This window comes from Sulfurospirillum barnesii SES-3 (assembly GCF_000265295.1).
Classification (GTDB): domain Bacteria; phylum Campylobacterota; class Campylobacteria; order Campylobacterales; family Sulfurospirillaceae; genus Sulfurospirillum; species Sulfurospirillum barnesii.
This window is the reverse complement of record NC_018002.1, coordinates 2071887-2127694: the sequence shown is the minus strand read 5'-3', so window position 1 is coordinate 2127694 and position 55808 is coordinate 2071887. Positions and strand designations below refer to the sequence as shown.

The window sequence follows — 55808 nt, the reverse complement described above, 5'->3', positions numbered from 1 at the left end:
AAAATTAACCTTTGGATGAAACTAGCCGTGGCGTTTGTACCACTGGGTGCCGTGGGTTTTTTGTTTGCCAAACAGATCAAAGCGCTTTTTAGCGTTGAGATTGTGGCTTTGATGTTTATCATCGGAGGGATTGTTTTTTTAGCGGTGGAGAAGTTTTATAAGCCCAAAGAGCACTTTGTGGATGATGTGGAAAAAGTGAGTTACAAACAAGCACTCTGGATTGGTATTGCTCAAATTTTTGCCCTCATTCCTGGAACGAGTAGAGCGGGGGCGAGTATTATTGGAGCGATGCTAGTAGGGCTTACTCGCAAAGCCAGTGCTGAGTTTTCGTTTTTACTTGCCTTCCCTGTTATGTGTGCCACCACAGGGTATGACCTTTTAAAACACAAAAGTGAGCTCTTTAGCGATGCCAATTTTAGCGTTCTAGCAGTGGGTTTTGTGGTCTCTTTTGTGATTGCGTATGCTACCATTAAACTCTTTTTGAAATTTTTAGAGAAATTTACTTTTGTGGCTTTTGGTATTTATCGCATTCTTTTTGGCATAGCACTTTTACTCTACGCCTAAAAGAGCTTGGCAATTTCTGCCTCTTCAATAGAGGGTTTTTCAATTACTTGAATGCCTTTGTCACCCAAAACGCTACGTAAGCCTTGCCCTAGTGTTTGGGTGATAAAAAAATTGACCCCATAGGTGTGCAAAAGCGGTGCTAAAAGCAAAGGCGGCTTTGCCTCTTTTGCGTGCGCTGGGTTTTCAAGCCTAAGTGTCTCTTTAATTTGCTCACCCTCTACCTTAAAAATAAACAAAAATTTCCCCTTAGGATTGAGGTTCTCGTACTGCTCAGAATCCGCACAAAAACCAACCACATAACGCTCTCTTTTCGCTTCTAAATGAAGCTCATACCCACCTAAAATTGCCCGTGCGACTTTTTGGCGTGCGGCTTTAATAATGCGGGCAAAGGTGGGACGAGAAACTTCCATTTTTTGGGCTGCTTCTTCTTGATACAACTCCAATAAATCCATCAAATACAAGGCTTCAATCTCTTCAGGAATCAAGCAAATCGTTTCATTGTGCTTTCCCCCTTTGGGATTAAAGCGGGTAATGAGTGGCTGATAGGAGGTGGCACGGTGGCATTTGTGGCGTGGCATGAAGCAATCCTTTTACATGTAATGCAAGAATCTTAGCATAAAAGATTTTAAATATACTTGACATATGCTCATTTAAAGTGCTACAATTCTGAACATATGACCAATTAAGGAGTTTACAATGATAGCATTACCTATCAAAACAGAAGATCAAAATGGTGCACTTTCCCCACTCTTTGGCAAAGCAAAATGGTTTGCGTTTGTGGATGAAAACGGTGCCGTACGTGTGGAAGCCAACAGTGCTGAGGGTGGTATTAAAGTGGCACGATGGTTTGAGAGTTTGGGTGTTAAAACACTGATTACGTCTCATTTAGGGGAAAAACCTTTTCATGCGCTCTTAAAAGCAGGTGTCAAAATTTATTTTGCAGGCAGTGAGCGCATTGTGGTGGAAGAAGCCCTTGCTTCGTTTAAAGCAGGCACGTTGATTGAGGTTGATGTGAGCAATTACATGGAACTTTTAGGTGAAGAGGCTGCAGGGCATAAACATGAGGGTGGGTGTCATTCGCATGAGGGTAAAAATAAATTTAAAACAAAACTAAAATGCTGTGAAACCAAAGGACACAATGCGCTAGGTGGACACGGGCATCAACACGCTCATTGCCATTCACACGAAGCGTAATTAAGACAAAGAGGAGACTTTGAGGTCTAAACACAAAATGCGCTCCTCTTCTTTGTATAAAAAGGTTTGTGCAAAGGTACGGCACATACGTCCAGAGGCACGAGAGATGTATTTTTGGCTGAGGTAGTTTCCTCTTTGGGACTCTTTGGTGATGTAAAAATACTCTTTTAGTGCATGGCTATCACCCGCTTTGGCGGGGTAAAAAAAGTCATTGGTATCGACACTGATGTAGGTTTTTCCTGTTTGAATGCCTGTGTTCGCATCAATACAATAAATCGCTTCAATAGGGTCAAACTCTTTTAAAAAATCATTTAAATCTAAAGCGCTGTTTTGATGCAGTGCTTGAATAATCATAGAAGCATACGCTGTGGCACTTTCAATTAAAAAGGATTTGTGTTGCATGGACGTTTTGACATTGTGGGTATGTTTTTCACCAATGTAGCCAATTTTTTCATGGATGGGTTTTTCGACAAGCGTGTGGGTGGGTCGTGCAAACCAAAAGCCTTGAAAGAGGTCAATATCCAGTTTTAAGGCACTTAAAATCTCTTCTTCTGCTTCAACTCCTTCTGCTAAAACCAATGCGCCAATGTTAAAACACATGTTTGCGATGGATTTTAAAATTTCTTTGTGAATAAAGTTTTGGTGCACATTGAAAATCAAAGAACGATCCACCTTGACGATATGTGGACGCACCGTAGAAATACGATCAAAGTTCGCATTTCCCGCACCAAAATCATCCAGCGCAATAATAAAACCCCGCTCTTTGTAAAAATCACAAAATTCTTTCAGACGTTGGGTGTTTTGAATTTGGTACTCTTTAATCTCTATCACAATCCTAGAGGGTGGAATGCCCACTTCATTTGCCAGTGAACAAAAAGCAAAATCTGTAAAGCTTATGGCACTATCGAGCAGATGGGATTCAAAGTTTAAAAAAAGTAAGAGTTCTTTGTTGGCGTCCAAAAGAGGCTTAAATGCGTTTAAGGCACGTATACGTGCGTGTTTATCCAGTGCAAAGGAGAGGTTCTCTTTTTTGGCTTGATCAAAAACAAAAATAGGAGAAAGAGGCTCATCGTTCTCATCACTCACCCGCATTAGTGCTTCAACGCCCATCATCTTTGCACTGCGAATGGAAACAATGGGCTGAAAATAAATAGCAATACGGTTGCTCTGAATAAGGTTCTCAATCACACTAAACTCCTTGATGCACGTTTGGTGTATTATACTTCAACCCCTCTCATAAGCGTTGATTAATAAAAAGGCAGAGATTCATAAAAACACTTTTTAAATATTTATCCGCTAAAATAACACGAAATATATATTAGTAATAAAAATAGATTTGATTTTATGATGAGGAGTGGTGATGCAAGGAATCAAAAAGGGGAGTTTACTGGTAGGTTGCGCCATGCTTTTAGCGCTTTTTACAGGGTGTGAAAGCAAAACTAAAAATGCTTATGTTCCAAAGACAGAACTCGTGTATGCAAGTACCAAAGATATTCGTAACATTAATCCGCATTTGTATGGCGGAGAGATGTCCGCTCAAAATATGGTCTTTGAATCATTGGTGATGAACACGAGTGAGGGTGTAAAGCCGTGGTTAGCGCAGCGTTGGGAGATCAGCAACGATGGCAAAAGTTATACCTTTTATTTGCGTAAAGATGTTAAATTTAGTGATGGCAGTGCGTTTAATGCCCATGTGGTGAAACAAAACATTGATGCCATTGTTGACAATCGTCCACGACACGCATGGTTAGAACTTGTCAATCAAATTGTAAGCGGTGAAGTCGTTGATGAGTTTACGTACAAACTTAACCTCAAAAATCCCTATTATCCAACCTTAACCGAGCTTGCAATGACCCGTCCGTTTCGTTTTATTGCTCCATCATGCTTTATGGAGGGTGGAAGTAAAAATGGGGTGAGTTGTTATGTGGGTACGGGCGTTTGGGTTTTGGTGGAGCATGAGAAAAATGCACGTGCCTTGTTTAAACGAAATCCGAGTTATTGGGGTGAGAAACCAAAGTTAGAGCAGATTAAATGGCGTGTTATGCCCGATCACCAAACGGTTTTACTGGCTTTGCAAAAAGGTGAGATTGACCTTATTTTTGGTGCGGATGGCGATATGATTGATTTAAATGCCTTTAGTGTGCTTCAAAAAGAGGGCAAATATGCCACACTTTTGAGTCAACCCACCGCCTCTCGTGCTATTTTACTCAATACCAAACAGCCCATTACCAAAGAGGAAAAGGTGCGAGAAGCCTTGCAATATGCTATCAATAAAGAGGCGATTGTTGCAGGTATTCTCAATCACTCAGAAAATATCGCACACACACTGCTCTCTCCTACGACACCGTATTGTGATGTGCCTTTGAGCGCTAAGCTTTATGATAGTGCTAAAGCCAAAGCCCTCTTAGAAGAGGCTGGTTGGATGATGGATGAGAAGGCTGGGTATCGTATGAAAGAGGGTAAGCTTTTATCCTTACGTTTTTACTTCAATGCAAAAAATGCGCAAGAAAAGAGTATCAGTGAGTACATTCAAAGCAATCTCAAAGAAATTGGCGTGGAGGTAAACATTATTGGAGAAGAGAAACAAGCCTTTTTGGATCGTCAAAAAAGCGGGGATTTTGACCTACAATACTCTTTATCATGGGGCACACCGTATGATCCACAATCGTATGTTTCTTCATGGAGAATGGCAGCACATGGGGATTATCAAGCGCAATTAGGGCTTGAGAAAAAAGCGTGGTTGGACGAGCAGATTCAAGCTATCCTCATCGAGCCATCGCACGAAGCACGGTCTAAAATGTACGCAGAAATTCTAACCTACGTTCACAATGAAAATGTCTATGTGCCCCTTAGTTATTCTCGTACCAAAGCCATTTTTACGCCGCATCTTAAAGGCGTTGGGTTTAATCCTTCCCAGTACGAAATTGCTTTTGAAAAGATGTTTTTCGAGTAAGCATGGGTTTGTTTATTGCCAAACGCCTTTTAATGATTTTGCCGCTACTTTTAGGTATTTCGGTGGTGAGTTTTATGCTTACCACTTTAAGCCCGAGTGATCCTGCCGAGGTGGTGTTACGGGTTAATGATATTATTCCAACGGCTGAGGCGATTGCACAGATGCGTCAAGAGTTGGGCTTAGATCAGCCTTTACATGTACGCTATTTTTCATGGCTTTTGGGTGTGATTCACGGTGATTTTGGGCTGAGTTATGTCACGAAAACCCCCGTTGTACATGAGATTCTTCATGCCCTCCCTATCACTTTGCTTTTAGCGGGTATTACCTTAGTGCTCATTGTGGTGTTGGGACTTTTTTTTGGCATTGTGTGTGCGGTGTATGAGCAACATTTCATTGATAAAATCATTCGTTTTTTTATTTTCTTCTCAACGGCAATGCCCAGCTTTTGGTTGGCATTGTTGTTGATGTGGTTTTTCTCGTTTTATATCAACCTTTTACCTACCAGTGGTTTTGAACAGTGGGATGCGATGATTTTACCTTCCATTACCCTCTCGTTTGCGTATGTGGCAACGTACATTCGTCTGATGCGCAATACCTTGATTCAAAGTGAACATGAACTCTACGTGCTGTATGCGAAAGCCAGAGGACTGAAAAGCTCTTTGATTATGAAGCACCGTGTGATGAACGCCTTGCATCCTTTTGTCGTAGCCCTTGGAATGTCTATTCCTAAGTTGGTTGCAGGCACGGTGATTGTTGAAAATATTTTTGCACTGCCTGGGGTGGGAAGGCTGTGCGTGAGTGCTATTTTTAGTCGAGATTATCCCATGATTCAAGCCTATGTTTTGCTGATGGCTTTGCTGTTTATGGGCTTTAATCTTCTAGCAGATAGTGTGATTCGCTGGATTAATCCACGGCTGGGAAGGTCATGATGAGCCCCTTTTACACGAAACTGTTGAAAGACCCATTGGCACTTTTGTCTTTAAGTGTCATTGTCGGGGTCATTGTACTTGGTATATTTGCCCCGTGGATTGCGCCGCATGATCCTATTGCCACCAACCTTGCGCATAAATTTGCCCCATGGGGAGGAGAGTATCCCTTAGGCAGCGATCATTTGGGACGGTGTATTGTGTCCCGATTGATTTATGGTATTCGTACCACGCTTTTTTTAGCCTTGCTTGCGATGATGATTACCGTGAGTTTAGGGGTTTTATTAGGGCTGATTGCGGGCTTTTTTCGCAAAGCAGAAGAGCCTATTATGCGTACGTGTGATGTGATGCTCTCTTTTCCGAGTGAGCTGATGATTTTAGCGATTGTAGGGATGCTCGGTGCTGGTATTGGCAATGTCATTTTAGCCAATGTCATTGCTAAAGTGGCGTGGTACACCCGTATGGTCTATACCTTTGTTTTGGAGTACAAGGAGAAAAATTATATCTATTTTGCCCGTGCTACAGGGGTTCCTTCGTGGCGCATTCTGCGCAAACATCTGTTGCCTTCTATCGTGGATGATGTGGCAATGCTGGCAAGTTTGGATGCGGGGTGGGTTATTTTGAGTATTTCTGCTCTTTCGTTTTTGGGGCTAGGCGTTCAAGCACCAACCCCTGAATGGGGCATGATGCTCAGTGAATCGAAGAATGTGATGAGTATTTACCCGCTTCAAATGCTTCCTTCTGGGATTGCTATTTTGGTGGTGGTGGCTTCGTTTAACTTTTTAGGCGATAGCATTCAAAACGCACTGGACCCAAAACATGAACGCCTTAAAAAGAGTGTTGCATGAGTTTTTTAGTTGTAGAGCATGTGAGCATCACGGATAGAAGAAGCCAAAATATTCTTGTCAAAGATGTGAGTTTTGTGCTCGAATTAGGCGAGGTTTTGGGCATTATTGGGGAGAGTGGAAGCGGAAAGTCTCTTACATGTAAAGCCCTTTTGGGGCTTAATCCTAACTATCTTGTGACAGCAGGAAGCATTCAACTAGACAAAGAAGAGCTGGTCGGCAAGAGCGAGGGTGCGTGGCAGGCAATTCGTGGGCGAAGCATTGCGATGGTGTTTCAAGATGGCATGAATGCTTTTAATCCTATGGTGCGTATAGGGGCGCAAATGGTGGAGAGTTTACACGAGCGTCTGAGTGCTTTGGAAGCGAAAAAAACAACTTTAATGTGGTTTGAAAAAATGGGTTTGTGTGAACCTGAGCGGGTTTTTAATGCGTACCCTCATGCGTTAAGTGGGGGAATGTTGCAGAGGGTGATGATAGCCTTAGCCTTGGCGCAAGAGACACGTTTGATCATTGCGGATGAGCCAACTTCAGCGCTGGATGTGATTCATCAACGTGCCATTATGGATCTGTTCGCATCGCTTAAAGATAACAAGCGTTCCTTGATGATCGTCTCCCATGACCTTGCCATTGTGGCTTCTTTGGCAGATAAAGTATTGGTGATGAAAGAGGGGGAGGGGGTTGAGTTTGCATCCGCCCCTACCTTGTTTCGTGCGCCAAAGCATGCCTACAGCCGTTATTTATTACAAACTCGAAAAGCCTTGATACAGAGGTACGAGGCGTGTGTACGTTAAAAAGATGAAGGAAAATACATGTTACATGTAAAGAGTATTACATACGAGCGCGTAACGCAGCAGTCTTTTGAAAAAGCACAAAAATTTATTTGGGAACAGTGTCAACTGCATTACGGGGATAAGATTATGCCAGAGCGTTATGAGGCTTTGCAAAAGCGTATTGCAAAAGAGATGAGTCGTCCTGAGTGCTGTGCCATTTTTATTGCGCTGAATGAAAAAGATGAGGTGGTGGGGGTGATTGCCCTTAGCGATTATGACGATCGCATTGAAGCCATTAAAGGGCGTTATGAAAGCAAAGAAGCAGCGGAGATGAGCCGTTGTTATGTGCACGAAGCGTATCGACGCTGTGGCATTGGTGTGCGTCTTTTTGAATTAGCCACCTCTTTTGCGAAAGAAAAAGGTTATAGCATGCTCTACTTGCATACACACTATTTTCTTCCAGGAGGCTTTATGTTTTGGAGTGCCATGGGGTTTTCCATCACACTCGATGAGGGTGGGGTATGGCAAACGGTACATATGGAGCGTTTGGTCGAACAAAGTGCACTGTGCTATGCGTAAATCTCTTTACATGTAAGACTAGCGCAAAAGGTCTAGGCTTGGTTTGTATTCGCTTGTTTTAATGTTAAAAAGACTCACAATTGTATGAAAAAGATAATCGTGCGAAAAAGGCTCTTTTCTTTTTACATGTAAGGCTTTCTCTTTTTCTTTATCACTAAAGTAGAAGAGCGCAGGGACGTGTTTTTGTTCATTGGGCGCTATCATATACGGTAGTCCATGCAAATAGATGCCATTTTCTCCTAAGGATTCACCGTGGTCTGAGACATAAATAAGGGTTGTCTCGTATTGCTCTTCATTGGCTTTGAGCAGGGTGAGTGTTTGATGAATGATATAATCGGTATAAACAAGGGTGTTATTGTATGTATTGATAATCTCCTCTTGGCTACATTTTTCCAAATCTTGCGTATCGCACGTTGGGGTAAAGGTTTTAAATTTTTCTGGGTAACGTTGAAAATAGGTTGGTCCGTGACTCCCTTCTTGATGCAAAACAACAAACGTATCTTCATAGTTTTGCGCAAGCGTGGTTTGAAAATCTTGCAACAAGGCTTCATCAAACGCTTTGCCTTGATAGTGCACCACATCATTGATGCGTTTTGCAATGTTCTTGTCTTTGCCTGAATTGTTATCTCTCCAAATGATGCGTACCCCTGTTTTCATCAAAACATCCACGAGATTTTCATACTGTTCTTTATCGCTATCCCACGCTTTACGCTCAAATTTTGAGAACATGCACGGCAGTGAAATGGCCGTAGCTGTTCCACAAGAGCTAAAATTTTGGAGGTAAACAATGTCTTCTCTTTTGGAAAGGAGTGGGTTGGTTTGTGCCTCATAGCCACCCAGCGCAAAATTTTTAGCACGTGCGGTCTCTCCCACAATAAAAACCACCAATTTTTTCTTTTCACCACTGAGGCGTTTTGCATCGGTTGCAATGGCTTGAAAGCTAGGTTTTGGTTTGAGTTTAGCATAGAGAAGTTTGGAAAAAGATGCTATAGGGAAAAAAGGATTGAGGTACATTTTCATCTCTTTGTGGTTTCTAAAAAAAGAGCTGTACGATTTGCTAACACTCATGTAAACCCCACCAATGAGCACAAAACAGACCAAGGCTACGAGTGCTTTTTGAACCATCTCTACGGTATACGCTCTAAAATGAATACGCACTTTAAACAAAATCCAGTAGGCACAAACGCTTGCTAGCACACTATAGAGAATCAGTTTTGGCGTGATAAGACTTAGGGCTTCATAGCTGTCTGTTTGCAAAACATTGATGAGCATATCTTTGTCAATGATGGTTCCAAAGGAGTCCATAAAATAACTACTCAGCGCACTGATAAAAACCAATAACGCCACACCAATACGAAAGCTTAGGCGGTGTGTAAAGAGCAATAAAACATTAGCAGCAAAGATATAAAGAAGTATCAACACAAAAGGCGCACTCAATGCTACGATGTAATTATGTTCTGCTAAGGCAAACGTGTAGAGTTTTGAGAAAAACGTGAAATTAAAAAGAGCGCTTAATGCAATGGCAAGAAGAAAAATAATTTTTTGAGTTTTAAAATGGACGAGCAAGGTTGCCATAATGTAGAATCCTTTTTATATGAATGATAAAAAGAATTCTAAAGAATGAAAATGAACGTAAAATGAATTAAAACTGTACGGTGAGTATAATGGTGTTTGTTTTCTTTTCTTGTGTAAGCGTAATGTGTGCATGGTGTGCATCAAGAATATTTTTGACAATCGCAAGCCCCAGCCCACTTCCTTGTGCATGTTTTTTTGCCCGTTTTCCCCGATAGAAAGGTTCAAAAATGTGTTCAAGCTCAGTATCATCAATGAGTGTACCTTTATTGACAATGCGAAGTTCTTTTCCATGTAAAGCAAGATGCACGGAGGAGTTTCCCAACGCATATTTAATGGCATTGTCAATTAAATTGTTCACAACCATTTTTAAGAGCAGAGCATTGCTTTGAATGCTAAGAGGCTCTAGGGCATCTACTACTAATGTAATGCCTCGTGTTTGCGCTTTCTCTTTTTTTTCAGTAATACTCTCCATCAAAATTTCATCCACATAGACTTCACTAAAATGGCGCATAAGATCGTTTTTAGAACTGCTGGATAAAAAGAGAATTTTCTCAATTACCTCATGCAAATGCGTTACCTCTTTGGCAACTTTATGCAAAATGTGTTGGTATTCTTGCGTGCTTCGCTCTTTTTTTAGGCCTATCTCAATTTCTCCTTGCATAATGGTTAAGGGCGTTTTGAGTTCATGCGAAGCATTTTGTCCAAACTCTTTTACTTGCGCATAGGCATATTGAAGGTGTTCTAAGAGGGTGTTAAACGTCTCAATCAAATCATCAATTTCATGAGCAATATGTGTTTTAGAAATTTTCATATAGTTATCTTGAATGCTGAGCTTTTTAGCTTTATCGGTGACCTTTTGAACATTTTTTAACGAGGTAGAAAGGAGTAAAGAGGCAAGAAAAAGGACAAGGGCAAGTAAAATGGATAAGCCAATCCACAAAGTCTCTTCCATCTTTTCAATTTCAGGAGTTCGTTTATCATAAGGCATGGCACATTGCAGTAAAAGCATTTGATTGTCATGCATTCCTAAAAACAGTGTTCCAATGTAAATTTTATGTTTACTGAGTGTTTCGTTGCGTGTTTCAGCAAAATAGATTTGGCTAGGGTCATTGAGAATATTTTCAATAAGTTTGGATGTAAGTTTAAGGCTCTCCCCTTTTAAATCACGTGATTGCGCAATGATGGTAGGGTTTTGGGAGGCAATTTTATAGCTCAGTAATTGCGCATACAACACAGGTATATCAAACTCTTCTTTGACTTCATCAAGTTCTTCTTTAAGTTCCTCAAAATCGATGATTTGCCCCTTAACATTTCTTTCCAAATAGTCATGCTGCAAATCTTTTGCATAGGCTTTTAGCGAAGCTTCCAACGAGCGTTCTTGTGATTTTTTCATGGTGTAAACAACGCTCCATCCAAAGCCATAAAAAAAAGCAAATAAGATAACAAAAAGTGCTAATAAAAGGCGAAATCTAAGGTTTTTAAAGAGCATTTTCATTGAGGGTGTATCCTAGGTTACGTATGGTTTTAATCAGTTTTTGCGGATGATTTTTATCCACTTTGGTACGAAGACGGTACATGTAAACACTGACAATATTGCTATTAATGCTTTGTTCTTGACTAAAAAGCTGCTCCGCAAGGATGTGTTCTTCTATAATTGCACCTTTGTGGCGCATCAAGTATTCTAGTAAAATATACTCTTTAGCCGTAAGGGAAATAGGCTCTTGCGCACGTGTGACATTTTTTGTTAAGGGGTTGAGTTCCAAATCAGCGACTTTAAGCAGAGGTTCTTTATCGTTTGTTTTGCGTAGTTGGACATGAATACGTGCTAAAAGTTCTTCAAAACTAAAAGGCTTGGTGAGATAATCATCCGCACCCAAATGCAACAATCCCACTTTGTCATTGATCGTACTTTTGGCACTCAGGACAATGATGGGTGTCGTAAGCTTTTGTTCTCTCAATTTTTGGCACACCGCGTCGCCTTGCATGCCGTGTATCATCAGGTCTAAAATAATAATATCATAAGGGTTCATCTGGGCTAAATAAAGCGCATCTTCACCATTATCGCACCCATCAACACTAAAGCGTTCCTCTTCAAGTCCTTGTTTTAAAAAGGAGGCGATTTTTTCATCGTCCTCTACGACTAGAATTTTCATTTTTCCTCTTTTGCAACTCTTTTTTTAAAATACCCATCCACACTAAAAATAGCCAGTGCGATCCAAATGAGAATAAAACTGGTCAGTTTTTCAGGAACTAAAACTTCATCATAAACAAAAATAGCTAATAAAAAAGAAACGGTTGGCGCAATGTACTGAAAAAAGCCTAAATGCACCAGTGAAATACGTGTGGCCGCAGCATTAAACCATAAAAGAGGAATCACCGTAACCACACCTGCTAGCATTAAAAGCCATGAGGTTGTATTGGGTGGAAAGATAAAGGCGGTGCTTTGTGTGTTGGCAAGATAAAAAATATAGAATAAAGCCATGGGAAATAAGATAAGCGTCTCAATGTAAAGCCCACTCATGGAAGGCAGATGAATGTATTTGCGAATGAGTCCATAAAAGCCAAAACTAAACGCTAAAATGAGTGAAACAAGAGGCAAGGAGCCCAAGGTAATGACCTGATACATAATGGCAATACAGGCTAGGGCAATGGCGATTTTTTGCCAAAAATTTGGACGCTCTTTAAAAAAGAGGATACCTAAGGCAAAATTTACCAAGGGGTTAATGTAATACCCCAAACTCGATTCTGCAATCATATTGTGTCCTACCGCCCAAATAAACACCAACCAATTCAAAGAGACTAATAAAGCTGAGAGTACTAAATATTTAAGTTTATGAATATCTACAAGAAGTACTTTTAATGTGCCCAATTGACGGCTTAAAAGTATCATAACAAAGAGTAAAACAACCGACCAAATGATACGGTGTGCGAGTATCTCCAAAGCAGATACGGTAGCAATAAGCTTGAAATAGATGGGAACTAATCCCCAAAAAAGAAAGGCTAAAACAGCATAAATATAGCCTTGCGTTTGGCTTGAAAAATGGTTCATATATACCAGCTTGTTATAAAATAAGCTTATTATAAAGCAATCTTGCTTATAGGATGAAATAGAGGCATGGAGCATCTTTATTTGTGACAAATACTTGCTATAATGCAAAAAATATGCGCAGAGGATAAGACAATGGGTCTTAGAGGTAAGTTATTCATTTTTATGGGAGTTATTTTTATCTTTTTTTCTTTGTCTATTTGGATGTATTCTTCAAGCTTACTCAATCACATTAATGAAAAATGGGCAGAGCGTTTTATAAAAAAACAGATGATTTTTGATAAAAATCGCACGCTTTTACCGCTTTTATATGAAGTTGATATTGCCAAAGAGATGGCAAAAGAGCCTGCTATTCTTGCCATGGCATTGGATGATACCAATCCTGTGATAAGAGAAGAGGGATTAAAGGTTTTAGAAGCGTACCGTTTAAAATACTACGGTCATACTTATTTTGCAGGTTTTGCTAAAAGTAACTATTACTATTTTAATGATTCACACTACCGTTATGATGGTACAGAGTCTCAATACATTCTCTCTGCTTTTAATCCCAATGATCGTTGGTTTTTTGATATGCTCTTGGAGAAGAGTGAGTACCGCATTCACGTGAATATGGATGAAGCAGCAGGAGGCAAAACCTTTGTTTGGGTCAATGTGCCGATACGTCATGAGGGTCATATTATAGGGGTGGTTGGTACGGGGCTTGATTTTAATCGTTTTATGTTGGAATCGGTGGGTATTGAGCAAGAGGGGGTGAAAACATTTTTTACCAATCATGAATTTATGATTCAAGCCCAGCGTAGCGCCACCATGCCAACACCTGAAAAACGTGAAGCTTCATACCAAAGCCGTGAAAATATTGAAACACTTTTTACCCATCCTTTAGATCGAAAAAAGATGAGAGAAACAGCGCAATATTTAAAGGAACACCCGTCTGAAATTGTGACATTTTGGGTGGAGTATGAAGGCGTTAAAAAACATTTGGGCATGAGCTATTTAGAAGATCTTGAGTGGTTTAATTTTACCTTGATTGATGAAAAAGAGCTTGAAGTATTTAGGAGTTTTTCGCTCTTCCCCATTTTATGCTTTTTATTTTTAATGGTATTATCAATTGTTGGGTTTGCGCTAAACATTCTGATTTTAAAACCCATTCAAGAGTTGCAAAGGGCAATGGGTCGTGTTGAACAAGGCGATTATGCGATTGATGTCTCTCCTGTGGGAAGTTCTGAAATTAGGGAATTATCAGAGCATTTTATCACCATGATTCATTATGTTCGCCGTAACAATGAAGCCCTTGAAGAGAAAGTGAAAGAGCGAACACAGGGGCTTAGAGAGAGTGAAGCAAAACTCAATACCATTTTAGATTCGGTGGAAGCATTTATTTATATTAAAGATACCCAGTACCGTTACATGTACGCCAATAAAAAAACCTGTGAACTTTTTGGTATCGGTCTTGAGGGATTAATAGGTAAAGAGGATGATGATTTTTTTGAGGAAGAGAGTGCAAAAAATATTCGTATGTATGATGAAGAAGTCATTGAATATGGGCGAAAAGTGACACGAGAAGAGAGCAATACCGATAGAATAACACAGCAAAAGCGAACGTATCTTTCAACAAAAATACCTTTACGTAATGCCAATGGGATGATTTATGCGTTATGCGGTATCTCAACGGATATTTCAGAGCGTAAAAAAATTGAAGAGGTGATTCATGATTTAGCCTATCATGATGCACTGACTCGTTTACCAAATCGTAGAATGTTTAATGAACAGTTTGCTCTTATCCTTGCTCAGGCAAAACGGCAGAAAAATCACGGGGCATTAATGGTGATTGATTTGGATAATTTTAAACCCCTCAACGATACGTTTGGACATCATGCAGGAGATGTTTTACTGATGGAAGTTGCTAGACGTTTGAAAGCGTGTGTGCGAGAAGTCGATTTTGTGGGACGTTTTGGTGGGGATGAGTTTATTGTTGTGCTGGGAAATTTGAGTGAAGATAAAGAGCGTGCCAAAGAAGAAGCAATGCAAATTGGCGCAAAAATACGTTTACATGTAAGTCAACCTTATAGTATTGCCCTAGAAGAAGATGGGCTTCAAAAAACAATTACCCACCACTGTACTGCCAGTATTGGTGTGAGGCTTTTTGGTCATAAAAAAGAGCACAAAGAGCAGCTTTTTGTGCAAGCAGACAGTGCGATGTATCAGGCAAAACAAAATGGGCGTAATCGCATTGAATTTTATGAAGAGGAGAATGTATGATTAAAGTGTATGGTATTACAACGTGTGGGAGTGTGAAAAAAGCGCTCTCTTTTTTTAAAGCTAAGGTGATTCCTTACAGCTTTGTGGATTTAAAAACGACACAAATCAGTGAAGAAACCTTAGAAGAGTGGCTTAGCAAACAACCACTTTTGCGTTTATTTAATACCAAAGGAACGAAATTTAAAACGCTCAATCTCTCCAAAGAGCTCAGCGATGAAGCGAAAAAAGAGTGGCTTTTAAAAGAGCAGTTACTCTTTAAGCGCCCCATTGTTGAGTGTGAGGATGGAGCGCTGTTGGTGGGTTTTGATGAGGAGCTTTATTTACGTACGTTTAGCAGTTGAGATAAAAAAGGCTGCTAAAAGTAAAAAAGCACCTGTAAGTCGGTTTTGAATTTGAATCGCTCGGAGAGATTTGATGACATGTTTAAGCTTTGAAGCCAATGAGCTGTAGCCTGTCATCACGATAATATCAACACTAATTAAGGTAGCGCAAATAATGACAAATTGCCCAAGAAGTGGTGCATTTGGGTTGAGAAACTGAGGAATAAACGCCACCAAAAAGACCGTTGCTTTAATGTTGGTTAGATTAATCAGTGTGGCTTGTATAAAGGCTTTTGAAGCACTGTAGCGCTTAATGTTTTGGGTATCATCAGGTAAATGAGGCTTTTCAATAAATTTCATCACTCCTAAAAAGACTAAATACACCACGCCAATCCATTTGATAATGTTAAAGAGTAAGAGCGATTTCATAATCAATGAGCCTAAGCCAACTACTACAATAAAGGTTTGGGCAAACAAGCCTGCTTGCAAACCAAAAATAGCTGCATACGAGCGTTTTAGTCCGTATTTTAATCCATAATTCATAGACACAACCGCACCAGCCCCAGGAGAGATACTGATAAGAATAGACGCCACAAGCATGGTGAGCCAAATATCTAAAGACATAAAAAATCCTTACATGTAAAGTAAAAAAAGATTGTAACCCTTCATGCCTTAGAGGGGATTAAATGGTTCTAAATGTGGTACAATCTTGCAGTGTGCATCGTTTCTAAAAAGGATAAAACAATGAAAATTGCAATGACAGGTGCGAGTGGCTTTGTTGCCAATGCCCTAAAGAAAAGATTCCCTGATGTGGTGGTTATTGAACGAAGTGATGACCTTAACACCATTGTTCAAAAACTCAAAGGAGTGTATGCGGTCTTTAATCTTGCGGGTGCGCCCATTGCTGCTAAGTGGGATGAGGCGTATAAAAAAGTGCTGTGGAGCAGTCGAATAGAGACCACTAAGAAACTTGTTGAAGCGATCAATCAAAGTGAGGTAGAGCACCTTATTTCTACCTCTGCTGTGGGCATTTATCCTAGTAATGTGCCCAGCGATGAAAGAAGTGAAAAATTGGGAGAGGATTTTTTAGCGCACCTTGCCATTGCGTGGGAAGGAGAAGCTCGTAAATGCACGAAGAAGACAACGATAGTACGTTTTGGAGTGGTTTTAGGTCGTGGGGGTGGCGCACTGGAGAAGATGCTCCCTGCGTTTAGAATCGGTTTGGGTGGTATTATTGGAAATGGGGCGATGGTGATGAGTTGGGTGGATATAGATGATTTAGTCTCTATCTATGCCTTTGTCTTAGAGCATCAACTGGAGGGTATTTTTAATGCCACATCGCCCCAACCACTGACCAATTTTCGCTTCACCACAATGTTAGGAAAAGTCTTGCGTAGACCCACATTTTTTCCTGTTCCTGCTTTTATTATTAAAATGCTTTTTGGGGAGGGCGCAACGGTTTTACTTGATAGTAAAGAGGCGTACCCCAAAGCCTTGTTGGAAAAGGGTTTTGTCTTTGAATACGGCGATTTGGAGCATTCCCTTAGAAAAATTCTCGCTTAGCGTTCCTCTAAAAAAAGTCGGATGCCAAGGGCTATCATAATACTACCTGAGAGGGCATCCAGACTTTGACGCACACTTTTTTTGGTGATAAATCCATTGGCTTTGACAATTGTATACACAATCATGGCTTGCCAAAGGCTTGCAATGATGAAATGAAGCAAGGCTAAAAAGAGTGATTGACTGAGTGCAGAATGTTCATGTGAGATAAAATGTGGTAAAAATGCCATGTAAAAAATCACTGCTTTTGGATTTAACACATTCGATAAAAACCCCTCCTGTAAAGAGATCCAAAACGAAAATGGGTGTTTTTCCACCGCTTTTTGGCGCATATTTTTAGCATTCCAAAATGATTTTAGGGCATTAAAACCTAACCAGATAAGATAAAGAGCCCCCAGTGTTTTAAGCACCATAAACGCTGTTGCTGAGTAGAGCAAAATGGCTGAAATACCTACGGCTGAGAGTGTTGCATGCACAAAGAGTCCCAAACAAATGCCCAAGCTTGAAACCAAACCATCGTATGCGCCACCTCTTAGGGTGTTGCGAATAACAATCAACGTATCTGCTCCTGGCGTCATACTCAGCAGTGTAATGGCAACCAGAAACGTCCAAAGCTCTAGTGGCATAGGTCTCCTTTGGTTTAGATAGCGTATTGTACTTCAAAAAAATCAAAAAGTTCTTGACATATTATATGAAAACGGTTATCATTTCACATATCAAAAAAGAGGTGAACAATGTCCGAAGCCTATTCGACCTTGCATGAAATTAGTCGGCGTTTTGATCGTGAAGATTTTGAGTTGTTAGCAAAACATCCTGATTTTCATTTTACTATTAATACGTATGAGCTTTTTACTCAGCATATTTTTACACGGGTGAAACGTCAAAATCCTGACATGTTTGTTACGCAAGAAGCATCGTGCATTGTGATTCAAAGTGAGGCGTGTTCTGAGGCCCTGCACTTGTATCCTAACTGGAAACGTATTGAAGAGCGTGCGGATTTTGAAGCATGCGATGAGATTAACCGTGCGATTGCATTGCTTGAATCCAAAGCGTGCAAACACATTTATCTACTCTTTCCAAGAAGCGCCAATTTTAGAAAACATGTCCCCATCCGTAGCCCAAAATTGGATGCATTGGGGCTTGAATATACATTAAAACTCGTTCCGTATGTGATTTACTAATCTATCTTAATAAGGAGAATATTCAATGAAAATAGGCGTTTTTTATGGCAGTACCAATGGAAATACTGCAGATGCTGCAGAAAAAATTAAAAAGCATTTTAATGCAGAGATTCACGATGTTGGTAAATTAAATAGTAGCGATGAGCTTGCACAGTATGATGTGATAGTTTTAGGGACATCTACATGGTACGATGGTGAATTGCAAGATGACTGGGAAAGTTTTATAGCGCATCTCAAAGCAGCAGATTTTAGTGGAAAAACCGTCGCACTTTTTGGTTTAGGTGATCAAGAAGGGTATGGCAGTGATTATGTCAGCGGTATGCGTCAGATTTACGATGTGGTAATAGAAAAAGGTGCGAAAGTCATTGGTGCATGGGAAGATAAAGGGTATTCATACGAACACTCAGCATCGGTGATTGATGGTAAATTTGTAGGGCTTGCTTTGGATGAGGACAATCAAAGTGAACTCAGCGATGGGCGTATTGCTTCATGGTGCGCACAATTAGATACTGAGTTAAAAGCAAGCGCATGAGCCGATGTGACATTGCTTGCGCTAAGCCAAACCCTACGGTGAGTCCACAGTCAAAAGATGTCAAAGAATCTGAACATAAGGGTGAAAAAAACAGTGCAAAAGAGCGTTTACTCTTTTGCAAATGCACCTGCTAAAGCTTGTAAGAAAAGGCAAAAGCCTTTTCTTACTTATTCGTGAATCATCACTTTATACGCATAATAAAAATCCGCATCATATCCCTCAACACTGCACTTCACCTCTTTACATGTAAGAAATTTCTTTTTGAGAATCAGCGCAACGAACATTTCAGGGTCATAAAAACGAAGTTCGTATTTTTTAATTTTTGGTTTGGCAATACTAAACGCATAAATCAGTTTTCTCTTTTCAAAAAGGGCACTAAATTCGTTCGTTTCATGAATGTCTGATTCGTTTTTGCCATCAAAAATATGCATAAAATAACTGTATGGCTCAAGGGCTTTAAAATGATCTTTTTCCATAAACGCCACTTCGTTGGCATCTAGTTTTTTATCTCTGTTTTTATCGTAATCTTCCATCAGCATAGCAGAACTCATCTCATCAAAGACCCAGTTTACACGAATTTTATCAGGTAAAACCTCGACGTAGGTGTCTAAAAAGACGTGTGGATGGGCATACATGAAAGTATGCATCGTACAGGCGTAAAAAAGTAAGCGAAAAAACACCATGCCTCCTAGAGAAAAAGTAAAACAATGCCAAGGCTTAGCATAATGATAAGGCTAAGGCTTTCACTGTAAAAAATCATTTTTGTATTGTGCGTTTTGAAGCGATTTTTCGCAAAGAGTGTCGAAAGAGAAGCCAAAGCAATCATAAAACTCATGCCTAAACTCATGCTTAATGCCGCTAAAAACCCCAAAAGGTACGCACCTGTACTCAGTGCGAAAATAAAAATTGTTATGGTACCAGGGCAGGGTACAATGCCTGCACTTAAGACCACGCCCCAATCCGTACTTTGAGATTTTTGGGAGCATCCAGCACAGTGACACGCAAAAGGATGTGCAGAAAAGCTTACGATTTTAGGTGTGTGTTTTAAGGCGCTTAGTTTTTTCCAGGCTAAATAGCCAGCGATACCTATAATCATAAGGGCGGAGAGTTTGGTGGCATAGTAGGTGACGTTGGTAAAAAAGGCATTGAAGAAAAGATCAAAAAGTGCGTAAATAATAAGCGTGAGAATAAACGCAGAGAAGGTATGCACAAGCCCAATCAGTGCGGACATCGTGATGGCTTTTGGGTAGCGATGCGATGAGGCAAAGAGATACGAACTGACCAGTGCTTTACCATGCCCTGGTCCTGCGGCGTGAAGCAGACCGTATAAAAAAGAACTGCCTAAAAAGAGAGCATATGCCCCTAGTGTTGCCTGCTCTTTAAGGCTTTTCATGGTTTCTTGAATACGCTCTTGCATCTGTGTTAAATGGGTTTGAAGCCATGATGGTGTGGAGTTTGTGGGTTGTTGCATCGCAGGAGGTGTTGAGCGTGGTTCGTGTGCCACATGGTTTGCGTCTAAGGTATGTTGAGGTACCAACGTATCGGTAATTTTAAGAAAGGCAACGTGGTTATAGAGGTTATATTCCATGGCAAAAGGTTTTTCGATGCCATGGGTAATATCGTGGATTAAAAAGTTAAAATAGCCCTCTTTATCTTCAATCACAAAGGTGATTTCATCGTTGGGACTAAGGGGCTGATGCAAAGAAGCTTTAAAGGTAAACAAAAGCGTTTCACCCTCTAAAAAAAGATTTTTTTCGCTTACATGTAAAGGAAGTTGCGTGGTCTGTTCTTGCATAGAAGCTGTTGCATTGAGGTATTCAATCTGTGTCAAGTAACGGTGTTTGTGAATATAATTTTCCAAAATAATTTTAATGCGTTCAAGTTCATTTTTATCGAGTTTTTGGTTTTTATTGCTATCGTAGCGTTCGAGGAGCACTTTGATAAAATCTTGTGTAAACGTCCATTGAAAGGTAATGGAATCAAGATGTGTGGGCGTTCCATCTAGGTGAATATTGACTGTTGCCGAGGGGGTGTAAAGTGCACACAAGGCACAGGCATTAAGGTGACACGCAAGTAGGGTTAAAAGAAGGGCTTTTTTGAACACGGTTTAAAAAGCCCGTGATGAGATGGGGTTTGAGACAAACCAAACGCCTAAAGCAATGACACAAAGCACGCCTAAAAGTCGTAAAACCCAAAACCAACGAGGTTGGGTTACTACGGGGCGAGATTTTTGAAAGGTATGCACCAAAAGCCCCGCAAGTGAAATGGTAAGCCCCATGCCAAGGCTCATAAAAAGTGCAGCAATCATACCAATACCCATATGCCCTAGGGTAATGGCAAAAAAGCACAATGTAATGACGCCAGGACAGGGCACAATACCCGCTAAGAGGATAACCCCAAAACGACTTTTATGGGGTTTAACACACTCTTTTGTTATGTTACGGGATTGCCACACTTCATAAAGCAACCAAACCCCTAGAATAATAATCAACACGCCTGAGATTTGAAAGAGTGGGGGATTGACACGGTGAAAGAGTTTCATGGCGCTGATTTGAATGAAATAATAAGCGACCAGTGTGACGATAAGTGCTGAGGATGCATGAATGAGTGCAATTAAAAAACCCAATTGAAAAACATGCGCCTTTTTAGCAGGATTGGCTAAAAGGTAGCCTGCTACCAATGCTTTTCCATGCCCAGGTCCTAAGGCATGCAAAACTCCATACGTAAAAGAGAGGGCAAAAATAAAGAGTGTCGCACTCAAACTTCCCTCATCAATGTTACGAAAATGTATTGAGAGTTGGGTATTAAAATAACGATTGGCTTCGGCAAAATAAATGGCAAGGCTTGAGAACATAACACGCTCCAGAAAAAAACATCCGTTATTTTACCGCAGTCGCTCTATCAAAAAGATAAATACAACTTAGTTGCACTTTTCTAAGTACTTGGCTTAGCTAATGGATTATAAAATAAAAGAAAAACCACTCTAATAAAATGATAATAAATATCATATTTAAAAGAATTTAAGGAAACTTTCTCTATTATATCAATAACAATTATCAAAAAGGAGAAGCAATGTCAGCAGTTCTTGTCATCGGTGGAGATAAAATTGATTCCATTACCTCTGTTTTACAGGATTTCTCTTTTGAGAAGGTTACGCACTGGGATGCACGAAACCCTTCCGTGGTGAAAAAAGAGATTCCTCAAGATGTGAAGTTGGTGATTATGCTCACAAACTTTTTAAACCATAATGCGATGAATAAATTTAAAAATGAAGCCAAACGCAAGGCAATTGAATTTATTTGTGCAAAACGCTCTGAGAGTTCCGTGTTTTGTGAGCTCTGTAAAAAATACAATCCAAACGGATGTCTTCTCGATAAAAAATAGTCTTACGTTTAGGCCTTACATGTAAAGCCAAAACACGATGTTAAAGGGTTCACTATGTCATTGCCTCAGATGCTTTGCAATGAAAATTTACTAAATGAATGTGATGTGGTTCGTATGCTCAATGATGGGCATTATTGGGTGGAGTACGAGCCTATTATTGATATGAAAACGGGTACTATTTTTGGGTATGAAGCCTTAGCCCGTTTTGTTTTAAATGAGAGGCGAATTCCCCCGATGCCTGTGTTTATGGTGGCGCATCAAAATCCAGAACTTTTCTTTCGCTTAGAGTCTGAATTAAAAGCCATGCAGCTTTTTCATAGACCTAAAAATGCCATGCTGTTTATCAACCTTGACCCACACAATTTTAGCGATGAAGCCAAGCTCTCATTTTGGAGAGAGCTTTTTTTAGGGGCTAAAAATCTTTGCCTTGAAATCACTGAAAATACGGATGATATGCAAACGGCTTTTTTATCCCATTGTTTAGATGAGATTCAAACCATTGGCTTTCCTATTGCGCAAGATGACATTGGAAACGATGAAAAACCCTTTTGTTTTGACTTAACCAGCAGGGCTGATTTTTTAAAGTTTGATAGAACATGGCTGTTAAAAATAAAGCGATGTCCTGATTATCAAGAGATTTTAAAAGGTTTTTTAGCCTTTGCAAAGGCACAAGGCAAAAAATCGGTTTTAGAGGGCATTGAGAGTGAGGGTGATTTTATGCTTGCTAGAGCGTTAGAAGTCGATTATGTTCAAGGCTACCTGTTTAAACACCTCAACCATCACTCTTGCTAAAATCTTTACATGTAAAAGTCTAAAAGTGCGTTTAACTTTTAGACGTGACTCTCTTCATCAAAATAAATTTTAGTCTTTTTTGATAAGCTTTCATTCTAACTATTATAAATAAAAGTTAATATTATAATGAGGAGTTATGATGGAAGTAACCGAAAAAGTGGAAACAGTCGAACAAAATAGACTTAAATTTTTTCCTGTTATGATGTACGCTATTGTTATGGGACTGTGTGGATTGACCATTATGTATCAAAAAGCAGTGAGTGTATTGGGTTTTTCAGAGTGGATCGCCTTTGGACTGATGGGGGTATCGACCTTTGTTTTTGCGCTAATAAGCGTGGTCTATATGATCAAGTTTTTTACGTACCAAGAGGCGGTAAAAAAAGAGTTTATGCATCCTGTACGTATTAACTTTTTTGCAGCCATTTCCATTTCTATGCTGATGCTTGCGATTATTTATAAAGAACATTACGAGGGAGTTGCTGCTGTTTTTTGGTATGCAGGGGTTGTGCTTCATTTTTACCTTACCATGTACACCATCTCTTTTTGGATCAATCATAACCAAGAACTCGCCCACTCCAATCCTGCGTGGCTCATTCCTGTGGTTGGAAATGTTTTAGTGCCCATTGGGGGTGTTGGCTTTGCAAGTCAAGGGGTTTTGCTCTACTTTTTTAGCATTGGTATCTTCTTTTGGCTGGTCTTGTTTGCTATTTTGCTCAATCGCATTATTTTTCATCATCAATTAGCCATTAAATTTATGCCAACGCTTTTTATTTTAATTGCGCCTCCTGCGGTTGGTTTTTTAGCTTATTTTAAAATGTTTGGTGTGGTGGATTTGTTTGCCAATATCCTTTTTGATTTGGCACTTTTCTTTACACTTCTGATTGCCTTTTTGTATAAAAACTTTTTGAAAATCAAGTTTTTTATTTCATGGTGGGCATTTGTTTTCCCTTTAGCGGCTATGGGGATTAGCTCGATGATTATGTATTCCCAAACACACGACATCTTTACGCTTATTTTCTCGTATGTGATGGTTGCGGTGACAACAGCTATGATTGGTGTGGTCATCTACCAAACCGTGCTTCATATGCAAAAAGGTGAGATTTGTATTCAAGAGTAGGGTGAAATGCTTTACATGTAAAGTAGTTTTCTCTTTAGAGGCAATACGCCTCTAAATAATCAAAACGAAAAGGTTTTTTTCCTAAGCACTGAAGTATGTGGTTCAGTGTTCCTTTGTGTGCGCAAATGAGGGTGGTGTGTTTGGGGTTGAGTTCGTCTAAAAACGATTGAACTCTTTGGCTAAAATGCGCAGCACTCTCTTCACTGATGTACGAAAACCACGCTGCTTCACTGCTCAGGTATTCAGGCGAAAAAGAGGGGAGCTTTTCAATCTCCTCAAAACGCTTCATCTCAATCTCTTCTTTAAATTTGACCTCTCTTAAACGTGCATCGCTTGTGTAGGTGAAGCCTAGCCTATCCAAGGTTTGGGTGCATCGCTTCAAATCTGAACTGTAAATACAATCAAAAGAGGATGCGTGAAGCAGAGAAAGTGAGGAAGCATCAAACAGCGTCTCATCGATGTCCACATCACTCCATCCAAGGTAAGTTTTTTGGTAGCGCTCAGAGGGTGCGGCGTGGCGAAGCAGGGTTAGTGCCATAGCGCAATGCCTAAAAAAAGTAGCGCTTCACACAACTCCAATGTGGCTCCAAGCCCATCTCCGTTTAAAAAACCAAGCCCTTTTGCAAGACGTGTTGCTACGATAAAAGCAAAAACAAGGGTGCATGTCAATAGAAGTAAAAAATCCCCCTTTAAAAGGAAAATTCCTACCAGTAGGGTCACCATAAAGCTCAAGAAAAGCATTTTAGGAACCAATGCTTCTTGCAAGGATGTCACAAAAGAAGAGCGAAAGTGTAGGGTTTTCATCAGCACCACAAGGGCAAACCTTGAACACAAAGTCACCGCTATAAATTCACTGTACAAGGCATGGCTAAGCATATACCCTAGTAAAGCCACTTTGATAAGAACGAACGCTAGGGTGTAGAGCATTCCCATAGCCCCAATGTGCGCTTCTTTAATAACCTTATACGCATCTTTTCCGCTGTGTTTGGCATACAAAGCATCCACACAATCACTGATGGCTTCTGTGTGAATAAAGCCATACAAAAGCATGTAAACCACAGCGGCAATAAACGCACCCACTCCTTGCAAGGGTGCAAGTAAAAAATGATAGAGTATGAGGGTGATGGCACTAAGCAAAACGCCTACGAGGGGAAAGAAAAAGAGCATGGAAGAAAGTACGGGAGGATGACCTACATCATCGCTTGCTTTAAAGTGCATGGGAAGAATGGTGAAATAACTGAGGGAAAATTTCAATCCTAGATAAAACGTGTGCATAGGGCTCCTAGCATTAAAAAGATAAGAAGGCTTGCATCAAGTTTGGGTTGCAAGCTAAGGGCTTTTTGAAGGTCCAAAGCCTCTAACTCAGCTCTGCCATCTCCAAAAAAAGGTTTGGCGTGCAAGGTTCCAAAATAGGAGGTTGGACCGCCTAAACAAATCCCAAGACACAGTGCCATGGCAGAAATAGGATGCCCTGCATTAGGACTGGCGTGTCCTTTGCCAAAACGGTAAAAATGCATGAAAGCTCTTCGTGAGCCAAAAAGCATGGCAATGAGAAGTGCAGTGATACGTGCAGGAATAAAATTTGCCACATCATCGAGCAGGGCGCTAAATTTTCCAAAGTGGATGTAGCGTGCATTTTTATAACCCACCATCGAATCTAAGGTATTAATCCCTTTGTAGAGAAAGAGTCCATAAAGACCAAACAAGAGGAGGTACAATAAGGGGGCAATCACCCCATCGCTTAGATTTTCCGCATAGGTTTCAATGGCGGCTTTATGAATCTCACTTTGACTTAAATGCTCTGTATCACGGCTGACAAGATAGCAAATTGCTTCTGGGGTATGAAGAATCTCTTTGACACTCTCATACAAAGAGCGTGAGGCTAAACCTGTGGATGCAAGCAGCGCTAAAAGAAAGAGGTTCTCTACGTAGCACTCTATGCCATAGACCACAAGCGCAATAAGCACTAGTAAACTCAGATTTAAGAGCATACCACGCACAAAAGAGTCTTTGTAAAAGTGCTTCTCAAACCACGTACAAAATTCTCCCATAAAGATGACAGGATGTTTGTAAAAAGGTATAAAGCTAAACTCCCCAAAGAGCCTATCCATGATGTATGCAAGCAGCGCAAGTTCAAAGTGCACGCAGTATCCTTTGCACATCAAGGTGTTCTCTCATCACTGCTACAAAGGCATCAATGCTTTTGTTTTGGTAGTGCTTAAAGGCGTCATCATGAAAAATGCCATGCACAAAGGTTCCCTTGATATGCTCCTTTTCATAGTACAAAGGGTATTTTTCACTGCGTCCGTGGCGAATTTGAAACCCCTTTATCGTTTTTCCAAAAATCGTATACTCACCTTTATGAACGGTTTTTTCGGTGTGCAAGACAATCACATCATCAATCCATCCTAAACCCTCTTCAACGCACGGTGTTTCATTTTCAAGGGCAAAAGGGTCATGAATGGCATTAAAAAGCATTTCATAACCCCCACAAATGCCTAAAATCTCTTTTTTACGGGTTTTGAGTTGGGCAAAAAGCCCTGTGTGTTTAAGCCACTGCAAATCTTTAATGACCAATTTCGACCCAGGTAAAATCACAGACTCAAAAGGCTCAAGGTTCATGTTGGTGCTTACAAACTCAACCAGCACATCAGGATCGGCAATTAAGGGCTCAAAATCGTTGTAGTTGCTCATGGTTGGGTAGTGAATGATGGCAATTTTACGCTGTGCATGGGGTTTGTGTTGAACAAAATTTTTTAAGCTGGCACTGTCTTCAAAGCCTAGATTCAGGGGTATAAAAGGAAGCACGCCTAGTACAGGAATGTGAAACTCTTTCTCGATAATCTCAATGCCCTTTTCAAAGAGTGTCATATCGCCTCGAAATTTATTAACAATCACACCAATCACATTTTCTCTTAGCCTAGGGGGAAGGAGGTTATACACGCCCCAAATCGAAGCAAAAACACCCCCTTTTTCAATGTCGGCAACCAGAATAATTTTAGTATGAAACGACGAGGCAATGAAAATATTGGAGAGGTCTTTGTCCATTAAATTAAGTTCCACAGGGCTACCAGCCCCTTCGGCTATCACGCAATCATAGCGGGCATCAAGGTGCAAAAAGGCTTCTGTAACAATGGGTTTTAGCGTATCAATTTCACGGTAATAGGCTCGTACATCTTTGTTCTCAATTGCTTTGCCTTTTAGAATCAGCATGGCATTGTTGCGCGTGCCTGATTTGAGTAAAATAGGATTGAGATGGTAACTGGTAGGCACACCTAAAACATCGGCTTGAAAGGCTTGTGCAACGGCGATTTCACTGCTATCATCCGCAACATGAGCGTTATTAGAGACATTTTGCGCTTTAAAAGGAACAACACGGTAGCCAAAGGATTGTAAAATTTTTCCGATGACAAAGGTTAGCGTACTTTTTCCTGCATCACTGGAGGTACCAAAAATAGAGATATTGTTTAGTTTAGGCATGCAAGTCCCTTTTGCAAGTGTTCCAAATCTTTGATTGATTTAACAGCAAAGCGTACATGTAAGGTATCTAAAAAATCAAAGTTTGAGCAATCTCGTATCATAATGTTGTGTTTGGCAAGATGCGATGCTAGGGTTTTAGCATCGTGTGAGGCGAGTTTGACGAGAAAAAAGTTCGCATCACTGGGATAAATTTTCTCACACAATTTAGAGTCTTCCAAAATCTTTTTCAAGTAGGCTTTTGCACGGGCATTTTCTTTGAGCGTGTGTTCTTTAAAGTCTCTATCATCAAGGATGGAGGTAATAAAATCGCTATCAAAAGCAGAAATTTTCCACAAAGGCTCTTTGGCTTTGAGGCTTTGAATGTTTGCTGTATTGGAGAGTACCACCCCAACTCTCACCCCCGCACAAGCGTAAAATTTCGTAAGAGAGCTTAGAATGTAAAGTTTTTCATAGTGTTGCAGGTAGGGGAGGGCACTTTGTTTTTCGCAAAAGGCTAAAAAAGACTCATCGACGATAACGGTTGCATCGTGTGCCATCCAGACACGAAAAAGCTCAGGCAAGTCATAGTACGTGCCATCAGGTGTAGAGGGGTTGATAAAAATCACCAATGCATTTTTCTCAAGCTTTGTGGGCAATGGCTCAAATCTGTTAATCAGCACCAACTGTTTATTGTAAGCAAGGGCGGCACACTTGTACTCCAAATACGCAGGGGCATAAAGGTAGCACGTCTGGTTTTCAAGGTGGCGAAAAAGGGCATAAATAGCACTGCTTCCTCCATTGAAAAGTTCCATATTTTCAGGTAAAACCTTGAAATGGTGCGACAAAGAGAGGCTAAGCGCATCGTAATTGGGGTAGCTTTCAAGGTGTAGATGTGAAAGGTTTTTTTTGGGTTTAATAAAATTAATATTGGAGGAGAGGTCTATCACCTCTTCAATACCACACCCACGCTCAGCAGCAAAACGTGTGACATCGCCCCCGTGCTCAAAGGGTTTCATTTTAGTTTTACCCCAATGCCCAGTTTGACTTCGTAGACTTCATCACAAAAGGAAGCGATGTATTGACCGATGGTGCCACACGTATCAATGTAGTGACGTGAAAAAGAATCGATTGGAGCTACGCCTGAATTGACGTCGTTGAGTACAAAAATGATGTTGGCATGACTCTGCTTTAGGGCAGTAAGTTCTGCCATCAAAAGGGAAATGTCACTCTTTGTGTGGTTGAGTATCCACATAGAGAGGCAGTCGATGAGGTAGGTATGATTTTCTTGTATTAAGGATGCAAGATTCAGGGGGGATTCAAGGGTGATAAAGCGTTGCAAACGGTTTTGACGGTGCAACGCAATACGCTCGTGCATCTGGGTATCCCCATAACTCGCATCGTACGTGGCAATGTAATAGGGCGTGCTGGTTGCGATGCTAAGGGCTTTGGCTTCAGCAAGAGCGCTTTTACCTGAGCGCTGTCCTCCAAAATAGAGTATTTTCATGCTAAAAATGCCTCAACCTTTTGTGTGATAGAGGCTTTTTCTAGCCCTTGTAAGAAGCCATACACCAAACATCCCCCTGCACCCACACCCTCTTTGGCTTCGCCCTTGTCATAGAGTGCCAATAAAGGATGGGACGAGAGAGCAAAGTCAAAATTGGCATAATAAGCATTAATGGGGAAATCAAGCATTTCTAAAAGCCCTTTGAGGTCACTGTTGGTGTCTTCATGCACCCATTTGGTAGTGGCAAGTGCGATAGAAGAAGCATCAAAAGGCTCGTTCGTGTAACGTAAAAAGGCATTAAGCACCAAGAGCACGCATGCCATTTGTGTTCCCCCTGCTAGGACAATAGGATAGCCTTTGCGATGTGCGCCTAAAAGAAACCCTGCGGTAAAAATCAGCATATGATCACCCACTTTGCCCAGTGTGTCAAAAAAGGTATCGCTTTTCTTAAGGTGGCTAAGAGCTTTGTTAAGCACTGTATGCTTGATGGAGGAGGGAGCGTGTGCGAAGGAGCTGCTAAATTTTTCATGCGCCTCATATCCTAGTGCAAGGGCCGTGGCAAGTGCGGTTGTGGTACCACTAGGCACCGATTCACCTAAGAGAAGGTAGTCGCTTTTTGGGGTGTAGTTTTCTCCAAACGCTCGTCCTTTTTCAAAGAGTATGCGTGCATCAATCTGGGCATTTTGGTCGATGGAGCCTGAGGGGGAAAGCCCAAAGTCATGCACGCAAAAACCCTCCACCTTTGGGGGGATTGTAAGCCCTAAATTTAAAAGCTCTATGGCGTTAAAAGGGGCTAAGAGATGAACGGCTCTGCTCAGCAGTGCAGGGGTAGGAATGCCTGTGGGCGTTTTGGGAATTTGGGTTAAACTGTGGACAGCTCCTGTGCAGACAAACTCACCATCGAGTGTGGGGGTGAGGTAAATTTGCCCTGGGATACCCGCTTGTGTAATGCCCGCAATCAAGGCGGTGTCTGTGTTGCTAAGGGCTAGCATAAAGGTGGCATTTTTGCCTTTCAAACGCTCTATAAAATCGCTTCTTCCTGTTATCGTTTGTATCATCCTACTTTTCTCCATAAATCATTAAAATCTCGTTGTTCTAAATAGCGTCTTCCACTGTAATACAGCCCTGCAAAGGCAATGTACGCTTCAAAGCGTTCAAGACTGATGCTGCTTTGATAACTCTTGAGCAATACCTTTTTTTCTTCTTGTGTTTGGCACCATGAGAGGGCAACGACTGCCAAATCAAAGAGAAAATCACCCGTGCAACTGTGGCTAAAATCAAAGACACACGAGAGGGTGTCTGCTTCAAACGTAGCGTTATCAATAAACAAATCTCCGTGAATAATACCATCATTGCGAAGCTCCAAAGAGAGCGTATGAAAACGGTTCATAAAAGGAGTATAGCCACTTTTTTTGATCATCTCATGCAAGATTGTCTGGGTGAAACGGGGTGGAGTATCACTATGATGATGACGGGCGATGGCATGAAAGTGGCGTAAAAATGCGCCTATTTGTGCGATGTGTGCGTGCGAGGCATGTGCAAGTACTTCTCCTTTGGCTTTTTCGTACAAGAGTGCGGGTTTTCCCTTCACCACAAAAGGTTCACGAACGATGCGAGCCACAGGCAAAGAATCACAGACCTTTAGGAGCTTTACTTCTGCTTCTACCTCTTTACATGTAACGCTTTCAAAGAGTTTTAAAATGTACATATCATCGACAATATAGACACTATCGCTTGTGCCATGCAGGGTTGGAATCAGGCGTGTTGCTTTAAAATAGGGCGCAAGGTCTTTACATGTAAGTGTTGTTTTTACACCCATTGCACCACATCTTCAAGGTTTTTTTTCGTCTCCCAGCCTAAGGTCTCAAGCTCAGGTTTTTCTAAAAACTCGCTTACGTATCCCACACACAAATAGCCCACAAGTGCGTAATTTTTATCTATATTGAGAATTTTTTTGACTTTTTTAGGGCGTAAAATGCTCACCCACCCAATGCCAATCCCATGGCTTCGTGCACTCAGCCACAGGTTTTGAATGGCACAGACCACACTGTATTCGCCCATCTTTTTTTGTACGGTTTGCCCGAGTATGGTTTTTTCAGGTTTTTTGTAAAACACCGCAATGTTCAAAGGTGCTTCTTGAATCCCCTCCAATTTTAAACGGCTGTAGAGTGCTTCTGATTTGAACAGTGCTTGTGCTTTGGCATTTTGTTTAACAAATTCTTTGTAAATGCGCTCTTTAGTCGCATCATTTTCAATCATAAGAAAACGCCACGGTTGCGAAAACCCAACGGAGGGGGCATGAATGGCACAGGTGAGTATCTCTTCTACAATGGCTCTTTCAAGAGGTGTTTTGCTAAAGTGATGCCCTCTGACATCACGCCTTGAGAGAATAATCTCCTTCAGAGTATTTTGCTCCACGGTGCTAAATGTTTTCATACTAACCTCTCTTGAATAAGGGTGGGATGGGCTCGAAATAAGGTGTGCAAATAGGTGCCAAAAATGCCCCCTTTTTGCCAACTTCCACTGCTTGATTCATGGGTAGACGCTTTAATCAGTGGCTCAGAATGTAACGAGGTATCGCACGTTTTGGTGTAGTGAAACGCGTGCCCTTTTACCCCACAGGGTGTGTGGTAGTAGCCTAAGCGTTGGGGGCGTTTTTCAAGGGTAAAATCCACATCCAGCAAAGCACTCATGGCTTTGTCATCGACCTTGTTTCCTAAATACAAAAGTCCTGCACACTCGGCATACACTTTTTTGCTTTTAGCATGGGCACAAAGGGAGGCTTTAAAGCGCTCTGCTTTTTGCAATTTTGCATAGGCTTGAGGGGTTTCCACGTAACCTCCACAGATGTAAACAGCGTCCACATCATCAGGAATCGCCTCATCTTTACTGGCATCAACCATGCGCACCTCTTGGAAGACTTCTTGTAAAAAACAAAGGTTATCGTGGTATAAAAACGAGAAATTCTCATCGTACACAAGGGCTAGTTTTTGTGTGGTCTTAGCAAAAGCTTCAAAAGGGTAGCTGGGTTTGGTAAAGGGTGTTATAGGTTGGGCGATTTGCTCAAGCAGCGCTAAATCAATATGCTCTAAGACGTCATCGCTAAGGCTATCGAGCAAGGATGTTTGGGTTAAATCCAAACCCAAATGGGTGCTAGGGATTGCTTTTAACTCTTTTTTTATCCAGCCTACGACAGCAATTTCTGGGTGATCGTGTTCTAAAATGGCTTTAATGCGTTCATAATGGCTTAGGGAGCCAATATGATTAAGCACAATGGCCTTAATGGTATGGTGTGGTTTGTAGGTTTTAAGCCCGTGGACAATGGCACTAAGGGTAATGTAACTGCCTTTGGCATCTAAAATCATCAGGGTGGCAACGCCTAGCAACGCAGTAATGCCATAGGTACTGCATCCCATATCCTCACCGTCATAATAGCCCATAACGCCCTCGATGAGGGTTGATTTTTTATCGTTATAGTGGGCATAGAGCCATTGCACTTGCGCTTCATTCATCATATAGCTATCTAAATTAATGCTCGGCGTGCCACACAGATGGGCATGAAAATGTGGGTCGATAAAATCAGGTCCAATTTTATACGGACGAATAGTTCCTCTATAACGGTGCAATAAGGCAGTGCTCAGCAGGGTTTTGCCACTGTGTGAAGCCGTAGCACTGATGCATAGGTGCATGTTAAGCCTTTTGCTTGTGTTCGCCGCTGAGGTCATATTTGTTTAAATAGCCTCTAGGGGTGAGCACGTGAGCGTTGTGTGTAAGCCGTGTGGTGGAGTTGCCGATGATGAGGAGGGTATTCATTCCCACCGCATCATTGCGTAAGCCTTGTGCAATTAAATCGTGCGTTGTGGTAATGCTAATACACTCTTCACTTCTGCCAACATTTTGAGCGACAATAGCAATACGTTTATCCACCTCTGTGAGTGCTTCTAAAAAGTTGGCATAGGGTTGGGTGCGTTTTTTGGATTTGGGGTTGTAGATGCCTAGCACAAAATCACACGCCAAAGAGGCACGAATGCGTTTATCAATTAAGCCAATGTCGGTGAGTCTATCGGAAAGAGAAATAATCGCAAAATCTTGCGATACAGGTGCGCCTACTTTAGAAGCCGTGGCTAGAAAAGCCGTAATACCAGGCAAAGAGATAAGCTCTATCTCCTCCCAAAGATTTTTGGCATCCATGAGTTCCACCACCAGCGTTGCCATGCCAAAAACATTGGCATCGCCATTGGAGATAATGCAGGTGGTTTTACCCTCACATGCGCAGGCTATGGCGTGGGTACAGCGTTCTATTTCATGGGTCATGCCTGAGGTGTAGAGGGTTTTCCCTTCCAACAAAGGGGCAAGTTCTTTGGCGTATTTGGTGTAGGAGACCACAACCTCCGAGGCTTCTATGGCATGTTGGGCTTGTGGCGTGATGTAATCCATACCGCCTGCCCCACTACTTACAATATATAAACGCTTCACTAAAAGGCTCCTGCTAGAGTAATTTGATGTTTATAAACCTTTTTGGGTATGACCAGTTCTTGATAGGAAGAACCCAAAAGAGCAGAGGGTTCAGCGACCCCTTGAAGCCCAAAAAACTGCGTGGCTTTGGAGGGACTAAAATTTCCTGTGGCACGACTGATTTCTTCGTGGGTAAAAAAATGCAAAGGGATGGCGTAGTGTGCGCTAAACTCCAAAAGTCCTGCTTCATCTGCTTTGGCTTCAAAGGAGGCAAGAGCGCCAATGGCTTCTTTTTCAAGATGGTGTTGCGCTAAAAACCACACAAAGGCTTCTTCGATGAGGGCAAAAGGGGTGTTGCGGTTGCATCCAATGCCCAGTGTCAGTTTGGGTTTTAGATGCAGTTGGCTGTAGTCTCCTAGAGGGTGAATGACCACACTGTTTTCATCCAATTCGCTCTCTTCAATTCGTATAAGATTCTCTTTACATGTAAAGCGCTCAAAAAGGGTTTTACATGTAAAAACTTTGATGGTTTCATGGTTGATAAGTCGGTTAGAGATAGCAGCAAGGCGGTGGAGATTGGCTATGCCCATGCCATGGTCTTTGGCAAAAAGATCAAACGCCAAACACGCCAATTGGTCGGTGGCGGTTGTGATGAAAGGAATACAGCCTTGAATGCGAGAAGCAATCACGCTTGAGAGTGCATTCGCCCCGCCTAAATGCCCGCTGAGTAAGGGAATCACTTTGGATAAATCCAAACTCATCACTAGCACCGCAGGGTCACTGGTTTTGCTTTGCAGTAAAGGGGCAATTTTACGCACCACAATCCCTGTGGCAAGCAGGCAAACAAAGGCATCGTAACGCTCCCAACCTTGCATAAAAACCTCTTCAATTCGCTCATACACAAGAGGCGTTTCATCTTCGCCTGTCTCTTTTTTGGCGTAAATATCGACCGTGTAATCACCTAAAAATGTTTTGAGTCTGTACGCACTGTGAAGGCTAGGGCGGTTGATGGAGAGTATCGCAATGCTTAGCATGAACCGCTCTCTTTTACGTAAAGGTGCGAGGCTTCCCTCTCTTCTTGATGCAAAAAATCCCCCAATAAAATGAGCGCAATTCCCTCAATATGACGCACTTTCTCTTCAATATCACTCAAACATCCTTTATAAACAGCCTCCTCTTTCCATGTGGCTTTTTCTATCACCCAACACGGCGTTTCTGGGGCATAGCCCATCTGTAAGGCGGTTTGTTTTAGCGTGGCAAGCAAGGTGATGGAGAGGTAAAACACCAAAGAAGAGTGGCGACACGCTAGAAGCGTTTCAAGGGCTTCTGGGTTGGGAGTTTTGCCTTCAATACGTGTGAGAATAAGGGTTTGGGAAACACCTGGTAAGGTGTATTCGATGCCAAGGCTGGCGGCTGCACCAAAAGCCGCACTCACGCCTGGGATGACTTCATAAGGGATGTTACGCTCTTTCAAATAGGCAATTTGTTTGGCAATGGTTGAGTAAAGGGCGGGATCGCCTGTGTGGAGACGTACGACTGTTTTTTCGTGGTGTTCTTCTAAAAAAGCAAAAATTTCAGGGTATTTCATGCTTTGACTGTCTTTGATGAGGGCTTCTTTTTTGCACCAGCCTAGCACCTCTTTGGGAACCAGCGAGCCTGTGTAGAGCACAGCATCAGCGTGTTGGAGAATGCGGTGGGCTTTGAGGGTTAAGAGCTCTGGATTGCCAGGACCTGCGCCGATAAAATAGATCATGCTTTTACCACCTTGATTTGAAAGAGTTGACGTTGTGGCTCAATGAGATCAAGCGTGCCTTTGTAGGTCGTAAGACTCAGGGAAAAAACTTCGTAGGCAATTCGTGCGTCATTGAGCGTGTTGAGCATATGGCTGAGGTGTTTAAGGCTAATGGCATTGATGAGCAAAATGCCCTCTTTTTGAAGTCTTGTATAAAGATAAGGCAGTGTTGCGATCACTTCCATGCCACCACCGCCTATAAAAATGCGATGGGGATTCTCTTTGAGGCTTTCAAATTTTGTATGCGCTTCTCCTTCCACAAGAAGGGCATCGACCACTTTGTGGGTGCGTAAATTGTGGGTGATGTGGGCAATGCGCTCAGGGTTTTTTTCAAAGAAAACCACCCGAGCTTTATAGCGAGTGTATGCCTCAATGCCACAACTTCCACTGCCTGCTCCCACATCCCACAGCAGATGATTAGGACACAGCTCAAGGTTTTGCAAGCTTAAGTGGCGTTTGTAGTATTTGGTGATCATGCCACGCTCTGTAGCAAAGCTTTCATCGTTGCTTAGTCCATTTTTTGGCTCAAACAAGCGTTGGATAAGTAGCACGTAGGGAGCTTTGAGATCAAAGCGTTCCTCTTCGTTTTCCCAAAGATTTAAAGGGCAAATGCACTCATCCTCGTAGCCCAATTTATACCCAATGCTGATGTGAATATCGTTGGCATCAAGGAAGCGTAAAGCCTCTTTAAGACGTTTACATGTAAAGGCATCGCAGAGCACAAAGGTGTAGGGTTTTCTTAAAAATGCTGCTAAATCCAAATGCTCTCTTCCATGCAAAGAGAGGGATTCCACCTCCGCTTCCCCAATCCCCAAAGCGCACAGCAGGTAGGCTTTGGAGGAGGTGTTATCGACCAGCTTTACATGTAAAGGAGGCAGGGCTTTGGCAAGAAGGGTTCCTGCACTAAAAAAGAGCGGACTGCCTGTGACGATGTATAAAATATTTTCCGCTTCATAGTGGCTTAGGATGTAGTCTTTGGCTTGTGAAAAAGGGAGTTTGAGAATGTTCGTGCCCGATGCTTCAAAGCGCACATCGCAGACAATGGTATCGTAAGCAGTGGTGTCAATGTTGAGGTGGGAAAAGGAGTATGCTCCCATGCCATTTCCCATAATGGTTACCATGTGCTCTCCTTTACTATCACTACTTCCACCGTGGAGCGAATACCCCACGCATTTATGCGCTCTTGCGCTTTGCGTGCACACAATGCATAAAAGGCTTCGAGCAAACCTTTGGTGTCTAGTTCTTCACAGACTCCTTTGACGGTTAAGGTAGCCTCCGTGTCAATGGTGTGGTGCAGTGCTTCTTGAATCTCACGTTGAAGCCATTGAAAGTCGATGTTTCCAAAGCGGTTGTGTGTGTTTTTAAACCCTTGTGCAATTTTGGTCATTTTTCCAATGCCACACAGTAATACAATGTGAGAAGCCCCTTGTTGTGAAGCAAAACTGAGGGCATCATGGATGAAATTTCCTATCTCAATCACCGCTTCTTTGGGTGCTAGCGTGGATGCTTTGGCTAAAGCGGAATTGCCAAGGGTTAGGTAGAGCGTGGGATGTGCGTTGGCAAGGGCAAAGCAAATTTCGGTTTTAATGGACTCAAGATAGGCCGTACTTGAGATGGGTTTGACAAAACCTGTTGTCCCTAAAATAGAAAGACCTCCTAGCACACCTACTTTTTCATTGGCGGTTTGTTTAGCAAGGGTTTCGCCCTCTTTGATTCCAATAGCACAATGCAGGTGAAGGTTTTGATGCGGGCGTGTTAGGCGCTCAAAGGTCTTTTGCAGGGCATCTTTGGGTACAGGGTTGATGGCAGGAAAGTGTGGGGCGATTTTGAGCCCTTTTTTCGTGACAACACCCACCCCTTCTCCTGCATAAAGCAACAGAGTATTGGTACTACTTTGGAAGCAAAAAGGTGTGTGTGGGGTAGGGTTTAAGAGGAGATCCTCTCGTGATTGGCTAAGGTGCACAACAATCTCACACCCTTTGGTAACATCCAAATCGTCATTGTCCATTTTGGTACTGTGTGTGCGTGCTTGCATGTGCGTACACAAATAATACTCTAAGGCGGATGCGAAGGCAATGTTTGCATGCACGCCTGTGGTGTAGCCTTTTTTCAGTTCGTGCGTTACTTTAGGCATTGTAAGGGCTCATCGGAATGCGAGGATAGGTTTTTTCGCACAAGGGCGTATCGCTGCTGAGTGCTAGAAAAAGAGCTTTCCATTGCTCTAGGCTGTAGCGGTGAATATTTTTAAGCCAAAGCGTGTTGTTGCAAGGGTTGTGGGTGTGAAAGCTGTTTTGGTAGAGCACGGCAACGTGACGAAAACGGCACGCACCAAAGCACTCTGTTTTGGAAATTTTAATGCGGTTTTCACCCTGATGAAGCCCCAATTCTTGCAGCAATTGGCGTAAAGTTTCAACCAAATTTTCCCCTGCGCTAGCGGTTTGACAGCGTTGTGCGTTGCAGATAAACAGATGGCTTTTAAAAAACATAATGGGCTTGTTGGGATCGAGTTTGGTGGGTTTACATGTAAAGCCCTCTACTACTTCACTGCCCATGGTGTTGATGCGTTTATTTGCCATTGTATTTGCTTACCCCATCAAAATCTTCAATGGCTTTGTAGATGGCATGCAAGGCGGCAACCGCCATGGTTGATCCTCCAAAACGCCCTTGCATCATGACCAGAGGAATTTTAAATTGCTCACAAAAGCGTTTAGCATACTCTTTGGATTCGATGACATTGACAAAGCCCACAGGAAAGAGCACAAAGCAGACATTCTCAAGCTTTACATGTAAGTCCAATAAGGTGTTAATCGCCGCATAAATAAAGGTGGGCGCATTGCCACAGACAAACACCATGGGTTCGTTTTGGTGGCGTTGAATCGCCTCAGAAACAGCGGCGTAACTACGGGTTGTTTTTCGCTCTTGTGCAAGGGCGTGGGTAAAAGGCTCGTTAATATAGCACACTACCTCGTTCTCATAGGTATTGAGATAAAAGTTGCTTAGCCCCACGTGTATCATACTAACATCGACAATAATTTTTGCACGTTTTTGTAACACGCTTTTTATACGCTCAATGGCATCTGCACTAAAATAGATATTTTCCAAGACCTCATCAAAGCAGGTCGTGGTGTGAATCAGACGGCAAATAAGGGCTTGTTCGGCTTTATTAAAGGTGTGAATCTTAGGATACTTTTGCAATTCATGCGTGATGATTTCAAAGGATTTGAGCGAAATATCCGCCCCCATCGCTACAGGTGGGTACTCTTTTTGAAAGTTCATGAGGAGTGCTCGTGGGTGTTAAAATCAATAAGAAGGGTCATATAGTGCTCAATGCACTCTTTTTTTCCTTTGAAAATCTGCTCACTGGGGAGATTGAGATTTTCAAAGGTGAACAATTCGCCTTGTGCCTCAATGGCTTTTGTGCATGTGCCCGTTTTGGGGCGCATGTAGACTTTGGTACTGCTCACGTCTTTGTCTAAAAGAGGTACCAGCTCAAAACGGCTATTGCCCAAACACAAGGGTTTTTTGATTTTTGCAGAGGCCTGTGAAAAAGAGGTCACTCCAGGAATGACCACACAGTGTTCATACAAAGAAGGGTGCTCTTTTTTGAGAATATCCAGAAGGTAATAAACCGTACTGTACACGCCCGCATCGCCTAAGGTAACATAACAGATGGTGCCATAGGTCTTAATAGCATCGTTTAAGATTTTGACCTGAGCCTCCCAATCTTTGTGTTGGAATTTCATAGGACTAAAGAGGGGAATCAGAGGTTTTTCAAAGCCAAATTCTTTAAAAAGCGCTTGAAGAATGCCATGCGTGATGGATGTCTCAAAATGCAGTTCAGGACTTTTGGTGGGCACACAAATGGCATGGGCGTTTTGCAATGCCCTGAGTGCCTTGAGGGTGATGAGCTCAGGATCCGCAGGGCCTAGTGAGACCATATAGAGTTTAGTGTCCAATCTTAATCATCTCTTCTTTAATATGATTTTCGATGATGTCAAGGGTTTGGGAAAGCCCTAAAAGATTAAACTTTTCATCATGGTTAAGGCTAGGGGCAAGAGAGGTTTCAAAGTGTTCGCTGAGGTGTTCTTGAATCTCTGCCATGTCATTGATGTAGTGGTTCCCACTGACGAGCAATAAAGGAATAATTTGCACCTTTAAAACCCCGTTTTGCTTCATTTTTGCGATGAGTTCTTCGTGAATGGCAGCAAAAGGAAACATGCCTTCCAGTGAACATGTGTAGTTGTTTGGGCGTTTTTGTTCCAAAAATTTTGCACTGTAGCTAATGGACTCAAGCCCTCCTAATTCCAGCTTTGGACTGCCATGAATGATGTAAAGGTTGGCGGTATCTTCTTTGTACAGTGCTTCATCGAGGCTTTTTAAAAAGAGGGTAGTCTCTTTGGCTTTGGAAAAAATGGCAGGTGTGGTGCGAAACTGTGCGGGAGAAAACTTCTTAAATCCCTCAACGGTTTTATGCACCAGTTCGTGTTCGCAGGTAGGAAAGAGGTTGATGGACGCAACAATCACATTTTTGTAGCCTAGCATATCCACATCGGCTAAGGTTTGCGCTAAGGTTTTACATGTAATGCCCTCTTTGAGCAGTGCTTTGAGTACCATGCGTGAGCCAATGGCAAGAAAGAGATCAACCCCCTCAAAAACAGAGGCAATATGGGCTTTAAGCTTTTCGTATTTATCTTGTTCTATCACAGAGCCAAACACCGATAAAACGATGGCTTTGTCTTTTTTATAATGGCGATAGCGTTTCATGGTAACGATAATTCCTTTTGGGTTTACATGTAAAGAGAAATGTTTGGTGTAATGATAAACTAAATTCGCTAAAAACCCTGTTTATTTTTTACACTCTTTAACGATTTTATCGCAAAAAATCAAACCAAAGTGGATGCTTACAATAAGCCCTTAATGGTCTGCTCAAGACTCTCAGGTTTGGTGGCAGGTGCAAAGCGTTCGACAACATGACCGTGTTTATCCACTAAGAATTTCGTAAAATTCCATTTGATGCCCTCACTCCCTAAAAGTCCTGATTGTTCTTTTTTAAGATAGACATACAAAGGATGCGCTTTTTCTCCATTGACATCAATTTTTGAGAACATAGGGAAGGTAACATCGTAGGTTAAAGAGCAGAAGTTTTTAATCTCCTCTTCATTGCCTGGTTCTTGCTCTGAAAATTGATTGCACGGGAAACCTAAAACGACGAAGCCTTTGTCTTTGTAGGTTTTGTAGAGTTTTTCCAAACCTTCGTATTGGTAAGTGAAACCGCATTTACTCGCAACATTGACGATGAGTAAAACCTTGCCTTTGTAAGCTTCCAGTGTTGTTTTCTTCCCCTCAATCGTGGTAACTTCAAAATCATAAAGTGACATTTTATCTCCTGCAAACAGTGTGAATGCAAACATGCATACGCCTATGAAGTGTTTCATCCTCAAGCCTTTTTTGAAAGTGTAGCACGATTTTATTTGTTTAGTGCGCTATGCATGTGAATATAAAAAGATATGCTACAACCATGAATACAAAAAATACATGTATTCAAAAAGGAGGACTGTATGGCTACTTCTATTAGACTCGATGATAGTTTTGAAGCACGATTGACTCGGTTAGCAACCTTAACAGATCGTCCAAAATCTTTTTATATTAGAAAGTTGTTTGAAGATTATTTTGAGAATTTGGAAGATTATTATTTAGCAGAAAAAGCAGATCAAACACCTGAGTGACTGTACTGACCCAAGAGACAAAGGCAAGAAACGCAAAGGCAAACTCAAAGAATTTTGGCGATATAGAGTAGGCGATTATCGCATCATTACCAAAATCACCGATCAAGAAATCACGATTTTAGTTTTGAAGGTGGCGCATCGAAAAGATGTGTATGAGGATCAGTAAATATTTTGGATGAAAATAGCCGCTGAATAAATGGAGACAAGACTACTTTCATAAAATTGGGAAATAAATCTTTTACATGTAAAGTTAAAATAGCCTCCCCATTTACCATTTATTGAGTTTTTTGATTATAAAATCAAAAGGTGACTAACTTAAGCAACCTTGTCTTCTATTATTTTTCTTCATTTAATATTGCTTTTGATTGACTTGGTATTTTTTTGAATACTATAACTAAGACAATCAATTGAACTAAAAAGCCAATTGGAGTGGATCCTCCAAATAAAGCTGAAGCAAAAATTTGCACAAGCATAAGAGTGATATAAAGATAAACTGCCCAGCGTTTCATAAACCAAAAGCCAATGACACAAATAAAATAAAGTGAATAAAAAGCCGCCATTGCTGAATAAAGCTTTTGAGATGCGTCATAACCATCAAATTTCCCAACTAATCTAAGAAGCATAGTAACCCCAAATAACATGAGTAAAAATAATATAATTGTTGAGATTGTTACAGAGATAGGTCGCTTAATTGTATTTAATTTAATCATGAAACAATAGCCTTATTTTAAAATTTTATTTGTTTTGTTATTATAAATTCTATTTAAATACTATCATGTTTTGAGTAAAAATCTGAAATTAAGTAGTATGTATGGAAATAGGGATAGGCTATTTTGTTTTTACATGTAAAAAATTTATTGCCTAATTTTATTAAAATAGCTTATCTCCTTTAACAATTATTTTTTATTGTAGTAGTTTTCCCATCCTTGAAAGATTTTTAAAATTAATCAGTATTGAGCCAGCTTTACCTATGATATTTTCTTTTGGGACACTTCCCCAAAATCGGCTATCATTGGAATGATCACGATTGTCACCAACCATATAAAAATGATCTTTTTCAACTTTGGCATAAAATGTATTAAATTTGTATCCTTCTTTTAAAGGTAAATCTTCGACTTGTGCAGGTTTCATCGCCAAGTGATTTGATGAGAGATACGATGCCATTGCATCAAATAAATTTATTTTCTCATCGTATTGGATACCTGAAAACTGTTGTCTGTATGGATTATCAACCCAAAGCCTTCCGCCAATATTTTTAATTTTTTCTTGTGGAAAATTCGCTTTGATGTATTCATCACCTTCTGAAAAGTGAATAAAAAAATGCTCCTCTTGAAATAATATTTCATCACCTTCTATTGCTATACAGCGCTTAACATAATGCACTTTTTCATCTTTAGAATAACGAAAAGCAATGATATCGCCCCTTTTGACTTCTTTATTCAATTTATTAACTACAATACGATCATCTTTCATTATTGTTGTTGCCATATTATTCGAAGGTACACTATAAACTTTCAAGGGGCTATATGTATAAATTAGTATTGACAATAGAGCATATGCGCAAATAAAAAATAGTAACTTTATATCTTTGGACTCATAATCCCGTATGCCTTCATTTTTTATCAGCTTAATAACGTCAATTATCGAGTATATATAGATACTAAAACATAGAAAATATATTAAGCCAACAAATATACCAATTTCAACTAATGTTGACAAATAATACATCAAAGAAAGAGCTAATATCATTATAGGAAAAAAGATGAATGCCTTTTTTGTATCTTTGATATAATAATGCCCAGCTCCAATAAAGAGTAGATTTAAGATTATTGCAATGAATACACTTTTTTTGTTTTCTTTGATATTATTTTCCATTATTTTTATCCTTATTATTCATAAAAAAATATATTAAAAAATGAATAGTTTAATTTAAAAATTTGTATTAGGCTTAATCGAACTACGGCAAGAAACTGTATAAATCAAAATAAAAAAATAAAAGGGGGCAGGGCTTGATTTTTAACTTTTTGCACGAAACGACAAAATTTTTACAGTGAAGAGAGAGCCAAAAAGGATAGGGTGACGAAGGGGATTTGTTGAAAATTTGAATGTGGCTCAAAAGCCTATAAAATACGTGGTGGAGTGTAGGGGGAACAGTCTTTCCAAATTTCTTCACCAAAAATCCCTATTTATAGGGCTTAACAAAGATATAAAAAGGGAGCGTTAGAAATTCTGTGTCAATCAGGTAGTATTTCAAATACACAAGGATTGAACGATGGAATTTCAGATAGACACAGAGGCAATATTACAGCACATACGTGAGGGCAAAGCCCTTGGAGGGAAAGATGGAGCACTGGCTCCTCTTATTAAACAACTAACAGAAGCAGCACTTCAAGCAGAGATAGAATCGCACCTTACCCAAGATTTGCAAAAGAATCGTAAAAATGGATTTAGCTCTAAAACAATGAAGAGTGAAGTAGGTAACTTCGAACTCGATGTTCCAAGAGATCGAACTGGTAGATTCGAGCCTCAAATCGTGAAGAAAAATCAAACCCATATGTCGGATCAAATAGAGCAAAAGATACTCTCACTCTATGCCCTTGGCAACAGTTATAGCCAAATAGTTGACCTTATTGAAGAAATATACGGTGTAGGCTTCTCTAAAGCCACCATAAGCGCCGTAACCGATAAAATCCTACCCATGTTACAAGAGTGGCGCGTTCGCCCCTTGGAAGAGCTGTATCCCTTTATATTCTTAGATGCCATTCACTATAAAGTGAAAGATGAAGGCAAATATATTTCCAAAGCATTTTATACCGTGCTTGGTGTTAAAACCGATGGTAAAAAAGAGATATTAGGTCTTTATTTAGGTGAAAGTGAAGGAGCAAAGTTCTGGTTACAAGTGCTCACAGATCTGCAAAACCGTGGAGTGAAAGATATATTGATTGCCTCAGTCGATGGACTTAAAGGATTTCCTGAAGCGATTAACTCAGTATTTCCCAATACAGAAGTTCAGCTGTGTATCGTCCATCAAATACGCAATTCCCTCAGGTTTATAGGCTCAATCAATCAAAAGCAATTTGCTAGTGAACTTAAAGCAGTCTATCAAGCATTTTCCAAAGAAGAAGCTGAAAATGAACTGGATAAACTGGAAGAAAAATGGGGTAAAAAATACCCTATTGTTTTTCAATCATGGCGCAACAAATGGGATAACCTCTCACTGTATTTTCAGTACCCTGAAGATATTAGACGTGTTATTTATACCACCAATATTATTGAATCCGTTCATCGCCAGTTTAGAACATTGACAAAGACTAAAGGGGCTTTTCCAAATGATGATAGCTTACTCAAACTTCTTTTTATGGGTATTAAAAATGCAGAAAAAAAATGGACAATGCCTATACGAAATTGGAGTCTAACCCTCTCACAACTCTCAATTTATTTCGAGGGTAGACTCAACAAGGCTTTAAATTTATGATACAATTTTAGGAACTACTTGGTGCTGACACAGATTTTTGAACACTCCCTATAAAAACTATCAATGTGTACCAGTTATGTGATACAAATAAATTAGTAAACATAATTATAAAATAATGATACTGAAATATATACAATTACTTAAGGGTGAAGTGATACAGTATCAATATCTACTGTTTGTGGTCCTATCATTTTGCCAGTAATCTCAAGTTTAGTTGGAGCTTTATCGAATATGTTAATTGTGCTTAATAGGTCTAAAATACTTGAGTACCTTTCGTAATTTCTCATGGATAAACTTTCTAAATGACAATATCTTTTACCATGACTAGTTGTTGTAATTTCAAATGAATTTGTTGAACGATTGTAGCTATCATATGTTCCAATTAATGTTATATGTTGATTATAAATTGTTGTAGCTTGTTCTTTTAAATATACAGTTTGTGTGATAGGATATTCTACACCATTAATAATCAAATAAAAATTTTGTAGATTTTGTAACTTGTTTAATTCATGCAATTGTTTTATAATTGATTGATAGCGTTCTATGTCAGGTTGATTATCAAACTGGTAAGGGTCAATGCTTCTCTGTTCAATATCATTGTAAATTGTTCTCATAAAGCTTATTTGCTCTGTATATAGTTTAGTTGCTTCTAGTGTTAGAATAAGGCTTCCATGAGCTTTTTTTAGAAAAATATCGTCACCTTGATAATTAGAATTATTTGCAGGAGGAAATAATTTTTTTCTTATACTGTGCATACTCTGCATAGCTTTAAAGTGAGATTCTTCTAACATAGGTTTATCTTGTGCTCCTCTAAAGCCAGCCCCTACTAATCTAACTCCAATTAACGATTGCAGTTCAAATTCTTGTTGAACCGTAATCAATCCATAGAAAAGATTTAAATATTCCAAAAATTTTTCAATATTTTGTATATAAGATTCCTCATTAATCTCATATGTTTCGATTGTACATGTTTCTTTATCCATTAATTCTTGTTGTAAATTCCCCTTTAACGCTTCTATCATTAATGGTTCATATGCATGATTAAGGTCAATAAAAATATCATAATCAGTTTCACTATTTATAGCTGCATGAAAACAGAGGTTATCGTCAGTTTGTGGATTGCAAAGAAAAACTTTTATTTCTAAACTCATGATACAACCTCCTTATACATTTTTGAACAGCCAATACGATTACTATACGCCCATTCCATAAAGCTTCTAATACTAGGTTTAGCTCGAAGGTATTGTAAGTTTATGCTGAAAGGGTCATTTTTAATTATATCATTAATATCATTTACCGAAAGCTGTCTTTCTTCTCTTAAATATCGTTGTAAAGCAATAATTGCTTTAGATTCTTCTATGGTATTTAAAAATTGATAATTCATTTTTTTCCAAACTATTAATCCGTCCCATGCGGCATTTAGTTGGATTTCTTTAAAGTTCAAAAGCTTATACTGCTGTAACTCTTTTGTATGAAGTTTAGTCATAATATGTTGACCTCTATATTCTTCTTTGAGAATAAAATATTCATGTACAACAACTTTATCACTTAAAGCAGGGTTTTTAAAAAGATTTTTCTGATTATAGTAGGTTCTTTGTATAGGTTGGTGATTTAATTGATTAGACGGTTCACCAGACGAAAAAATATCAATATCTGCTTTTTTTATATTATCACTAACACAATGACTATTAACAGTCACGTTGGATACGGTCCCTTTATACTTATAAATACTTTTTATAGCATTATCACTAATTATTACATTACAAGGCATTATTTTTGAGTCCTTAGTAATTTTTCTTATAAGCTTTATAATACACTATCATAGCTTAATAGGTACTGTTAAATGCACTTTGTTGAACAGACGTTATTATGAATATTCTTTATATAATAAAGTTATGTTAAATTTAACCGCCTTTTGTCTCTCGTATGCAATCAGATAGCAGAGGAGCAACAAATCAAACAAAAGCCTTAAGCTCCTGCTATCTTGAGATTGCATACTGCCCCCAGTTAAGGAGGCAATACTACTCTCGATTATCTCTCGAAAGCATTTTTTCTATAAGTTACGATAGGAAAATATGTGGATTACTTCGATAGGTGGCAGCCCTTACCTACCGTGATATGAAAAATCATACCCCACATAACTGCTTAACTGCGGGCGTCTCCCCGTTGAATCGTCCTACACACACACTCACAACGGGTAACTTGGTCTCTTTTTAGCTTACGTTTATATTTCCGTCCGTCACGTCTGGACTCCACATACTTTTATTTTTTATGGGTTTTCACCAAAAGATTGTATGCTATATCTTGATAAGTTGAACAATGATAAGTTAAGTGGGATTGATAAATTGAAGTTCTTCGCTAATGACTCAATTTTATCAATCCTTTGAATACTTAAAGCTTCGCTTTCTATTGAAAGCAAAGCCGATAAAATTGTGCCCTTAGCGAAGCTTTAAATATTCTTAAATGAGATTGTATCACTATTCATACAAAAAATCTTTTTTTTATGAATAAAATTAAAAATTTATTAAATTAACTATAATTTAATTTAGTGCTAATCGTTCAAATAATCTTTATTTTGAGGAGTTGAAATATCTTCTTTTCTTTTAGATTTTGCGTATGAATTTAGAAAAATTCCAGCTTTAATCATTGCTTCTTGTGGTGTTTTATTTTTTAAATTTTTATCCTCATAAATCTCTTTTACAAGTAAAATGGCGTTTTCCAAATGAAGTACATTTCCAATATTATTCATTACTGAAATGAGACGTTCGTTTTGACTTTTGATAAGCTCTGATTGTTTAAGAATTGAAGATTCTAAAGACAAATGAGCAACTAAGAATTTTTCATTCATAGCCTCTTGTTCTTTAATATTTGCGATACCTTTTAATACTAAATTTTCAACTGCACCTGAAAAAGATATACTTCCTAAACTCTGTGCATAAGCTTCAATAAAATTCAAAGTTTTGTTATCGAACATACAGTTTTTTCTGATTTTACTAATCATTTTGTCCTCCTAAATTACTTAAAAATTTTATATATTAAGTAATACTTTATATATTGTATAGCGTTTTCAAAAATTATTGTAAAAACAGCGAATAACACTTTTTTTCACACTTTTTTCTTTTACTAAAAGCCTTCAAATAGGGATTATTCAAAAAATGTTCACACTTAAATTCACACTTGCACGAAAAAATCACACTTCTTTCACACTTCAAAAATACCATAAACACGAGGCTCTGCCAGATAGATTCACACGAAAGTGTGAGTCCTTATCCTGCCATAAATGGTAAAATCTTAAAATTTTATGTCCCATTTTTTCTTATACGTTTTATTTAACTCTTTCAAATACACGTTTAAAAGTTTTCTTTGTTGACCTATACCTTTAAATGCTGGTAGCCCTTTCCACATTTTTTGGAGTGTATGAAAATTTTTGCCATTTCCATTTTTAAAGGAGAGTTGATACTCTCCTTTAAACCAACGAAAGGTATCACGCCCTAATTTGAATGTCAATTTACTACGTTCGTCTTTAATCAATACAAGCGTTAAAAATGAGCTAAATTTCATTTCTAAACCCAAAGCATTCACGAAGTCATTCTTAGTCAAATTTTCGCTTCCAGGTGTCTTAAAAATACAAATAATGTTTTTATAGCTTACCGCTGCAAAATTGGCTCTACCTTTAATCCTATTCCATTGTCTTTTTCCACGAGTTAAATTAGTTCCATATATTGTTTCTATTTTTGCCTTTATCTCGTTGAGCTTATGCTCTTTATTGTGTGGCACTTCAACAAATTTTATACTACTGTATCCGCTTCCCACATATCGTATCACCTCTTTACAAAATTCATTAATTCTAAAACACGTTTTCATTAGACAGACTTCTCCCTTTTATTAACTGTTGTTCATAAAAAGAACAGACAGCCACAAAAGATAAAACTCTCGTCATTCGCTAGAATGTCTTCTGTAAAATGTGCAACCTTTTGTCGACTATCATATCGTTTGTGATGGTCCACAAAGGGTTGCCACACCCCAAAATCAATCAAAAATTGCCTCGCAAAGCCTTTCTCGTAGTGTTTAAATATGACCGCCACAGTCACACACATTCGGTTTTTCACGTCTTCTACTCGCAAAAAATCTCAAACGATACTAAGCTTACCTCTCAACCCTCGCACTCAGTAATGAGCCGTTCGGGTCTTGCCTTGTTAGATTATAAAAAGTTTAAAAGTGGTTAGGTTTGGAGTTATCCGTTTTTTAGCTCTTCGGGTAGAATATACAAGCTCCCGTGTAGGCATTATTAAATATATGCTTTCTATCGCTAAAAAATTTCGTATCCGTGTAGATTTTGACCATACACCTATTACAGAATCACAGCCTTTTATGACCGTTTTAAGAGTTGAGCTATTTAGCATTTCAAGTTACCTTTAATGCCTCCCTCTTTCTGCATTGCCTTACGTTCTACCGTAGTCAATGGGGGATTTACACCGCCTTTTTCATAATCGTCCAAGTCGCCCATATTACAAATTACGTATTGGGTCGAAGCCACCATTTCAGGTGACAGCTCCCGACATAGCTAAGCAAGCATATTTCTATGCACTTAGCCACACGTTATCAAACTGCTTGAATAATTGGCATTTATTCATTGGCGTTTGATAAAGGAAAGTCTAACACTTGGCGTGTGCTATCTTTCCTCTGCAATTTGATTGATTTATTGTATTGGCTGAAAAATGTTAAGTTATATTATGTGTTACGTGACACCTTGAGTAAATAAAGCATAAGAGCTTTGTATGTGTAGTTATAGGGGGATTTTTAGCTTTTTGTTCGTTCCATTCTTGTATATTCCATAAGGTGGATACACCTTGCACATTAAAAAGCCTATAAAATAGGCTTTTTGTGCGTGTATCTTTTACGCCATTGAGTGTTCTAGTTCAGGGTATGAAACTTTTTGAACAGCTTCTAACAGCTCTTCTAGTAGGATTCCGTCCCCGTATGAATCATAATCAATGTCGTCGTCACTTCGCCCCGTAATAGCTTTTCTTAAATGGTCGTCAACGCGGGCATTTTTTAGTTTTTGAATAAAATTGTGCCTTGTACTATGGAAAACTTTTTTATTTTGATTTGCTATCATTGAGCTTTGAAGTTTTGTAAAAAAGTTAGTTATGACTTTTCCATATCCGTCACGTTGCTTTGTGAGTAATGGAAAAACTCTTGTATGCTTATCTGTAACAATAGAGCGGTAATAATCTAAGAACCCTAACTCAACTAATTTAGGGTGCATAGGAACGATTCTTTTACTCGGCTCATTCTTAACGCTTTTGACAAGCTCACCTTGAGAATTAATGTCTTCATTAATATCAAAGCACCAAATGTCTTTTACTTTTTTAATGTCTTCTATATGGAGTTGGCAGATTTCATTAAGTCTCAAACCATTGTATAAACCAATGAATGTTACATAGTACAAATGGGGCTTCTTTGTTTGAAAAGGTTTAATGGCTTCAAAAATAATTCTTATCTCTTCAGGATTAAACGGTAGCCTATCGTCTCGATTCTTTCGAGGAATTTTAAGTTTAAGATTTTTTGTAATATTATTTATGAGATAACCTTGTATGATTGCCCACTCAATCATTGCCGATAAGCTCGTAATGTATTCATTGATTGTTCGCTTAGTTAGCGTACTAGCCTTATTCATTTCTGTAAGTTCTTGAATAGATTTATCTTTATACTGTGGAATTTTATTCATATTTGTAGGAAGCTTAAGCAATACGGTGCGGTATGCTTCAAAATCTGCTCTTGTGTAGTCTTTGATATCTTTATCACCCATAATTTTAAGGGCTAAGTTCAGTTTAGCCCGATTCGATACGATTGTTTTTGGTTTCCACCCTCGTGCTAAATATTCATTCTCAATATATCTTTCAATACACTCAGAAAAAAGGTGCTGTGGTTCGTCAACTTTCGTGTAAGCATTTAAAAGCTCAAGGGCATTATTCTGCCCAAAAGTTTTTGTTAAAGATTTAAGCAGTTTTGGGCTTATTTCAACACCGTTAATAGCTTCAAACGTTGTATCCTCTTCACTAAGTCTGGATTGTGTTTTCTCTTTATCATGCAGAAGTATTTGATATTCTCCTTTGATAAGCTCATGATTAAAAATATGTTTTTTATGTGAATCAAGCGTAGTTATCAACTCTTGAGTAATATTCGTTCTTGGTAATATCAACTCTGCTTTTTGCTCTAACATTTCGACGTTATCGCTATAAGATAATTCATGCAGTATCGCTAATTCTTTATCAATGGCTTGGGGCGTATGTCCGCCATACTCTTTACCGTCTTGGTCTATAAAGGCTAAGGCATTATGTCGCAGTGTTTCAAGTTCGCTATATTCCTCAATGGCTTCCTTGATATACGTGTTAATTATCTCTCTTATCGCCTTTAAATCCATTACCCGCCTCTTTATAAACAAGTTATCAAGCCTAAATGATAGCAAATTGGCTCTAAGCTTTGCAATTTTGAGGGTTTTGGTACGAAGTGATACTTTGATATGCGTTTGTTTTATCGTATCAAAATGAGCGGGAATACGTTGTCTAAAGTAGTAGGTACTATCTCGTTTGAGTAAGTGCATTTTTTGCCTTTGTGTACCACTTCTGTGTACCACAAAGAAAAGTTTTTATGTCTAAAATGCCTAGAATAGGGAGTTTTTGAGAAAAATGGTGGAGTGTAGGGGGATCGAACCCCTGACCTTCGCACTGCCAGCGCGACGCTCTCCCAGCTGAGCTAACACCCCAAAAGAAGAGAACCATTTTACCAAGCAAACCTTAAAAATGGTTTTTATGCGACCCTTTTTTTTGTTTTTTCTGCTTTGATGTGTGCATAAGCTTCTTGAATTTTTTGAAATGCCTCAGTGTAGTGTTGGCGTGTTGTTTCATCGTCACTTTTGAGTGTGTCGGGATGAAACTGTTTGGCGAGGCGTAAATATTTTGTACGAATGCTTTGCAAACTCTCTTGATGATGGGAGTACAAGATAGTATAAAAATGATGGGATTGCTCTGGTTCGTGATGCGTGAAAATTGGGAGGGAATGGCAGATGACTTTAATGGGTTTGTGGCATACGAGTAATAATTTTTTTAAGAACTGTGTATTGTGTGTGCGAGAAAGGGTGGCGCAGGTATAGTAAAGTTTGGTCAAGAAGGCTTGTCTTTTAACCACTTCTAAAGGTGTGGCAAAGTTAATAAGTGTATCATTTATCCAAAAGGAACGGCTCATTTTTTTCGTCAAAAAATGTTTTACATGTAAAGAAAATGGCGAATTCTCAGCCAAATGTATTGTAATACAATGTGTGCTAATATGTAGTTTCATAGTCTTCTCCTTTCCTGATAATGCTTATAAAGCAAAAGTAATTCCTTGTTAACTCTTTTTAATATTTTTTGAGTTATATTTCGTATATCTACAAATAAATTAGCCTTTGGTTAAAGGAGTTGCCGTGAGTAAACGCGTTATTTTGGTGGATGATTCCAAAACAATTCTAGCAACAGCGCAAATGGCTCTTGAGGAGATGATTAACAAAGGTGCTATTGAATTTGCAACGTACCTCAATCCTGAAGAGTTACTCAATGCCCTGCTGGATGGTTTAGAAACGTACGATTTGCTTATTAGCGATATAAATATGGCTCAAATGAGTGGGCTTGATCTTTCTGAACAATTAAAATCCCATGAAAAGTTTAAAAACAGACCTATTTTGATTCTAACAACGGAGAGTTCTCCTGAAATGAAGGCACGGGGTAAAGCCATTGGTGTAACAGGTTGGATGGTCAAACCCTTTAGTGATGAAAAGCTTGTCAAAGCAATAACCATGGTACTGGGGCTATAAATCATGCAAGCAGATGTACAACGAGCAAAACAGGGTCAAGGTGCGAGCAATCGTTTTTTGACCTTTTATTTGGAAGAGGAAGTTTATGGGGTGCATATCTCTGATGTTAAAGAGATTATTGCGATGATGAAAACGACCCCCGTTCCCAAAACACCAGCGTTTATTCAAGGTGTTATGAACCTTAGGGGCAATATTATTCCTGTGGTCGATATGCGTCTTAAATTTGAAATGCCTTCCATTCCGCCACAGATGTACACGGCTATTGTGATTATTACCTTAGATGAAAAGCAGATTGGCTTCATTGTTGACAAGGTTGAAGAGGTGATTAATGTCGATGATGAACATCTAAGCCTGCCTCCTGAGTTTGGTGGGCAAATTGATACACGGTTTATCAAAAATATGGCGCAATACAAACAAAAAGTGGTCATGATTTTAGACCTTATTGCTCTTTTTGGCGATGAGGAGCTTAGCATGGTTCAAAATCTCAGCAAAACAGCAAGCGATAAAGGATAGGCAATGGGTAGTTCAATGACATTAGGTAAACGAATTTCTATTGGATTTGGTATTTTGGTTTTCATTATGGTGGTCTTAGGCGCAATTGGCGTTATTAATATGCGTAGTGCGTCTAGTAATGCAACAAAACTTTCCGATATTTATGTTCCAGAAGTTTCTCTCTCCAGTCACATTTTTGAATTAGCCAATCAAATACGCTATGACATGCGTGGGTATGTGTATCGTGAAGATGATGCATCACTCACCAGTGCTAAGAAAAATTTTGTTGAGCTTAAAAATGTATTAGCACAAGCTGAAGAATTGGGTAAAAAATATAATTTAACAGGCTTGCTTGAAAATGCAAAAGTAGCGTCTAAGGGGTTGGCAGAGTATATGAACTCTTCGGAGCGTATTGAAAAAGCTTTAATTAAACGTAAAGTCCTTGATGGGGTTATGGCTGAAGCTTCGGCTAGTTTTTTAAAAAATACAGAGCAATATTTAGGCATCCAAGAGAAAAAACTCAAAAATGAGATGGAAGAAAAAGTATCAACGACGAGGTTATTTGAGCGTTATGAAAAAATACGTCAAATGCATGATGTGATTGAAATTATTACCTATTCGAGAATTTTTGGTCAGCGAGCGCAAATTCAAGGTGATACCGAGATGATTGCAGGGGCGATTCAGAAGTTTGTTCCTCTTTATAAACTCTTAGAGCAAATGAAAGCAACAAGCACCAATGCCGAGGAATTAGCCGATCTTAAAGTGATTGAAGCTGCAGCAAAAACCTATGAGAATTCTCTTAAAGGTTTTGAAGCCATTATGCACGAAGTCGCCAAAGAAGCGGCGGTACTTGTGCGAGTAGCTGTGGAGGTTTTAAATGCGGCAGAAGCGGTGGTTGATACAGGATTGAGAGACGTTGAGAACATTTCGCATGAGTCAACTCAGAGTCTAAGTGTGGCATCCAATGTTATGATTGTTGGGTTGGTCATTGCTTTAGTACTAGGCATTGTCATTGCACTTTATATCATCCGAAGCATTGTGAATATTGTCACCAATTCGGTCAAATCGCTCTCTGAGGGAACCACGCAGGTAGTGAGTGCGAGTGAGCAGATTAGTTCTGCTTCGGTTTCATTAGCTGAGGGTGCAAGCTCACAAGCAAGCAGTGTGGAAGAGGTAAGTGCTACCATTGAAGAGGCAACAGCGAGTAACAACCAAAATGCGGATAACAGCCGTGAGGCAAACTTGTTAGCCCAACACTCCAATGATGCCGCACGTCAAGGTAACGAGCAAATGGCTGATCTCATGGTTGCCATGGAAAAAATTACCGATTCATCTCAAAAAATCGCCAAAATTATTAAAACCATTGATGAAATTGCTTTCCAAACCAATCTTTTAGCACTCAATGCCGCCGTAGAAGCAGCAAGGGCGGGAGAGCACGGTTTAGGCTTTGCCGTGGTGGCTGAAGAGGTGAAAAATTTAGCTGAGCGCAGTGCTAATGCCGCCAAAGAAATTACCAGTATTATTGAAGCGAGCATTGATCAGGTTAAAGTGGGAACTGAAGTTGCCAGTCGTACCAAAGCCTCTTTTGGCGAGATTTTATCGAGCATTAAAAAAACCTCTGATTTGATTGGTGAAATTGCTATTTCGGCCAAAGAACAAGCCGAGGGTATGAATCAAATTGCTACGGCTATGGGCTCGGTTGATCAGATTACCCAACAAAATGCCTCAGCTTCTGAAGAGACAGCAGCAGCTGCTGAAGAGCTCAATGCGCAAGCTATCTCCATGTTAGAGAGTGTCGCTGAGATTGCAGCATTGGCAGGGTATGATATGGGTAAAGAACGCTCTGTTAGCAAAGTAAATCACACGGCTTCAAAAAGTGTTTCTAGCTTAAGTATGCCTCCTAAACGCCTTACCATGAGCTCAAATAAAAAAATGAAAGCACCAACGTCTTCGATAAAAAACAATGAAGAGGTTTTTCCTCTCAACGAGGATGATTTAAAAGAGTTTTAGTTTTTCTTTACATGTAAAATGGTTTTTACATGTAAAGGCTAATGCGTGTGTGATTTTGGTTTTGAAAAGGTGTGTATTATGTATATAGATGGAGATGTATTAGAAATCGACATTGAGATGGATCTTGAAGAGGTAAAAAGTCTTAAGGCATTTATTCAAGATCGTTTAAATTATATTGAAGAGATTGTGTTGGTACGTGATAATGGTAGCGTACCCACATGCTCTGCACTCTTTTCCCTTCTGTTTTGGGTAAAACATCAAAAGCCTTCGTTAAAAATTGACTTTCTTGAAACAAGCTCTCTTGCGCTTGAGGGATTTGGAATGATGTATTGGACAAGCCATGAGTAGAGAAAAATTACGACAAATTTTTATTGAAGAAGCCAATGAAATCATCGAAAAGATGGATGTTGATATTATTAATTATGAAGAATCGCCCAACAATAAAGAGCTTTTAAATGAAATATTTAGAGGGGTACATACTCTAAAAGGAAGCGCAAATGCTTTTAATTTCTCACGTTTGGGTGAGTTCGTACACCATTTTGAAGATGTGTTGGATTTTTTTAGAAACGCAGATGCTATTCCTACAGGTGACAATGTAGACCTCTTTTTAGAGAGTGTGAATGTTATTAAAGAAACATTGGTGTGTGAAACGCAAGAAAGCGCAGCATTACCAGAAGCGTATGGCATTTGTTTGCAGCACATTCAAACCCTTTTGTTGCACTTACGTGAGCCTTTGGTGGTGGAACATGCCAGTACCAACGATGTCACTTTAGAGTTTGACAATGACCATTTTAACCTTCAGCATACTCCTAATGAAGCTCTCTTTCTTAGCCAACTTCAAGAGGGCGAGTCACTTTTTAGGATTACTTTAAAACTGGATTCGGATATTTATTTACGGGGATTTGACCATTTTCTTTTTTTCACAAATCTTTTACATGTAAGCAAAATTCTAGCCTCGTATTGGCAGGTGCCTGAGGGTGTGGAAGATGAAAATTTTGATGTTGAGTCCAATGTGATTCAAGAGGTGCTTGTTTATGTATCAAGTACCTATCCTAAAGAAAATATCGAAGATATTTTTGCGTTTTTAGACGAAGAAGAGTTTAGGGTCGATGCCATTTTGCCTCCTTCTTCTAGCGTTGTGGATGCACCACAAATGATTGCAGAACACGTACTTTTACCCAAAGAAGAAGAGGGTTTAAAAACAGAGACACAACAGGTTAAAAACAGTGTACTGAGTAAGAATTTTCTTAAAATTGATGCGCAAAAGTTGGATGAACTCTTTGATTCGATTGGGGAGTTGGTGATTGCGCAGAATTGTCTGGGTGAAAACAGTAAAATCAAAGCCATCCAAGATGCTGAGGTATCAAAAACCATCGAAAATCTCTCAAAAATTACCCGTTTGATTCAAAACAGGGTCATGAGTTTGCGTATGGTGCCCATTCGTGA

General features: G+C 39.8%; 63 protein-coding genes and 1 tRNA gene (2 of these 64 cut by a window edge). 24 read left to right on the top strand and 40 right to left on the bottom strand.

All coding sequences use genetic code 11. The features are described from left to right. A protein-coding gene (locus tag SULBA_RS10705) for an undecaprenyl-diphosphate phosphatase (protein WP_014770306.1) crosses the window boundary here: on the top strand, positions 1-564 show its 3' portion. Its footprint begins 204 nt before the window's first position; 564 of the gene's 768 nt are visible here — the last part of the coding sequence; the start codon falls outside the window, past its left edge; it ends in the stop codon at positions 562-564. On the opposite strand, the gene SULBA_RS10700 is transcribed toward SULBA_RS10705, so the two are convergent. After that, positions 561-1142 carry a DUF134 domain-containing protein gene (locus SULBA_RS10700; protein ID WP_014770305.1) on the bottom strand — a complete coding sequence of 194 codons (582 nt, stop codon included), beginning with the start codon at positions 1140-1142 and terminating at the stop codon, positions 561-563. The two genes, SULBA_RS10705 and SULBA_RS10700, sit on opposite strands and share 4 nt — an antisense overlap. A 118-nt stretch (positions 1143-1260) precedes the next feature. On the opposite strand from SULBA_RS10700, the gene SULBA_RS10695 reads away from it, so the two are divergent. Continuing rightward, a complete protein-coding gene (locus SULBA_RS10695; protein WP_014770304.1) occupies positions 1261-1758 on the top strand; it encodes a NifB/NifX family molybdenum-iron cluster-binding protein in 498 nt (165 codons plus the stop codon). On the opposite strand, the gene SULBA_RS10690 is transcribed toward SULBA_RS10695, so the two are convergent. After that, entirely contained in the window at positions 1759-2946 is a 1188-nt protein-coding gene (locus SULBA_RS10690; protein ID WP_014770303.1) for an EAL domain-containing protein, read from the bottom strand. Positions 2947-3118: 172 nt separating this feature from the next. On the opposite strand from SULBA_RS10690, the gene nikA reads away from it, so the two are divergent. From nikA to SULBA_RS10665, 5 genes are read left to right on the top strand one after another with little or no spacing between them, the layout of a single operon-like run. After that, complete coding sequence (nikA, locus tag SULBA_RS10685) at positions 3119-4711, top strand: nickel ABC transporter substrate-binding protein (protein ID WP_014770302.1); 1593 nt, start codon at positions 3119-3121, stop codon at positions 4709-4711. A 2-nt stretch (positions 4712-4713) separates the two neighbouring features. Then, the gene (gene opp1B / locus SULBA_RS10680; protein WP_014770301.1) at positions 4714-5640 is read left to right on the top strand and encodes a nickel/cobalt ABC transporter permease; all 927 of its coding nucleotides are present in this window, start codon (positions 4714-4716) and stop codon (positions 5638-5640) included. Then, positions 5637-6485 (top strand): nickel/cobalt ABC transporter permease, encoded by an 849-nt coding sequence (gene opp1C / locus SULBA_RS10675; protein ID WP_014770300.1) that lies wholly within the window; start codon positions 5637-5639, stop codon positions 6483-6485. Before opp1B ends, opp1C begins: the two co-directional genes overlap by 4 nt. Further along, on the top strand, positions 6482-7273 hold the full coding sequence (locus SULBA_RS10670) for an ABC transporter ATP-binding protein (protein ID WP_014770299.1): 792 nt from the start codon (positions 6482-6484) through the stop codon (positions 7271-7273). Before opp1C ends, SULBA_RS10670 begins: the two co-directional genes overlap by 4 nt. Positions 7274-7291: 18 nt before the next feature. After that, the gene (locus tag SULBA_RS10665; protein WP_014770298.1) at positions 7292-7831 is read left to right on the top strand and encodes a GNAT family N-acetyltransferase; all 540 of its coding nucleotides are present in this window, start codon (positions 7292-7294) and stop codon (positions 7829-7831) included. A gap of 18 nt (positions 7832-7849) precedes the next feature. On the opposite strand, the gene SULBA_RS10660 is transcribed toward SULBA_RS10665, so the two are convergent. The 4 genes from SULBA_RS10660 to rarD all read right to left on the bottom strand — a co-directional run bounded on the left by SULBA_RS10660 (position 7850) and on the right by rarD (position 12455). Then, positions 7850-9406 carry a phosphoethanolamine transferase gene (locus SULBA_RS10660; RefSeq protein ID WP_014770297.1) on the bottom strand — a complete coding sequence of 519 codons (1557 nt, stop codon included), beginning with the start codon at positions 9404-9406 and terminating at the stop codon, positions 7850-7852. A 67-nt stretch (positions 9407-9473) separates the two neighbouring features. Continuing rightward, positions 9474-10901: a sensor histidine kinase gene (locus SULBA_RS10655; protein WP_014770296.1), complete on the bottom strand. Its 1428-nt coding sequence runs from the start codon at positions 10899-10901 to the stop codon at positions 9474-9476. Further along, positions 10885-11559, bottom strand: a complete 675-nt coding sequence (locus SULBA_RS10650) for a response regulator transcription factor (RefSeq protein ID WP_014770295.1) — start codon at positions 11557-11559, stop codon at positions 10885-10887. The genes SULBA_RS10655 and SULBA_RS10650 overlap by 17 nt, the downstream gene beginning before the upstream one ends. Next, entirely contained in the window at positions 11556-12455 is a 900-nt protein-coding gene (rarD, locus tag SULBA_RS10645; RefSeq protein WP_014770294.1) for an EamA family transporter RarD, read from the bottom strand. The genes SULBA_RS10650 and rarD overlap by 4 nt, the downstream gene beginning before the upstream one ends. 132 nt (positions 12456-12587) lie before the next feature. Between rarD and SULBA_RS12815 the strand changes: the two genes are divergently transcribed. Together SULBA_RS12815 and SULBA_RS10635 are read left to right on the top strand one after the other, a co-directional pair. Continuing rightward, complete coding sequence (locus SULBA_RS12815; RefSeq protein WP_014770293.1) at positions 12588-14711, top strand: diguanylate cyclase; 2124 nt, start codon at positions 12588-12590, stop codon at positions 14709-14711. Continuing rightward, on the top strand, positions 14708-15052 hold the full coding sequence (locus SULBA_RS10635) for an arsenate reductase family protein (protein ID WP_014770292.1): 345 nt from the start codon (positions 14708-14710) through the stop codon (positions 15050-15052). The genes SULBA_RS12815 and SULBA_RS10635 overlap by 4 nt, the downstream gene beginning before the upstream one ends. On the opposite strand, the gene SULBA_RS10630 is transcribed toward SULBA_RS10635, so the two are convergent. Continuing rightward, positions 15032-15655 carry a LysE family transporter gene (locus tag SULBA_RS10630; protein ID WP_014770291.1) on the bottom strand — a complete coding sequence of 208 codons (624 nt, stop codon included), beginning with the start codon at positions 15653-15655 and terminating at the stop codon, positions 15032-15034. The two genes, SULBA_RS10635 and SULBA_RS10630, sit on opposite strands and share 21 nt — an antisense overlap. 120 nt (positions 15656-15775) lie before the next feature. Between SULBA_RS10630 and SULBA_RS10625 the strand changes: the two genes are divergently transcribed. Continuing rightward, positions 15776-16594, top strand: coding sequence for a TIGR01777 family oxidoreductase (locus SULBA_RS10625; protein WP_014770290.1), 819 nt, complete (start codon positions 15776-15778; stop codon positions 16592-16594). Here the strand turns inward: SULBA_RS10625 and SULBA_RS10620 are convergent. After that, complete coding sequence (locus SULBA_RS10620; RefSeq protein ID WP_014770289.1) at positions 16591-17217, bottom strand: LysE family translocator; 627 nt, start codon at positions 17215-17217, stop codon at positions 16591-16593. The genes SULBA_RS10625 and SULBA_RS10620 overlap by 4 nt on opposite strands. A 108-nt stretch (positions 17218-17325) precedes the next feature. Here SULBA_RS10620 and SULBA_RS10615 point away from each other — a divergent pair, with 108 nt between their 5' ends. From SULBA_RS10615 to SULBA_RS12980, 3 genes are read left to right on the top strand one after another with little or no spacing between them, the layout of a single operon-like run. After that, a complete protein-coding gene (locus SULBA_RS10615; protein ID WP_014770288.1) occupies positions 17326-17772 on the top strand; it encodes a hypothetical protein in 447 nt (148 codons plus the stop codon). Between the two features lie 25 nt (positions 17773-17797). Next, entirely contained in the window at positions 17798-18304 is a 507-nt protein-coding gene (locus SULBA_RS10610; protein WP_014770287.1) for a flavodoxin, read from the top strand. Further along, positions 18301-18438, top strand: coding sequence for a hypothetical protein (locus SULBA_RS12980; protein WP_156790540.1), 138 nt, complete (start codon positions 18301-18303; stop codon positions 18436-18438). The genes SULBA_RS10610 and SULBA_RS12980 overlap by 4 nt, the downstream gene beginning before the upstream one ends. 33 nt (positions 18439-18471) lie before the next feature. Here SULBA_RS12980 and SULBA_RS10605 read toward each other — a convergent pair whose 3' ends face one another. Genes SULBA_RS10605 through SULBA_RS10595 form a run of 3 tightly spaced genes read right to left on the bottom strand, consistent with a single transcriptional unit; the run spans position 18472 to position 21158 of the window. Next, complete coding sequence (locus SULBA_RS10605; RefSeq protein WP_041671852.1) at positions 18472-18987, bottom strand: DUF1007 family protein; 516 nt, start codon at positions 18985-18987, stop codon at positions 18472-18474. A 5-nt stretch (positions 18988-18992) separates the two neighbouring features. Then, entirely contained in the window at positions 18993-20408 is a 1416-nt protein-coding gene (locus tag SULBA_RS10600; protein WP_014770285.1) for a nickel/cobalt transporter, read from the bottom strand. A gap of 3 nt (positions 20409-20411) precedes the next feature. Further along, positions 20412-21158, bottom strand: a complete 747-nt coding sequence (locus SULBA_RS10595) for a nickel/cobalt transporter (protein ID WP_014770284.1) — start codon at positions 21156-21158, stop codon at positions 20412-20414. Between the two features lie 218 nt (positions 21159-21376). On the opposite strand from SULBA_RS10595, the gene SULBA_RS10590 reads away from it, so the two are divergent. The 3 genes from SULBA_RS10590 to SULBA_RS10580 all read left to right on the top strand — a co-directional run bounded on the left by SULBA_RS10590 (position 21377) and on the right by SULBA_RS10580 (position 23597). Continuing rightward, complete coding sequence (locus tag SULBA_RS10590) at positions 21377-21688, top strand: DUF2325 domain-containing protein (protein ID WP_014770283.1); 312 nt, start codon at positions 21377-21379, stop codon at positions 21686-21688. Between the two features lie 54 nt (positions 21689-21742). Then, positions 21743-22480 (top strand): EAL domain-containing protein, encoded by a 738-nt coding sequence (locus tag SULBA_RS10585; protein WP_014770282.1) that lies wholly within the window; start codon positions 21743-21745, stop codon positions 22478-22480. A 139-nt stretch (positions 22481-22619) separates the two neighbouring features. Next, a complete protein-coding gene (locus SULBA_RS10580; RefSeq protein WP_014770281.1) occupies positions 22620-23597 on the top strand; it encodes an SLAC1 anion channel family protein in 978 nt (325 codons plus the stop codon). Between the two features lie 34 nt (positions 23598-23631). Here SULBA_RS10580 and SULBA_RS10575 read toward each other — a convergent pair whose 3' ends face one another. The 20 genes from SULBA_RS10575 to SULBA_RS10480 form a co-directional block, all read right to left on the bottom strand. Further along, positions 23632-24135 carry a histidine phosphatase family protein gene (locus SULBA_RS10575; protein ID WP_014770280.1) on the bottom strand — a complete coding sequence of 168 codons (504 nt, stop codon included), beginning with the start codon at positions 24133-24135 and terminating at the stop codon, positions 23632-23634. Next, positions 24126-24872, bottom strand: a complete 747-nt coding sequence (locus SULBA_RS10570) for an adenosylcobinamide-GDP ribazoletransferase (RefSeq protein ID WP_014770279.1) — start codon at positions 24870-24872, stop codon at positions 24126-24128. The genes SULBA_RS10575 and SULBA_RS10570 overlap by 10 nt, the downstream gene beginning before the upstream one ends. Then, positions 24854-25741 (bottom strand): adenosylcobinamide-phosphate synthase CbiB, encoded by an 888-nt coding sequence (gene cbiB, locus SULBA_RS10565; protein ID WP_014770278.1) that lies wholly within the window; start codon positions 25739-25741, stop codon positions 24854-24856. Before cbiB ends, SULBA_RS10570 begins: the two co-directional genes overlap by 19 nt. Then, a complete protein-coding gene (locus tag SULBA_RS10560) occupies positions 25731-27077 on the bottom strand; it encodes a cobyric acid synthase (protein WP_014770277.1) in 1347 nt (448 codons plus the stop codon). The genes cbiB and SULBA_RS10560 overlap by 11 nt, the downstream gene beginning before the upstream one ends. Further along, on the bottom strand, positions 27065-28072 hold the full coding sequence (locus SULBA_RS10555; protein WP_014770276.1) for an aminotransferase class I/II-fold pyridoxal phosphate-dependent enzyme: 1008 nt from the start codon (positions 28070-28072) through the stop codon (positions 27065-27067). The genes SULBA_RS10560 and SULBA_RS10555 overlap by 13 nt, the downstream gene beginning before the upstream one ends. Then, complete coding sequence (locus SULBA_RS10550; RefSeq protein WP_014770275.1) at positions 28069-28560, bottom strand: bifunctional adenosylcobinamide kinase/adenosylcobinamide-phosphate guanylyltransferase; 492 nt, start codon at positions 28558-28560, stop codon at positions 28069-28071. Before SULBA_RS10550 ends, SULBA_RS10555 begins: the two co-directional genes overlap by 4 nt. Next, positions 28557-29618, bottom strand: a complete 1062-nt coding sequence (cobT, locus tag SULBA_RS10545) for a nicotinate mononucleotide-dependent phosphoribosyltransferase CobT (RefSeq protein WP_014770274.1) — start codon at positions 29616-29618, stop codon at positions 28557-28559. The genes SULBA_RS10550 and cobT overlap by 4 nt, the downstream gene beginning before the upstream one ends. Then, positions 29615-30379 carry a phosphotransferase gene (locus SULBA_RS10540; RefSeq protein ID WP_014770273.1) on the bottom strand — a complete coding sequence of 255 codons (765 nt, stop codon included), beginning with the start codon at positions 30377-30379 and terminating at the stop codon, positions 29615-29617. Before SULBA_RS10540 ends, cobT begins: the two co-directional genes overlap by 4 nt. Further along, positions 30370-30996: a 5,6-dimethylbenzimidazole synthase gene (bluB, locus tag SULBA_RS10535; RefSeq protein WP_014770272.1), complete on the bottom strand. Its 627-nt coding sequence runs from the start codon at positions 30994-30996 to the stop codon at positions 30370-30372. The genes SULBA_RS10540 and bluB overlap by 10 nt, the downstream gene beginning before the upstream one ends. Continuing rightward, positions 30993-32249, bottom strand: coding sequence for a cobyrinic acid a,c-diamide synthase CobB (locus SULBA_RS10530; protein WP_014770271.1), 1257 nt, complete (start codon positions 32247-32249; stop codon positions 30993-30995). Before SULBA_RS10530 ends, bluB begins: the two co-directional genes overlap by 4 nt. A 1-nt stretch (position 32250) precedes the next feature. Beyond that, positions 32251-33036: a precorrin-3B C(17)-methyltransferase gene (locus SULBA_RS10525; RefSeq protein WP_014770270.1), complete on the bottom strand. Its 786-nt coding sequence runs from the start codon at positions 33034-33036 to the stop codon at positions 32251-32253. Beyond that, entirely contained in the window at positions 33036-34049 is a 1014-nt protein-coding gene (locus SULBA_RS10520) for a cobalt-precorrin 5A hydrolase (protein ID WP_014770269.1), read from the bottom strand. The genes SULBA_RS10525 and SULBA_RS10520 overlap by 1 nt, the downstream gene beginning before the upstream one ends. Further along, positions 34043-34768 carry a cobalt-precorrin-4/precorrin-4 C(11)-methyltransferase gene (locus SULBA_RS10515; RefSeq protein ID WP_014770268.1) on the bottom strand — a complete coding sequence of 242 codons (726 nt, stop codon included), beginning with the start codon at positions 34766-34768 and terminating at the stop codon, positions 34043-34045. Before SULBA_RS10515 ends, SULBA_RS10520 begins: the two co-directional genes overlap by 7 nt. Next, positions 34765-35928, bottom strand: coding sequence for a precorrin-6Y C5,15-methyltransferase (decarboxylating) subunit CbiT (cbiT, locus tag SULBA_RS10510; RefSeq protein ID WP_014770267.1), 1164 nt, complete (start codon positions 35926-35928; stop codon positions 34765-34767). Before cbiT ends, SULBA_RS10515 begins: the two co-directional genes overlap by 4 nt. After that, complete coding sequence (gene cbiD / locus SULBA_RS10505; RefSeq protein WP_014770266.1) at positions 35922-36941, bottom strand: cobalt-precorrin-5B (C(1))-methyltransferase CbiD; 1020 nt, start codon at positions 36939-36941, stop codon at positions 35922-35924. The genes cbiT and cbiD overlap by 7 nt, the downstream gene beginning before the upstream one ends. After that, positions 36934-37383, bottom strand: coding sequence for a (2Fe-2S) ferredoxin domain-containing protein (locus SULBA_RS10500; protein ID WP_041671850.1), 450 nt, complete (start codon positions 37381-37383; stop codon positions 36934-36936). The genes cbiD and SULBA_RS10500 overlap by 8 nt, the downstream gene beginning before the upstream one ends. Further along, the gene (locus tag SULBA_RS10495; RefSeq protein WP_014770265.1) at positions 37373-38083 is read right to left on the bottom strand and encodes a precorrin-8X methylmutase; all 711 of its coding nucleotides are present in this window, start codon (positions 38081-38083) and stop codon (positions 37373-37375) included. Before SULBA_RS10495 ends, SULBA_RS10500 begins: the two co-directional genes overlap by 11 nt. After that, positions 38080-38763, bottom strand: coding sequence for a precorrin-2 C(20)-methyltransferase (locus SULBA_RS10490; protein ID WP_014770264.1), 684 nt, complete (start codon positions 38761-38763; stop codon positions 38080-38082). The genes SULBA_RS10495 and SULBA_RS10490 overlap by 4 nt, the downstream gene beginning before the upstream one ends. Then, positions 38753-39571 (bottom strand): sirohydrochlorin cobaltochelatase, encoded by an 819-nt coding sequence (locus SULBA_RS10485; RefSeq protein WP_014770263.1) that lies wholly within the window; start codon positions 39569-39571, stop codon positions 38753-38755. The genes SULBA_RS10490 and SULBA_RS10485 overlap by 11 nt, the downstream gene beginning before the upstream one ends. 137 nt (positions 39572-39708) lie before the next feature. Next, on the bottom strand, positions 39709-40185 hold the full coding sequence (locus SULBA_RS10480; RefSeq protein ID WP_014770262.1) for a glutathione peroxidase: 477 nt from the start codon (positions 40183-40185) through the stop codon (positions 39709-39711). 180 nt (positions 40186-40365) lie between these two features. Here SULBA_RS10480 and relB point away from each other — a divergent pair, with 180 nt between their 5' ends. Beyond that, positions 40366-40533, top strand: coding sequence for a type II toxin-antitoxin system RelB family antitoxin (gene relB / locus SULBA_RS12975; protein ID WP_156790539.1), 168 nt, complete (start codon positions 40366-40368; stop codon positions 40531-40533). After that, positions 40517-40699 (top strand): type II toxin-antitoxin system RelE family toxin, encoded by a 183-nt coding sequence (locus SULBA_RS13305; RefSeq protein WP_156790578.1) that lies wholly within the window; start codon positions 40517-40519, stop codon positions 40697-40699. Before relB ends, SULBA_RS13305 begins: the two co-directional genes overlap by 17 nt. 169 nt (positions 40700-40868) lie before the next feature. On the opposite strand, the gene SULBA_RS10475 is transcribed toward SULBA_RS13305, so the two are convergent. Together SULBA_RS10475 and lepB are read right to left on the bottom strand one after the other, a co-directional pair. After that, complete coding sequence (locus tag SULBA_RS10475; protein ID WP_014770261.1) at positions 40869-41243, bottom strand: hypothetical protein; 375 nt, start codon at positions 41241-41243, stop codon at positions 40869-40871. Positions 41244-41436: 193 nt separating this feature from the next. Beyond that, positions 41437-42408, bottom strand: coding sequence for a signal peptidase I (lepB, locus tag SULBA_RS12810; RefSeq protein ID WP_014770260.1), 972 nt, complete (start codon positions 42406-42408; stop codon positions 41437-41439). Between the two features lie 397 nt (positions 42409-42805). On the opposite strand from lepB, the gene SULBA_RS10465 reads away from it, so the two are divergent. Beyond that, a complete protein-coding gene (locus SULBA_RS10465; RefSeq protein WP_014768976.1) occupies positions 42806-44008 on the top strand; it encodes an IS256 family transposase in 1203 nt (400 codons plus the stop codon). A 140-nt stretch (positions 44009-44148) separates the two neighbouring features. Here the strand turns inward: SULBA_RS10465 and SULBA_RS10460 are convergent, their stop codons facing one another. The 7 genes from SULBA_RS10460 to SULBA_RS10430 form a co-directional block, all read right to left on the bottom strand. After that, positions 44149-45159: a hypothetical protein gene (locus SULBA_RS10460; protein WP_014770259.1), complete on the bottom strand. Its 1011-nt coding sequence runs from the start codon at positions 45157-45159 to the stop codon at positions 44149-44151. Then, positions 45156-45707 (bottom strand): hypothetical protein, encoded by a 552-nt coding sequence (locus tag SULBA_RS10455; protein WP_156790538.1) that lies wholly within the window; start codon positions 45705-45707, stop codon positions 45156-45158. The genes SULBA_RS10460 and SULBA_RS10455 overlap by 4 nt, the downstream gene beginning before the upstream one ends. 852 nt (positions 45708-46559) lie before the next feature. After that, positions 46560-47009: a hypothetical protein gene (locus SULBA_RS10450; protein WP_014770257.1), complete on the bottom strand. Its 450-nt coding sequence runs from the start codon at positions 47007-47009 to the stop codon at positions 46560-46562. 290 nt (positions 47010-47299) lie between these two features. Then, a complete protein-coding gene (locus SULBA_RS10445) occupies positions 47300-47785 on the bottom strand; it encodes a hypothetical protein (protein WP_156790537.1) in 486 nt (161 codons plus the stop codon). A 1120-nt stretch (positions 47786-48905) separates the two neighbouring features. Beyond that, a complete protein-coding gene (locus SULBA_RS10440) occupies positions 48906-50615 on the bottom strand; it encodes a site-specific integrase (protein WP_014770255.1) in 1710 nt (569 codons plus the stop codon). Positions 50616-50701: 86 nt separating this feature from the next. Continuing rightward, positions 50702-50777, bottom strand: a tRNA-Ala gene (locus SULBA_RS10435). Between the two features lie 44 nt (positions 50778-50821). Continuing rightward, on the bottom strand, positions 50822-51349 hold the full coding sequence (locus SULBA_RS10430) for a J domain-containing protein (RefSeq protein ID WP_014770254.1): 528 nt from the start codon (positions 51347-51349) through the stop codon (positions 50822-50824). A gap of 124 nt (positions 51350-51473) precedes the next feature. Between SULBA_RS10430 and SULBA_RS10425 the strand changes: the two genes are divergently transcribed. From SULBA_RS10425 to SULBA_RS10405, 5 genes are all read left to right on the top strand, one after another. After that, a complete protein-coding gene (locus SULBA_RS10425; RefSeq protein WP_014770253.1) occupies positions 51474-51860 on the top strand; it encodes a response regulator in 387 nt (128 codons plus the stop codon). A 3-nt stretch (positions 51861-51863) separates the two neighbouring features. Continuing rightward, positions 51864-52373, top strand: a complete 510-nt coding sequence (locus tag SULBA_RS10420) for a chemotaxis protein CheW (protein ID WP_014770252.1) — start codon at positions 51864-51866, stop codon at positions 52371-52373. A 3-nt stretch (positions 52374-52376) separates the two neighbouring features. After that, the gene (locus tag SULBA_RS10415; protein ID WP_014770251.1) at positions 52377-54362 is read left to right on the top strand and encodes a HAMP domain-containing methyl-accepting chemotaxis protein; all 1986 of its coding nucleotides are present in this window, start codon (positions 52377-52379) and stop codon (positions 54360-54362) included. A gap of 78 nt (positions 54363-54440) precedes the next feature. Beyond that, positions 54441-54710 (top strand): hypothetical protein, encoded by a 270-nt coding sequence (locus SULBA_RS10410; protein ID WP_041672017.1) that lies wholly within the window; start codon positions 54441-54443, stop codon positions 54708-54710. Then, positions 54703-55808 carry the 5' portion of a chemotaxis protein CheA gene (locus tag SULBA_RS10405; protein WP_014770249.1) on the top strand. The gene runs 940 nt beyond the window's last position, so only the first 1106 of its 2046 coding nucleotides appear in the window; its start codon is at positions 54703-54705; the stop codon falls past the right edge of the window. Before SULBA_RS10410 ends, SULBA_RS10405 begins: the two co-directional genes overlap by 8 nt.

What these genes read in the sequence shown, in the direction of transcription:
- SULBA_RS10700 (WP_014770305.1), bottom strand. Translation starts at nt 1,142, where the DNA reads ATGCCACGCCACAAATGCCACCGTGCCACCTCCTATCAGCCACTCATT.
- SULBA_RS10695 (WP_014770304.1), top strand. Translation starts at nt 1,261, where the DNA reads ATGATAGCATTACCTATCAAAACAGAAGATCAAAATGGTGCACTTTCC.
- nikA (WP_014770302.1), top strand. Translation starts at nt 3,119, where the DNA reads ATGCAAGGAATCAAAAAGGGGAGTTTACTGGTAGGTTGCGCCATGCTT.
- opp1B (WP_014770301.1), top strand. Translation starts at nt 4,714, where the DNA reads ATGGGTTTGTTTATTGCCAAACGCCTTTTAATGATTTTGCCGCTACTT.
- opp1C (WP_014770300.1), top strand. Translation starts at nt 5,637, where the DNA reads ATGATGAGCCCCTTTTACACGAAACTGTTGAAAGACCCATTGGCACTT.
- SULBA_RS10670 (WP_014770299.1), top strand. Translation starts at nt 6,482, where the DNA reads ATGAGTTTTTTAGTTGTAGAGCATGTGAGCATCACGGATAGAAGAAGC.
- SULBA_RS10665 (WP_014770298.1), top strand. Translation starts at nt 7,292, where the DNA reads ATGTTACATGTAAAGAGTATTACATACGAGCGCGTAACGCAGCAGTCT.
- SULBA_RS10660 (WP_014770297.1), bottom strand. Translation starts at nt 9,406, where the DNA reads ATGGCAACCTTGCTCGTCCATTTTAAAACTCAAAAAATTATTTTTCTT.
- SULBA_RS10655 (WP_014770296.1), bottom strand. Translation starts at nt 10,901, where the DNA reads ATGAAAATGCTCTTTAAAAACCTTAGATTTCGCCTTTTATTAGCACTT.
- SULBA_RS10650 (WP_014770295.1), bottom strand. Translation starts at nt 11,559, where the DNA reads ATGAAAATTCTAGTCGTAGAGGACGATGAAAAAATCGCCTCCTTTTTA.
- rarD (WP_014770294.1), bottom strand. Translation starts at nt 12,455, where the DNA reads ATGAACCATTTTTCAAGCCAAACGCAAGGCTATATTTATGCTGTTTTA.
- SULBA_RS12815 (WP_014770293.1), top strand. Translation starts at nt 12,588, where the DNA reads ATGGGTCTTAGAGGTAAGTTATTCATTTTTATGGGAGTTATTTTTATC.
- SULBA_RS10635 (WP_014770292.1), top strand. Translation starts at nt 14,708, where the DNA reads ATGATTAAAGTGTATGGTATTACAACGTGTGGGAGTGTGAAAAAAGCG.
- SULBA_RS10630 (WP_014770291.1), bottom strand. Translation starts at nt 15,655, where the DNA reads ATGTCTTTAGATATTTGGCTCACCATGCTTGTGGCGTCTATTCTTATC.
- SULBA_RS10625 (WP_014770290.1), top strand. Translation starts at nt 15,776, where the DNA reads ATGAAAATTGCAATGACAGGTGCGAGTGGCTTTGTTGCCAATGCCCTA.
- SULBA_RS10620 (WP_014770289.1), bottom strand. Translation starts at nt 17,217, where the DNA reads ATGCCACTAGAGCTTTGGACGTTTCTGGTTGCCATTACACTGCTGAGT.
- SULBA_RS10615 (WP_014770288.1), top strand. Translation starts at nt 17,326, where the DNA reads ATGTCCGAAGCCTATTCGACCTTGCATGAAATTAGTCGGCGTTTTGAT.
- SULBA_RS10610 (WP_014770287.1), top strand. Translation starts at nt 17,798, where the DNA reads ATGAAAATAGGCGTTTTTTATGGCAGTACCAATGGAAATACTGCAGAT.
- SULBA_RS12980 (WP_156790540.1), top strand. Translation starts at nt 18,301, where the DNA reads ATGAGCCGATGTGACATTGCTTGCGCTAAGCCAAACCCTACGGTGAGT.
- SULBA_RS10605 (WP_041671852.1), bottom strand. Translation starts at nt 18,987, where the DNA reads ATGGTGTTTTTTCGCTTACTTTTTTACGCCTGTACGATGCATACTTTC.
- SULBA_RS10595 (WP_014770284.1), bottom strand. Translation starts at nt 21,158, where the DNA reads ATGTTCTCAAGCCTTGCCATTTATTTTGCCGAAGCCAATCGTTATTTT.
- SULBA_RS10590 (WP_014770283.1), top strand. Translation starts at nt 21,377, where the DNA reads ATGTCAGCAGTTCTTGTCATCGGTGGAGATAAAATTGATTCCATTACC.
- SULBA_RS10585 (WP_014770282.1), top strand. Translation starts at nt 21,743, where the DNA reads ATGTCATTGCCTCAGATGCTTTGCAATGAAAATTTACTAAATGAATGT.
- SULBA_RS10580 (WP_014770281.1), top strand. Translation starts at nt 22,620, where the DNA reads ATGGAAGTAACCGAAAAAGTGGAAACAGTCGAACAAAATAGACTTAAA.
- SULBA_RS10575 (WP_014770280.1), bottom strand. Translation starts at nt 24,135, where the DNA reads ATGGCACTAACCCTGCTTCGCCACGCCGCACCCTCTGAGCGCTACCAA.
- SULBA_RS10570 (WP_014770279.1), bottom strand. Translation starts at nt 24,872, where the DNA reads ATGCACACGTTTTATCTAGGATTGAAATTTTCCCTCAGTTATTTCACC.
- SULBA_RS10560 (WP_014770277.1), bottom strand. Translation starts at nt 27,077, where the DNA reads ATGCCTAAACTAAACAATATCTCTATTTTTGGTACCTCCAGTGATGCA.
- SULBA_RS10555 (WP_014770276.1), bottom strand. Translation starts at nt 28,072, where the DNA reads ATGAAACCCTTTGAGCACGGGGGCGATGTCACACGTTTTGCTGCTGAG.
- SULBA_RS10550 (WP_014770275.1), bottom strand. Translation starts at nt 28,560, where the DNA reads ATGAAAATACTCTATTTTGGAGGACAGCGCTCAGGTAAAAGCGCTCTT.
- cobT (WP_014770274.1), bottom strand. Translation starts at nt 29,618, where the DNA reads ATGATACAAACGATAACAGGAAGAAGCGATTTTATAGAGCGTTTGAAA.
- SULBA_RS10540 (WP_014770273.1), bottom strand. Translation starts at nt 30,379, where the DNA reads ATGGGTGTAAAAACAACACTTACATGTAAAGACCTTGCGCCCTATTTT.
- bluB (WP_014770272.1), bottom strand. Translation starts at nt 30,996, where the DNA reads ATGAAAACATTTAGCACCGTGGAGCAAAATACTCTGAAGGAGATTATT.
- SULBA_RS10530 (WP_014770271.1), bottom strand. Translation starts at nt 32,249, where the DNA reads ATGCACCTATGCATCAGTGCTACGGCTTCACACAGTGGCAAAACCCTG.
- SULBA_RS10520 (WP_014770269.1), bottom strand. Translation starts at nt 34,049, where the DNA reads ATGCTAAGCATTGCGATACTCTCCATCAACCGCCCTAGCCTTCACAGT.
- SULBA_RS10515 (WP_014770268.1), bottom strand. Translation starts at nt 34,768, where the DNA reads ATGATCTATTTTATCGGCGCAGGTCCTGGCAATCCAGAGCTCTTAACC.
- cbiT (WP_014770267.1), bottom strand. Translation starts at nt 35,928, where the DNA reads ATGGTAACCATTATGGGAAATGGCATGGGAGCATACTCCTTTTCCCAC.
- cbiD (WP_014770266.1), bottom strand. Translation starts at nt 36,941, where the DNA reads ATGCCTAAAGTAACGCACGAACTGAAAAAAGGCTACACCACAGGCGTG.
- SULBA_RS10500 (WP_041671850.1), bottom strand. Translation starts at nt 37,383, where the DNA reads ATGGCAAATAAACGCATCAACACCATGGGCAGTGAAGTAGTAGAGGGC.
- SULBA_RS10495 (WP_014770265.1), bottom strand. Translation starts at nt 38,083, where the DNA reads ATGAACTTTCAAAAAGAGTACCCACCTGTAGCGATGGGGGCGGATATT.
- SULBA_RS10485 (WP_014770263.1), bottom strand. Translation starts at nt 39,571, where the DNA reads ATGAAACGCTATCGCCATTATAAAAAAGACAAAGCCATCGTTTTATCG.
- SULBA_RS10480 (WP_014770262.1), bottom strand. Translation starts at nt 40,185, where the DNA reads ATGTCACTTTATGATTTTGAAGTTACCACGATTGAGGGGAAGAAAACA.
- relB (WP_156790539.1), top strand. Translation starts at nt 40,366, where the DNA reads ATGGCTACTTCTATTAGACTCGATGATAGTTTTGAAGCACGATTGACT.
- SULBA_RS10475 (WP_014770261.1), bottom strand. Translation starts at nt 41,243, where the DNA reads ATGATTAAATTAAATACAATTAAGCGACCTATCTCTGTAACAATCTCA.
- lepB (WP_014770260.1), bottom strand. Translation starts at nt 42,408, where the DNA reads ATGGAAAATAATATCAAAGAAAACAAAAAAAGTGTATTCATTGCAATA.
- SULBA_RS10465 (WP_014768976.1), top strand. Translation starts at nt 42,806, where the DNA reads ATGGAATTTCAGATAGACACAGAGGCAATATTACAGCACATACGTGAG.
- SULBA_RS10460 (WP_014770259.1), bottom strand. Translation starts at nt 45,159, where the DNA reads ATGAGTTTAGAAATAAAAGTTTTTCTTTGCAATCCACAAACTGACGAT.
- SULBA_RS10450 (WP_014770257.1), bottom strand. Translation starts at nt 47,009, where the DNA reads ATGATTAGTAAAATCAGAAAAAACTGTATGTTCGATAACAAAACTTTG.
- SULBA_RS10440 (WP_014770255.1), bottom strand. Translation starts at nt 50,615, where the DNA reads ATGCACTTACTCAAACGAGATAGTACCTACTACTTTAGACAACGTATT.
- SULBA_RS10430 (WP_014770254.1), bottom strand. Translation starts at nt 51,349, where the DNA reads ATGAAACTACATATTAGCACACATTGTATTACAATACATTTGGCTGAG.
- SULBA_RS10420 (WP_014770252.1), top strand. Translation starts at nt 51,864, where the DNA reads ATGCAAGCAGATGTACAACGAGCAAAACAGGGTCAAGGTGCGAGCAAT.
- SULBA_RS10415 (WP_014770251.1), top strand. Translation starts at nt 52,377, where the DNA reads ATGGGTAGTTCAATGACATTAGGTAAACGAATTTCTATTGGATTTGGT.
- SULBA_RS10410 (WP_041672017.1), top strand. Translation starts at nt 54,441, where the DNA reads ATGTATATAGATGGAGATGTATTAGAAATCGACATTGAGATGGATCTT.